Source organism: Lysinibacillus sp. NPDC096382 (assembly GCF_044762845.1).
Classification (GTDB): domain Bacteria; phylum Bacillota; class Bacilli; order Bacillales_A; family Planococcaceae; genus Lysinibacillus.
In genome coordinates this window covers 57,672-115,342 of the sequence record NZ_JBIWFC010000013.1, presented here as the reverse complement: position 1 = coordinate 115,342, position 57,671 = coordinate 57,672, and the positions used below count along the sequence as shown (strand labels likewise).

Here is a 57,671-nt window from a genome sequence, read left to right as displayed (position 1 = left end):
TTAGGTGGTGGATTGTCAATCCATAAATCACGGTACACATCATCTTCTATAACTGGCAGCTGCTCTCTTTCACAGTATGCAATTAATTTCGCACGTCTTTCTTCTTGCATTAAAGCGCCTGTTGGATTATGGAAGGTCGGAATCGAATATAAAATATTTTTTCCTTTTTCCTTTGTCGGATAAATTGAATCGATAATAATCCCCTCGTTGTCCATTGCTAATCCTTGCAACTCCATCCCTGCTGACTCAAAAACAGTCAACGAGTATAGATAGGACGGCATTTCTAACAACACCGTCGAAGCTCTTTTTAGGAGCCCAATCGAGATTAGATGTAAAGCTTGTAGCGCTCCAGAAACTACAAGAATGGACGCCGGAGACGCTTCGACCCCTCTTACCTTTAAATAGTCACTAATGGCTTGCCGTAATTTCATATTTCCTTTCGGCTCTTCATAGCCAAACGAAGTTAATTGATTCGAAACCTTTTGAACGATGGTTTTCATCTCTTCTAACGGGAACATCTCTGGTGATAATTCCCCTTTACTCAATTGAATAAGATTCGTATTTGATTCCGCTTCGTTAATCTCCTGCACCATCGAAACGCTAGGTTTATGAATGCCTAATCTGACATTTTCATTCCAGTTAGTCGAGGTTTTTGCCCCCATCAAAGTCCAAGTATTATTGGTGACGACCGTTTCCTTCCCTGCTTTTCCTTCTAATAGCCCATCTGCCATTAGTTCCTCTAATGCCGTTATGACTGTACTACGATTAACCTCAAACTGTTTTGCTAAATTACGCTGACTTGGTATGGGACTTCCGATCGCCCACTCCCCTTTAGCAATTTTTCCTTTTATAAAATCTATAATCAATTGATATTTTGGTTTTTTCATATATACGCTCTTTTCTGAACTGGTTGGTTTTTTTCATTTTAACCTGTTGGAGAAATTTTACCAAAATCCTATTAATATTGAAAACATAAAATTAAATGGTTGGATAACGAGGTGTATTCATGTTAAAAACATTAGATCTTAAAATTATTTCTGCTCATTTCATAACAATCATAATATGGGCATCGGCTTTTCCAGGAATACGGGTGGCATTAATGGCCTATTCACCTGAACATTTATCACTTTTACGATTATTAATCGGATCATTCGTTTTAATAATTATAGCAGTTATTAGAAAAATTCCTTTACCTAAGTTAAAAGACATCCCCATTATTTTATTACTTGGCTTTTTAGGTTTCACCGTGTATCAAGTAGCACTAAATTATGGAGAGCAAACGATTAGTGCTGGCGTTGCAAGTTTACTTGTTTCAACAACCCCAATATTAACGGCTTTATTAGCTGTATTCTTTTATCGTGAAAAGCTTGGTTTATGGGGATGGGTTGGTTCACTTGTTGGTTTTTGTGGTGTAGCATTTATTTCTGTAGGAGGTTCAACTGAAAGTTTTACTTTTAATACTGGCATTGTCATAATTTTAGTAGCATCCCTTTCAGAAAGTATTTACTTTGTTTTTCAACATCGTTATCTAGAAAAATACGGCGCTATTCCCTTTACGATGTACGCCATTTGGTCAGGTACTATTTTTATGCTACTATTCTCACCCGGCCTAAGTGAAGCAATAATGGATGCCCCGTTAAATGCAACATTAGTCATTTTGTATCTTGGAATCTTTCCAACAATCATTCCATATTTTACGCTTGCTTATGTTACTTCGCGAACAGGGGCAGCTGAAGCAACAAGTACGCTTTATTTAACCACTGTTTTTGCATTTCTTATCGCATGGATTTGGCTTGGTGAAGTTCCGCATTTTTCTGCCATAACTGGTGGCTTGATTACTTTAATAGGTGTATTTATTGCCAACATAAAGAAAGAAGATATTCGTAAAGAAAATAACAATGCTCACAGTATAAACTAACTGGCTCGATTGCCAAAAGCTCCAATGATCATTACAGACTGTTGACAATGGGTATTAGTGTAGTTAACGCTCTATACCTATTGTCTGTTTTTTAATATTATTAAATAATCTCACAGACAACATAAAAGCCTTCCACATTTGTGAAAGGCTTTTAGCGATTTCTAACTCTCACTTGTAATAAAAATCCATCGCGTTTTGATACAAAATTTTCTCAGCTGCCCTTGCCTCAAACAATTCTTGAATTAGTTCAATATCGGCATAAGCAAAGGGTCTTTTTGCTCGTGTGGACGGCAGGTCTGTACCGAACATTAACGCTTCAGGATTGACAGCATAAATAGATTTCAAAGCATGTCCTACTTCGAGCTCCACACGACCAAAACCTGTCGCCTTTACTCGTACACCTTTTTCTACGAGGCGTAACAAATGAGGAAAGCCTTCCTCGGATAATCCCAAATGATCAATTGAAATCGCTGGTAATTTTTCAATCGTCGGTGCAATTTCAGGCAAATCTTTTGCGTCGATATATAATTCACTATGCCAACCAGCTAAATCATACACACGTCTCGCAAAATAATCTAGCTTGGATAAATCTTCAGAACCACCACGTTTCACATTGAATCGTAGCGCACATACACCTTTTTTATGTAAGTCCATAATCTTATCATCTGTCGCCGAAAACGGTAGTTGCGTAACACCACAAAATGCAGAACCCATTTTCTCTAAAGCATTTACTAAATAATCTTGGTCAAAACCTTGAAAAGAACCTGATACAATTGCACCACCTACAATATGATAAGTCGCTGTTTCTTTTTGGTAATCTTCAACAACATAGCTAGGTGGTATATATCCTTGATTTTCAGTAATAGGGTAATTAAAATCAATAATGTGAAAGTGTGCATCAAAAATTTTCATCTTTCCGCCTCCTTTATCTTATGTTATCAAACAAATAACATAAAAGAAATTTATGAATTCATGTGTAAATCCATAAGTTTTTCTTATCAAACAGAACAACCGTATCGTTGAAGACTTGCACAAATCCTTATTTTGAGCCAAAAATAATTCCTTATAAGAAATACCTTAAAGCATTACTTCCAGATGTAAATAACGCTATAAAACCTGCAACCATGAACCCTATTGCATATTGATTCTCTTGTTGTTTTCTCTTGCTTATCCAAAATAATATCATACTGATTAATACTAAAATTATTCCCGACACTGCACCTGTTATAATGCCTATAATCATTCCCATTTCTAGTAGCTTTCTCTCTTTTTGTTTTTTTGTTGTAAGTACAAGTATTTATATCTAGAACTATTTTACATTACTTCCTGTTACACCACATCCACGTTTTCAATATTACGAATACCTAGATACGCAATTATTACTCCAACTGCTCCAAGCCCTATTTGCAGTGGAATGAAGGTCACCAAAGAAATTTCTGGGTTATAAGCACAAGCAATTGCTACCACGAGAAGAGATGAACCAATAGTAGCCGGGACAGAATAATTACGCATTCCAAAATAGAAAGGAATTAAACTTGTTCCTGTTGCGGTAATAGCAAAAGGTACTATGTTTATGGCTTCACCTATGAACTGGCTTGCAGTTATTGTAAATGGGACGATAGGAAAATAAGTATTAATGATCAAAAATAGACCCGCAACAACGATATTCGACATCATCGTAGTCATGAATGTTAAAAAAGCAATCAAGGTCAATTTACTAGCAATCAGTTTCTTGCGACTAACAGGATACGTGAACATAATCAAAATTGTTCTATTTTTATACTCTTCAATAACTAGTTTCGCAATTAATACAGAGGCAAACACAATAAACGTTGCCCTCACGCTTGCACCAATCAATACATTAACTTCTTCGTACGTTGAAATGGGTATATCCCCCTCCTTCTGCGCAATAAAAATTACTGAACACACTACTGCAGTTATCATGATGTTTGCGATCATCGCACCTTTCACATACCAACCTAAGTTAAATTTTTTCATTTCCAGTTTCAGTAAATGCAGCATAGAACGAATTCTCCTCTTCAGTTTGTTATTGCATGATAATAAAAACAACACTCATTATGTTGAATAGCAGCCTATAACTATTCTTGAATTTATCAATTATTAAACGTAATAAAATAATAGCTATAATAATAGTCACTGTCGTTTTAACAAGAATATCTAATAATAGCATTAGTCCGCTTCCATTTTTAATTCCCCACGACACAAGTTCAATAGGACAGGAGGTCGCCACAATACAAATGATTATTTCTATAAAATAGTTAGATAATCGATATTTTTTCCATCCTAGTTCTATCAGTTTAAGCATGGATTTTCTCTCCGTTCGTTTATTTAAGAAATACTCCTCTAAAGAGCTATGTTTTTAAGAGTAGCTGACATTAATTGATAATCTTTTTAGCACGCTTAATCCATAATAGAATTTCCCCCTTTCCTATACTTTAATTGTACGAATCGATCATCTCTTTTTTCTTACTCATTCCTTACAAAATTATTAATTGTAATAAACTACAATTGGTCAGCAGTTCTAAATTCGCTGATTTAAATTGTCTTGATAGAAAGACAAGTTGATTTGTTTTAAAGTGAGAGAAAATATCTAATAAAAAAAATACCAGGCTCAAATTAATGAGTTCCTGGTATCTTGGTTTTACCTTATGACATTGAAAAATTTATACATTTATTGCATAGCACGGCTTTCTGAATAAAGCATTTGGAGTCGGGCTATTTGTTAAGACAGAAGTATTAAATTTCTTTACCCAATTCAAAATGATTATGTATTCTCTATTAAGCCTTTACTTGATTTCGTACTGAATTACTTTGGTTTGTTATATTAGTAGCAATATAAACACCTACCAACACCATCACCATACCAACGATTTGTATCACTGTAATTGAGCTGCCATACGCAATAACTGCAAGTAATGTTGCGACTATAGGCGTCAAGTTTAAATACAAGCTTGCTTTACTACCTCCTAAGCTCTCTACACCCTTGTTAAAAATAACATAGCCAATCAATGTCCCACAGACGACCATATAAAACATTTCAATCCAACTTTGAACCGACATATTAACTACTTGATCCCAACCGCCTTCAAATACCGTGCTGATCGCTAGGAAAACAGCACCAGATAACATCATAATAGTATTCGATAGCATTACTGGTATACCTTTAAGCATGGATTCACCCATTAATGCATAAATAACTCCGCATAAAAGTGCCCCGACAAAAAGAATATCTCCTAAGTTAAAAGAAAGAGAAAACAAATCAGAAAGGGACCCTTTGACAATAACAATAATTACGCCAATCATCGATAAAGCTAAACCTGTTCCAGATTTGTTATTCCATTTTTCTTTACCTAATAAGACTGCCCCTAACATAGTGAATACAGGCATCGCAGCTATAATTAACGCACCATTTGTTGCTGAAGTATACTTCAATGCCGTAAAGAAAAGAGCATTATAACCGAAAATTCCGATAAAGCCAATAAATAATAAACCTTGCCATCGATTTCTAATTACTTGCCACTGCCATTCTTTCTGAATTGTTATAAATGTAACGAGTATTATGCCTGTTATGCCAAAACGTAGCGTAGCTGCAACAAGTGGTGGAACTTCCGTAATGACATGCTTTGCTGTCGCAAAGGCTCCACCCCAAAACAAAGGAACGAACAGCATTAATAAATACATGTTTCTCGATTGATTTTTATTTTTATTTCCCATGATTTAAACCCTCCTAATCTTTTGAACGACGTTCGTATGTTTAAGTTTTTAAACATACGAACATTATTTGGTAAAAAAGAACAAATCAATAGCTTTGCTCAATAGTTTGAATTAGCTCTTTGATTTGTTTTAGAAACTCATTAGAACTTAATGAATAATATTTTTCATTCCCATTCCGGTTAAAAGTAATTAAACCTGCTTGTCTTAAAATTTTCAAATGATGGGAAACGGCTGGTCTAGAAAGCTCTATTCTTTCTGTTAATTGATTTACGTTTAGGCTATCATGTGTGAGTAATAGAATGATGATTTGTTGACGATTCTCATCCCCAAGTGCTTGGAAAATGGGGGTTGATAATTTAAATTTTTCTAAAACTTGTTCTTTGTTATTGCAATTAAAATTTTCCATAATTCCCACCCCTATGTTTAAAGTTTTAAACATATTTAATTTTAATTAAAAAACACAATTTGTCAAGATACTATATATTTTCTATATAGAACCCATACCAAATGGATACAGCAATCTAGCTTTTATACATAACCTTTTTGATCTGCTTCTTCTGAAAGTTCAAGATCTGCACCACGTTCGATTAAACCAATAGCATTGTTACATACTTGTTCTTGAAGACATTTTCTCTCTAGTTGTATTGCTGCTATACCGATATATACTAAAGACATTACTTCCTGGTCATCATCAATACTAAATTCATCCATTGCGCCCTTTAATGGAGTAATGTAGGATAATCTATTAGCTCGGCTAGTAAAAGAAAAGATGTTTTTCAGGTATTAAAAAATTTACGATAAAATAAATCTCAAGCTATACTGGCTTAAAAAAAACAAAAAGGCTGTTCAATCGGAGAACGTTTTGAACAGCACTCTTCTTATTCCCTAAGCCATTTCAGTTTTACATCATCCTCTAAACAACCGAGTTGATCGAAATGGCTTGCTATAATGCCAAAATACATATTTTCATCTGCGCTTACATCGACTTTACGTAGCGCATCATTAACGATATATGCAGCATCCTCTCCTAGTGCAAAAATTGTGTTGAAGGCACGTACTCGTATATTTTGGTCTAAATCAAACATAGCAAATAACAACTCATCAGTCGGAATAGGCTCACTAAAATGAGCATATGGATCTTCATAAGTGGCACAATAAATTCGCTCTCTTGCCTCCTCAAAGGTATCACCAAGTAATACCCCTCCAGCAAAAATCCCATTATCCGTTTGCGAAAGAGTAGCCAAATCAATCTCTACAAAGTGCATATCTTTTACAATATAGTATTTGTCATCTAGGTTTAGCGCAATAACATAATCATCCCACGTAGCGACTTCTCCCGGTTCAATATAAACTGCAGGACGATACAAGTATTTTGCTATCACATCTTTGAAGAAAATCGTCCATTCAGCATAAGGGCTACCAAAACTAGATAAAACTCGTAATGCAAAGCTACCTTCGATCATTATTAATTCGTCATACACGTAATAGCCTTCTAGATTACCTTCTGTTTGTGCATCATGAAAAACTAACTGCACAATTGACTCGACTGTAAACCCGCCACTCATATCTAATAGAAGCGTAAAATTATTTCCTTGTTGCTCAGCATTTAAAATTTTACCATCATGAAATGATTGTGAAAAAACGGTTTGTGCTGACGGATTAAAGCATTCAACAATTGCTTCACGCTTTTCATAAATAGCATTACTCTTAGTTGTGAACTGCTCAATTGTCACATTGCACCATTCTTCAAATTCTTCCATTAAAGTATCATTTCGGAATAAAGTTCGTTCAATAATTCCCGACTGAAACTTTTGTGGTAAGACATCTATATACTCGGCTAAATGCTCATATAAATGATCTTCAAATTCAGCATCGAACTCTTCCTCAAATGGATATGTATGTGCTGCGTTGAATACTTCCTGTCGTTCACGTGTTAAGAAAAACATCATTCCACTCCTTTTTAGTTGTATAGCGAAAAATAATGAATAAATATTATAATAGATACTTCCTTTTATTCTTCAAGACTCTAAGGGACTTGAACTTCAGAATACCTTTAAGTAGTTGATTACTTCATACTTAATTGATGGCGTTGCAAAACTAAAAGGATAGTTCCTATTTTCTTCATTTCGCAAACCTCATCCCTTTATTTCTAAATATATCATTTTTTTAATTGCTATTTCTTATTGAACTAAACTGTCTAAATAATTTCATAATCTGGCCCGATTGTGGAATAAGAAAAGATCCTGCACATCAACACAGGATTTTTAATTAAACTTTCTTATCAATTATCAATCTTTATTTTAAATAATCGAATTTTGTTTTAAATGTTCAATCTTTTTTGTAAAACTACAATTGAAAAATTGTATTGCGGTAAGTGTATTAAAAAGCAAAAGACAGTCGATTTTATCCATAAAAGCATGGTTTTCCAAATTCATTATTCTAAATTAGGATTGGTATAACACTACACTACATTCAGTAACACTCGTGTATATTTATTGATACTAAAACTTACAAAATTATAAGTTTTATGTAACTCAAATTTAATTGTTAAAACTAAAATCGTGTTGTAGAATTACTATTGTTAATAATTAATAAGAAAACATGATTTGAGGTAAGAGTTTTTATGAAAGACAAAAAAATTCAATTTATAGCTATTTTTGGTGGTACTACAATTATCGCTCTAGCTCTAATAGCTTTTTTCCTTATCGACCAAGGTATGCCTAAGGAATTTAGTGAAGAAGCATGGTCAGATACTAAAGAAAAAGCTATACAAGCTACAGTTGAGCATTTTAAAAACGAAAACAATATCGATGTTACTATAAATGAAGGTTAGTTCTTCAGGTGAATATGCAACTAATGAAGTATACTTAGAAGGTCATGTTGTTGGTAATGAGAATAAAAAAATATCTGCTGTTGTAGATACTTCTGAAGATAATTACCAAGTAAAATCTGTTGATATGAACACCTAATAATAATTCACTTTTATAGAACCCTTTGAACAGTTAGCTTAAATGTTAGCTGTTCTTTTTATTGCACATTTTCTTTCAGATTTTCATTTAATATAGATATGAAATTTATAGTTTCACTTTGGTATATCTGTTTAAAGTAACCTTCTACTTCTGCTTGGCAATATCCATACCAATAACGAATGTATTTTCAGTTTCTTGATTAATTTTATTATTCCATTTAGAATGCATAAAGGAGTCCTCCTTGTTTGATGATGGGTCAATGGTCGTTGACACTCATGCATCATACTAGAGGGCTCCTTTTCTTTCAAGACCTCGATCATCCTTCAAACAGGAATGCTGCACCGTTAGTTAGTACAATTTTTCACAATCTCCCTTAAAAATAATTGAGATAATTTCCAATCAAACACCCAATTCCAATTACGAACAGAAATATAGACCAAACATATTATATATAATATGTTCGGTCTATTTACTACACGTTGAAGGTTGTCACCCTAAGATAATTTAAACAGCCCCTTTTTTATAAGTCATCAATGTCATATTCAGTAAATCCCTCATAGTAACAGCTAATATCAATCCCCTTCATGAAAACTTCACGGCTATTAATTTCATCTACCAAAGCATTTTGTAGCAAATGCTTAATTTCAATATCTCTAATCGGACTACGTTCCATAGCCAGTAAATAATCTTCCTTGTCAATCTTATTCCAATCAACAACCTTATGAAGTTCTTTCTTAAAGATTAAATCTAACCATATCCTAGTCGCTCTGCCGTTGCCTTCTCTATAAGGATGGGCGATATTCATTTCAACATACTTTTCAACGATTTCATCAAAAGTAGTTTGTGGCATTTTATCTATGCGATTCAAAGATTGGTTAAGATACATTACTGGCGCAAATCGGAAATTACTTTTTGCTATATTGACCTCTCGAACTTTTCCAGCAAAGAAGTAAACATCTTCAAATAGATATTGATGGATTTCAGAAAGACCCTTGAATGTGCCTACTTCTATTTCATTCATCTTTCCTAAATCGTATAGATCTTTGGCTTTCTTCTTTGAAAGTCGTTCTTCTGTACGATTCAATTCAAGGTTCTGTTTACACATCTTACGCGTATCAGAAAGCAGTCAAAGAAAAAGGAATTATCATGAGCATGTCTCGTAAAGGCACGCCCGCTGATAATTCCCCAATTGAAACGTTCTACCTCGATGATATTTATCGCACAACAAATGCGTGTGTAATAAAAATTGTCGAAGAATACATTTACTATTATAACAATATTCGAATTAAAACGAAATTAAACAACCAGTCGCCGGTTCAATACCGTCAACTGGTTGTAAAATAAGGTGTTTTCTTACTGTCTTAAAAATGGTACTCAGTGCCGTGAATACCTAGACTTTTTTATGCGTGTTCGTCTGTTAACCATGACATTACTAGTTTACCACATAATTCCCAAAAATTTATGAACAAATCATGAAATTTCTGGATATTCAGCCATTTTATTGCCAGAATTAAAATCATTGTTCACTTTTCTTATGTTTGAATTCCTCGACCATACTTGAAAGTTTCATGAGCGTTTTCCAATTACGGACAGTTGCTGGAATTTCAAGCTTTTTCAGATGATTACCGAGTTTGGAGTTTCGAATGCTGTCATGAAATAATAGATACACATTTCTTCCATCAATGACACTAAGCTCTCTTTCGTTTGCATAGGATAAAAACATGTCGCTATTGACCTTCGAAGGAGCTGCCGGCAACAATGCAACATGCAAGCATTCTCCTTTACAGGATTGCTCCGCTTGTGAAATCTCCTGATTTGAAAAAGGAATTTGACTAACAATTTGTAGTATTTCTTCTGCTGTCCTCATAACAACAACACTAGATATCCCAAAATCCTCTTTTATTTTATCGTGAATTTTCCTATCCAAAAGCTCCTCGGTTTCCTCTGATTCAAAAAGGATGTTTCCACTTTGGATATATGTCTTCACATTATGTAATCCTAGTTGCTCAAGAGAACTTCTTAATTGTGCCATGATTATTTTATTGTGCCCGCCTACATTAATTCCTCTAAGAAGTGCAATATAAATCGTCATACAAATCCACCTTTCGAATTACAATTTATATACTAATAATAGATACTTCCTTATATTGCTTCAAAGGATTCTCCTCTAGAAAATCGACAATTTCTACGAACAGACCATAAAAAAGAGCTTATATCTTTTATTACTTTGTAATTTAAGATATAAGCTTTTCTTATCAAGCCAGTAAGAGATCCTGTATAATTTAATTTTATCTGAATGCCCTTGAATGTTCTTTCTTATCTATAAGAATCATGTGTAGGATGAAACAAGTCTTCTTCCGAATTTCTAACAACAGAAAAGTGTTCGACATTGTAATGACCATGAAGTGTATTGTTATGATGCTTTATAATTTGTTCTGCACTAAAAACATCACTACACGCTGTTGAATGACCATCACCAACTAACGTGACATCCAAACCGCTAATAGTCGCAGTTCTTACGGCGCTATCTATACAGTGCTGCGTCGAGCACCCCATTACAACAACATGTTTAATTTCTTGAGATCGAAAATGATTTAACAGTTCAGTCCCATGGAAACAATTCGTTGCTTTTTTATCGAAAACCCTTGCTTCTTTAGGAACATTAATGCCATAATGAATAGCGAATCCTTTCCCTTTACCTTCAGCAACATCGAGATCCCTTACGAAGACGACTAGAACATTGGATTTTCTTGCTTTTTCGATGACTAAATTGATATTTCTAATAAGCTGTTCCTTCTTAAAAACAGCCCTTTCTTTCTCATTACCATCCATTAATTCTTGCTGCGCATCAATAATAAGTAGAGCTTGATTCAATTAATTTTCCCCTTTCAATTTGAGGAAACACTTTAATTAGACGATTTCCCCTTTTTGTTTCACGGCGCTAACATAATTTTTGTTCATACTATCTACCCCCTAAAGCCTAATTGTCATTTAAGACTGATTAATTTTGGATCATCACCAAAACGTGTGGTTGATTTCCGTTCCGACTGGGCGCTTTGTTGCTGCCGCTTCGCTTTCGCACAGAAAAAACATTTGTTGCTGCCGCTTCGCTTTTGCTACAGAAAACATTTGTTGCTGTCGCTACGCTTTCGCACAGAAAACATCCGCTGCGCTGCAGGGTCTCTCATCTGAGACGCTGATCCCCGAGGAGTCGCCCAGTCTCCACTCCAATCGACTATTTACATAGTAGACGTTTTAACAAATGTCATCGCCAACTTTTGATGCATCCACATTTCATTAATTTTTGACACTATTACATTGCTTAAGTATATAATCCATACATAGAATAGTGTCATCAATGCGTTGTTTTTTCGATTTACAATAACGAATAGTGGAACCTTCTCGAATACTAATGGCTTCGTTAATAATATTATGAAATTCTTCTGGTAAATGATGTATTGCATATTTACAAGCATCTACTTTTGAAACAATATCTTGTTCTTGCAGTGTGTAAAATTGCCGTAAAACCCCTGTTATTGACCACTCTACTTCTAAATCAACTAATTTATTTGGTATTAAAAATGCTTTATATTTTTTAATTTTTTTTAATCTATTCGACCAATAACTGTTCATATTTCCTAGTACATACTCACCAAGCACGCTCTCATCTACATTAAAGCTATATGTAGCTACATCCGGTCCTAAAATTGTCATACCTTTATTTTTTAAAATCCACCAAGTAATTGGGTTAATATGATCATTTCCCCAATTTGTTTTGCCTTCGTTTACGTTTAAACAACCTTTTACTTCACTCTGTTTCTTGCCAATATCCTCAACAAGTAAATAACAACCATCCATCCCTGTATCCTTGTATTGTCGATTTAATTCTTTGTGAAGATCGGATATTACTTTCGCATCTTCTTCGGTTAAGGATCTATTGACAACTGCAATAAAGTCGATATCACTAGAACCGTTTATGTAAGCGTCAAGAGCAATTGAACCATGTAAATAGAAACCTTCAAGGATATTCGGTAGTTTATTTTGAATTAGGGTTATATATTCATTTAAAATTTTTCGAACTTGAATCGGAACTCTAGAATCCATAAAACCTCTCCTTTTAATCAGATAATACTTATATTACCAAAACGAGAGTATTTTTCCCATTATTGATAATTATAAGTCCATTACCCAAAATAGAAATACAATTTGTTGAAACGTATACCTTAATACGTTGATTGGAATGGAGACGTGGCGACTCCTTGGGGATTAGCGATAGAGGAAAAGAAGCAAAACGGAAATTAACCTTACATTATGATGAAGATCCAATAATGTATTGATTCTGTTAGATTTTTAATAAATTAGAATCCACCTGTGTTGTTGTATTGAGGTATCTTTTAAAATTTCATTGGGTATTCTAGGAATTAGATAAGGAGTGGGAGAATTTGTACACAGGTTATATACAAGTAGTTGTTCAAACGGTTATTACTTTTTTCGTTCTTCTGACACTTACGAGGTTTCTAGGTAAAAAACAACTAAGTCACTTAACCTTCTTTAACTACGTAACTGGTATTACAATTGGTTCTATTGCAGCCAACATGGTAATTTTAAAAACAATTGTATTCACAAAATTTTTACTAAGCTTAATTGTTTGGTGTACGCTTACTACTTTAATTAGTTATATCGCACTAAAATCCGGAAAAGCAAGAACATTCCTTGATGGACAACCGACAATCGTTATTAAAAAAGGTAAAATAGATAGAAAAGCTTTAGCAAACACTAAAATAAATATTGATGACCTTACGATGATGATTAGACAATATCAAATTTTTTCAATTACAGAAATTGACTATGCAATATTAGAACCAAATGGCATGCTTAGTATTTTGAAAAAGCCTGAATTTCAAGGCACGCAAAAGATGGATTTAAACATCTCTCCTCCACCTCCGATTTTTATCCCCATTGAAGTCATCACAGATGGGAAGCTATTGCCACAAAATCTACTGGAAGTTGGAAAAAGTAGAGAATGGTTAGACAACGAATTAAAAAAGGAAAAGATACAATCAATCGAAGAAGTTTTCTATGCAGAAATTCAACCGAACGGAAAAATATTTATCCAAAAATTTGATTAAGGAAATTTCTAAATTTAGAGAATTTCTCAGCAATTAAAACTTGACAAAAAAAGTAATTTATGCAATAATTTACTTTTACAGAATTTATCTATACAATAGGATTCTCCTGGCCAGGAGAATCCTATTTTTTTTGAAGGAGAGTACTTGTATGAACAAAGATGAATCCAGTTTAACTTCATTAATCTCAGCTTTTAGTAGAGCCTATCATAGTCAATTCGATACCCCTAAAATTTTTGATGACTACCTAGCAAAAAAATTAATCACACAACAAGAGTTCAATGACATTCAAACAAATATGGTTCAAGGTATCCAGTTTTTTAACAAAGAAATCACAGTAAAACTTAATGGACAAACGGAAGAGCTATTAAAATGGATTGTGCAAACTCAGCTCTCCCCTACCCCCTTGGCACGTGCGGCATATTGTGAAAAAGTTTTGTTACATGAAATCATGTTAGGTTTACAGCAATATGTTATGCTCGGAGCAGGGTTAGATACATTTAGCCTAAGACATCCGGAACTTGAAAACAATTTAAAAATCTTTGAAATTGATCACCCTGCAACACAGGAATTTAAAAAGAAAAGATTAGCTGAAGTCAATTTAAAGCTTCCAAGCAATGTACATTTCGTTTCGTTGGATTTCACAAAAAAGTTTTCCTATCAAAATCTAATAAATAGCGGCTTCGGCAATAAAAAAACTTTATTTAGTTTACTAGGTGTTTCCTATTATTTAACGAAAGATGAAATTTCAAGTTTAATTGATCACTTATTTGCCAATGTACCAACAGGAAGTTCGATAGTGTTGGACTATGCAGATGAAAAACTATTTAAAGAACAAGGAATATCAAACCGAGTAGATAACATGGTAAAAATGGCTGCAGCAAGTGGTGAACCGATGAAATCATGTTTTACTTATAAAGAAATGGAAAAAATGTTAGAAAACTCAGGTCTGCTTATTTACGAACATCTATCGCCAGATACAATTAATGAGCTTTATTTTGACAATCGAAAAGATTATTTAACCGCCTTTGAAACAATTCACTACGTCCATGCTGTGAAAAAGTAATTTAAGTTCGGAGGAATCAAATGAAATTTTATCAATTGTCCAAAGAGAATGGCAAAAATACAACACAATTTAAGTCAAGTTTTATTATGTCTAGAATTATTGAAACTGAAGCATCCGCTAGTATTGGGTGTATGTATTTAGAAGAAAACGGTGTTATTGGCTATCATCAAGCTGTAGTTCCCCAGCTTCTCTTAATTATTGAAGGCGAAGGATTTGTAAGAAATGAACAGGCGCAATACTATCAAGGCCAGCCTGGAGATGCAGTTTTTTGGGAAAAGGGTGAATGGCATGAAACTAAAACGGATAAAGGATTAACTGGTATTGTAATAGAATCAGAACAATTAAATCCCTCAGCATTTATGCCTATAAAATGACGTATTAATATTATCCCCCCGGAGGCTTTAACTTCTTTCAGCGGGTGTTAGACACCATCTGAAAGAAGTTAAACTATTTCTCAGGCAATTAACTATGCAAAAATAACATCGTATCATATGTTAGTAATGTAAGATTGGTTTAGTCTTACACCTCCGAAGCTTTGTTACTAAGGGTCACTTATAATAGTAAGTGGCCCTCTATAAATCTTCTGTTCAGGAAATAATGTTTCTATATAGTTTATTGACAAACTCCTAGCGTATTTCTATCTCGATCAGGCAAGATAAAATTTCGTCTCTCCTTCTCGAAATTTCCCCACTTTTAAATAATTGTCTGGGAAATTTAGTGAAATCGGAATTACCTTTTAATAATGGTTTACTCATGGTTTACTCATCACCCTTGTATTCTTTATAAGTGGGACTCAGCTAACTCCACACCTCAAATTTATTTCCGTCAAAATCGTAAAAAACAAAATTCCTTCCCGAATGCCCCCTATTGTCAATTTCTCCAACTCTTAATTTCTATATCTTTTAAAATTTTATGAATTGTCTCTAATGCACTTAATCCGTCTACCTCAAAAGTAATCGAAAAATGCTCTTTCCCATAGCAATCAATGAAATTTGAGCTTTGATTAGCAAAATTAAGAATAGCCTTATCACTATCTCGGTAACTACATTCTGCTCCCAATTTACCTACATACCACTCAGCATAACAGTTCAACATTGCTGACTGGAATATAAGTAGTTCCTATTCTAAATAACGTTTTACTCATCCCATCGCCCTCTCTAGCATCGTTACTAAAATATTCTCTTTTTAGCTTTTATAACCTTCCAGATCTACCCACAAATATGGTAAATGGCGAGGATTTGCAAGTTTATCTACAGTCTGAAATGACCATTTGATTTTTACTATAATAATTATTGGTCACTATATTTAAATGTTTTTAAGGAAATGATAAGTGTCACAGCAAGGCATCCCAATAAAAGAAGTGAAGATTCTCCCCATGTACTAAAATTATTTAGAAACGAGGCTTTAATTCCATTTACAAACCATTCAAATGGATTTATCACACTAATATATTGTATTAGATTTGGCGCTTTTTCCATTGTAAAAAATGCATTACTACAAAGTAGCATTGGTATCATCAGTACATTTGCAGTCATACTTAAATGTCCCTCGTTTTTCACGAGACTTGAAATAAAAAAGCTTAAAAAAACCAAACTTAACGAAGCTATTAAAATAATCGGTGTCATGTATAAGAGGCTATTAAAAGAAAAGTTTAGTTGATTGATAACGATAGCAAATAAAAGCACGATATAGGATAAAATAATCGCTATTATAGCCCATGCACTAGAAATACTGACGATATATTTCCATAAAGGCATTGGTGTAGCATGAAGTAAATTATAAACGCCTCTTTTTCTTTGCGATAATGCTATAAAAGCAGTGGTCATAAATGAATAGAAAAATACACTAATGGCAATGATTCCTTCTACATAATTTCCCGCATAGCTCGGTAAAAATATCCTTAACGCAATAATTGCCGCAAATGGCATTATTAGTGACCAAAAAAGTAAATACATATCCTTTATACTAGATTTCAAATTTAATACGAAAATAGCCCCCATCCTCTCGCTCCTCACTTCGTTAATTCAAAAAATAATTCTTCCAAATTTTGCGTTTGATAGTGCTCCATTAAACCATTTGGTGAGCCATTCGCCATTATTTTCCCGCGATGCATAATTAACACTCTGTCAGCAACATTCATTACTTCCAACATATCGTGGGAAGAAAATAACACAGTAACCCGACTATCTTTTAAGCGTTTAATGATCTGTTGAATTTCTCTTTGACCTCTAGGATCCAATCCAGCAGAAGGTTCATCCAAAATTACTAGTTTGGGATTATGCAAAGTTGTCACGATAATTGCTAGACGTTTTTGCTGTCCTAATGACAATTTAATAGCAGGCGTTTTTTTAACATGTAATAAATCAAAAGTGGCGAGTTTTTCATCAATTTCACTTTTTGTCAGCGAAATTCCATAGAATGCCCCAAATAATTTCATATTATCCTCTACAGAATAGCCTTCGAAAAAAGGCGTTGATTGAAGCTGCGTACCTATTTCCTTTTTGTAGTCGGTTGTCCAGTATTCAATCGTTCCACTGTCTTGAGGAATAATTCCAAGAAGCATACCAATCGTTGTAGTTTTCCCAGCACCATTTGTGCCCACTAAAGCTACTATCTCACCTTCTATAATGTCAACGGTTATATGATCAACGACACAGTTAGCCTTATAATTTTTCGTTAATTGGCTAACATGAATGAGCTTCTTCATATTTTCTCCCCTTAATTAACATTGTATATTCAACGTTGAATATATGGTTATTTTTTAACTCCCTCATTCGAGAGAGTCACTTTTATTCATAATTTCAATAGCTTGATGTACAAATTTTGATTGTACTTGAACAATTTCAAGCATATTATCAAATGCTAGTTGTGTTAATGCTGGTAGTTTTCCTTGCATAGCAATTAATTTTGCCTCATAACCAGCATTGATCGCCTTTTCTTCTTGTTCCAAAATTCTTTTTTGTTTTTCTAATGCATCCACCGCTTTAGCTTTTGGCAGTTTAAATGCAAAGGACACACCAGAATATAAAGTTGTAGGATAAACTACAGAGGATTTTTCAAGAGCCTCGATAATTAATTCTTGCTCATGTGCCCTGCCCTTTTCAGTAATTTGATAAATTGCTTTTTGTCGAAGACCTGTGGATTCAATACTAGCCACCTCTATATAACCATCTTTTTCAAGCTTCTTTAAAGCATTATAGATCGAGCCGATTAGCACACCACCCCATCGTTCAGCGTCACTTAATTCAAGCATTACTTTAATATCATAGCCAGTCATTGGTTTTAGCCCTAACATAGCAAGAACTAATAGCCTTGTCATAATAATCACCTTTTTATATTCAACGTTGAATAAATTGACTATAACGATTCTGCATTTTTTTGTCAATAGGCTTTTTATTTATTATTGAAATGTTGTAATAAACAAAATATATTACAATAAAGTATCTTATGATAAAATATATGATATTGCGCCATCAAGGGGCATGAACCAATTTAGCTGTAGCAAGTTTATATTTGCTACAGCCTTTTTTATTTTTATTAATGATAGATATATTCAATATAGAACATAAAAAATGGAATGCACTCAAGCATGACTGATAAAGATATCATCAGTCATGAAAATAACATTAAGGTGAACAAGGAAAATACGACAATTTAATCAGAAATTTAGTATAAGCCTCACTTCAATTGTTAGACACAACTATCAATAGGAAGTGCTATGTTAATTCAAGAATTTGCTGTGATTAGGTAAAGCAATCTGCTCAAATTCTGTCGCTAACTTATGCAAATTTCTAGTAAGCTCTTCCCCCTTCATCGGTAATCCATGTCCTGTAATAGCAACTGAAGGTTTTAATGCTTCTAATTTTTTTACGGAATCCCAAGCCGCCTGCCAATCCGTCGTGAAATATCGTGGCGGTCCGCTAATTTCCTTTTTTTGTAGCAATACTTTGTAGAGCGCTTCTTGTTTAACTGTAACAAATGCATCTCCAACAATTAACGCTCGGTCCTCTTCACGAAATAAAGATATATGCCCTGGCGTATGACCCGGCGTATGAATCCAACGAAAACCATCCATATATGGAATACTCCCATCTGACGGAAGCGCCTCAACGTTGTTTCCTAGGTTTATAGCTTCATTCGGGAAAATTGATGATACTTTCGCTATTAAGCCACCATTGACAACAGGATCAGGTTCAGGATAATTTTTCATACCAGTTAAATAAGGTAATTCTAATGTGTGAGTATAAACCGGCATACCCCAATGTTCAATTAGATCAATTATCGCCCCAACATGATCAAAGTGCCCGTGCGTTAAAATTAATGCTTTAGGTTTACTATTTGATCCAAATCTCTCCTCGGCTATTGAAATAATTTCCTTTGCACTTTTTGGCATGCCTGCATCAACTAATACGAACTCTTTCTTATGAGGTTCACCGTAGAGTACGATATTAACAATTTGAATCGTATGTTGGTATAAATCAGGCAATACTTCTACACCATCTCCACTCCAAATTGATGTTGCTGGAATATATTTATAGTCGCTACCATAATTCATATCTTTATGCATGGAAAACCCTTCTTTCTTCATCGAAATATAAACAATCATATTTTTCCTTTATACAGTAAAAATAAAGCAAGAAAAAAATGGATTATCACCCTTAGCGACTTTCTTATCTAAAATCTAGTAGTGATATTAATCGATCCAGTTCATTTCAATGGATTTTCTTTCACATACATTTCCATCTTCACTTGATAGTGATGTCATTATTTTCACCTCTTCATGAATCAAAATTTCAAATGAACAATCTTCAACATTATGAAACGTTCAGAGCCAACTTCCGCTCCATGTCTCTTTTCTTTAATTCCTTTCTATCACTCATACAAAAGCTTCTACGCCAATCAATCAATGCATCCTTACAATCGATGTTAAGTAATTAAATAGTCGCATTGTATATCATTTACTCAAGATGTATAATTTTACTATAATTTTCGGAAGTGAGTGATTCTAAATTAAACTGTGCCGAATTAAAAATATGGAGAGGAATGTGATGTTTTGAAGATTTTTCTAATTATTGTAGGGATTGTAGTTTTAATTTTCGTGGCTATGTCTATAGCGGTCAATGTATTTAATAAAAAGAATAAAAAACAACGAACAGAACTGGAGTTGGCTAACCGTTTACCAAAAGAGAAACAGCATTTGCTTGCCTACGGCGCCACCCTCGCTCTTTATCGACTTGAGTCGCCACGGACATTGCAGGTGATGGAAAATCCTGAAATTTTGAAAGATGGCCTTTCTGCTGCCTGGGAGGTTAATAATACAGAGGAGGCTGTACAAACTCTGGAATGGCTCCTATCGGAAGGACACCGTACGAAGTTTAATGAGCTGCTTCTAGCATTGAAAGCGGGTCAGTCTTTTACAGAGGAAGAGGTGGGGAAATCGCAGGAATGCTACGAATCAGCCCAAGAAGGGATGATGAAAAGGCTTTCCTTTACGAAATCCGATTTTGACCAGGTAAACACTATTGCTGCATGGGATTTTGAGCGAGCTATAAATATTGCAAGATGGAGCTACATAGTTGGTTATTTAACCGAAGAGCAGGCATGGAACTATATAGAGAGAGCTGCTGACGCCGCCAGCCCTATCTTCCAATCCTGGAATGAATATTTTATTTCATTTGCATTTGGTCGAGCCATTGCTTACGAAGGTAAAATTAACGATATCATTTGGAAAGGAAAAGAACTGCTGGATGATAAAGACTCGATTTGGAATGAATTTAACATTAAGCGATCAACGGTACAGGAATCTGTAGCATTGGACAAGATATGAGAAAAAAGAATTGATTAAATCTAAAAACCTGCTAGATATTAGCTACTTTCTGAGCTCATATCTAGCAGGTATATTTATTTACGAACAGCTTCAAATGTAATTAATGAATGCTCTTTTGAAGGCTTCTTGTTATAAACATATTCAGCCGAGCAAGTAATATTAGAAAAACCTATGTTTGTTAATATAAGCTTGAATTCTTCTATTCCGCACCATCTTAATGGAAATCTTTGTAACTCTGAATCAATTAATTTACCATTTCGCCATTTTTCATATTTTAAAATGGTTAGCGTATATTGCTCGATCCAGTTCATTTCAACGGCTTTTCTTTCTATTGCAATTCCTTCCTCTTGCGAAATTTCATAGTAGGATGAAGTAATTTCCCCTGTTTGCCAGTCTGTAGGTAAAAGCATGTCTACAATTAGGCGTCCTCCAAGGATCAAATGATTATACATACATAATAATGCATCCATCGCATCTTTTGAATTCTCGATTAAACAGAACGAACCTGTCGGCATAACAATCGCTTCATATTTTGAGTCTAATGAAAAATTGCTTAAGTTACCTTCATATAAATTTGGCTTGAACCCTCTTTCAATGCAGTGTTTTCGGCATAAATCTAACATTTCAGGTGAGTAGTCAATTCCCTCAACATCGTATCCATTTTCAAGTAAAGGGATTAAGAAGCGTCCAGAGCCAGCTCCCGCTTCAAGTACTCTTCCCTTAGTTCCTTTTAAGCGTTCAAGATAATATTCAATATCCCCACCAATAGAATATCCAACTGGTTTTGTCAAATCATAAAGTTCTGTACATAAAGGTCCGTAATTACTATACATTTCAATTCCTCCGATTTCGTGCAGAAGAATCTATTATTTTTACTTCTTCCACACCTTATATTGGTTTGTTGGAAAAATAGAGCTGACTATCATCATAAATCACTCACTTTCTGTATAATATAGTAAAATTATACATAATAAAAGAATGCCTTTCAATATGTTTTTATTTCAATAATCACCATAGTGTGTGGTCGATTAAGTTCTGACTAGGTGCATTGTTGCTGCCGCTTCGCTTTCGCACTGATAAAACATTAAAAGGCATCGTTTTATCATCCCACCATTTAGATGCTTAGATTGATTTATTTAAAGACCTCCTTCTAAAAAGAGATTGGTTTCCAATCATTTCTACAATATAATGTACGAAAAAAACGTAAAAAAAATAAGGAGAGTATGCTATGAATATCGAAAAAGTGTTTGCAGAGTTCCCATTATTAAGCTCCGAAAATATTGTGCTAAAGAAAATTGAAGATACACATTTACCAGATTTATTTGCAATCTATGATAATGAAAAAGTCTTTGAATATTGTGGGATAATCTCGAAGCATAATATCCAAACAGTACGTAAAATGATTGGACACTTTGACAGAGATTATCAAAAGAAAACGAGAGTTAAATGGGGCATTTTTCAAAAGTCACATAACGATCAATTAGTGGGTATTATAGAAGCAATGGATTTTAATCAAAAAGTGAATATGGTTACGATTGGTACCTTTTTAGCAGAGAACTATTGGGGTAAGGGCCTTGCGACAGATGCGGTTAAAATAATTGTCAATTTTTTATTTGAGGAAGTTATAAATCGCATACAGGCTGAGGTTTTGCCATTAAATGAGGCATCTAAAAAGGTGCTCCTGAAAAATGGATTTTCACAAGAAGGACTTATAAGACAAGCTGCATTATGGTCTGGTAAAGGAGTTGTAGATTTAGAAATATACGGATTACTTAAAGAAGAGTACACGGTGAACTAAATAATTTTGTAATTTTTGGTAAAAGGTATGTGCACATCAATCTTTCGGACATCAAATATGAGATTATGAATTAATATTAACAACCGAAAGAGTGATTCTATTGACTAATGAGCATAAATCTAGCAACTTACACTACTTTAATATACGAATAGCTTATTTGATAGCTGTTGTGATCACCATCTTTTTAGGTCTAGCATCTAGAAAATGGAGTCTTCTACTTCCGTCATTGGTAGCACAGAACGCAGGGGACATGCTTTGGGCTATGATGGTCTATTTCGGATTTCGATTGTTGCTAGTGCGTAAGAGTACCCTAACAGCCATTTGGCTCAGTTTTTTGTTTAGCTTCGGCATAGAATTTAGCCAGTTGTATCAGGAAGACTGGATTAATCAGATTCGTGGGACAACGCTCGGTGCTTTGATACTTGGCAAAGGTTTTCTTGTTGAGGATTTGCTTCGATATTCAGTAGGGATTATAATAGCTGCTGTAATAGATAAGATGGCACTTAAGATGACTCTTTGAAGTTAAATAACAATTAGATGGAAAATCGCTAGAAAATTATATTAATTCTCTAGCGATTTTATTTTTAGGTTATAAAGCTATACTATTGTTTAGCATTACCCGCATATTCTTATTCAAAAAAGCCTTCTCTTCTGAGGGGTAGAGAAGGCCTTTTTTGAAAAGTAATTCGTGTAGCTCAAATGGTCTTTAGGAGCAGGTTAATAAACATAAAAAACACCTCACTTTGATTTAATTTTTTTCTTTAATAAAAGAAAACCCCCATCTTAGGTAAAGTCAAATAAACCGTTAGCTCGGCCTTTAACAATAACTAAGATGGGGTTTTCCCTCTAGTTTCTTTAATTCATCCATTGTCAATCAATCAGCAAATAATTTTAATAATTTTGTTTGAATCGTTATAATTCAGTTATCCAAATGTCAATAAGCTCTCTTAATTCATTCGTTTCAATCTTACACCAACTTCCTTTACCATCTTCTTTGATATCAGTTCTAGTTCAGGAGAAAATTCAATAAGTAGTTTCCCCCTCCCCTTTAGTTCTATTACTTCAAATTTATGTTCATACTTCATTTTATTATCCTCTGGGTATGCTGAAATAATTTTATTTTAAAATAAGGTTATTACTCATATCTCTAATACTCTTTACTACATATGATAAAGGAAAAAGGAGAAAATCATTTGTATGGATAATTATGAATGTAACGATAAGTCATCATTTAGATCATGCGATAAATTCGGGCCGATTGTGGTTAAAGAAGCCAACTGTATAAACCCTTCTTCTCCTACTGATAGCACAATAATTGCGTTCTCAACCGGAATTTCATTATCACATATAGAATCTGTAGTTGGACTTGCTAGTAGCCTAGGATTCGGTACTGCTAATATCGTTTCTATTACAGATAATACAATTAACTTAAATGGAACCACAAGTGAAGCCTTCACAGTACCTTGTGAAGGTAACATTACAGCTATCTCAGCGTCGTTTTCTCCATTAAGATCATTACCTTTAGTAGAAGGATCTGTTACAATCCGGGCTCAAATTTTTCAGGCACCTGCCGGAAGTAATATTTTCACTGGTACAAATGCATTTATTGATTTAACTCCCGCTTTAACATTACCTGTTATAACTTTAGGACAAATAATTTATGCAGCAGGTAATATTCCACCTTTATCTATATCAGTAGGTGATTGTTTATTAATGGTATTTTATATTCCATCAACAACAATACACCTTCCAGTTAATATAATAGGTAGTGCAAGTGCAGGCATTAATATAGTAACAAAATAATAATTTCTACATTACCACCACTTTAGTTATTTCAAATTGTTGTTCTAGTATGAATTATTTTAGTGTTATTACTCCGCTACTTTTACAACTGCTAATGTAAAGTAAGATAGATCCCAAAGCTTTATTGATAGTAACTGAATAAATAGAGGACTATAATGTTTTAGTTTACTCTTACCGTAATCAGCTTGTTTAGTATAGATTATTTGTAGAATAATTAGACTAGGCCACAACAAAACTATATCTACACAAAACAGTCTACTGATACCTTTATCTCCAAACAAGAAGAACGGTAGGAGCATCCAAAAGCCAAGAGAAAAGTACATATAGCTATAATTTGCTTCCTCTCTATTTTCTTTAGTCAAATAATACGTAGCTTTATATTGGCTAAATGGATTTAATGCCAATTTTTTTATATCTGCAGCATCTTCAGTGCATTCTTTCTTCAATCTTTATTACTAAGCCAATTCTATTCATTAAGCCATTTGATTAATTCTCTATCAAAAATATCCGGTTGTTCAAACATTGGGTTATGGCCACTTTTTTCAAAAATGACCTTCTGAACATTTTCATTTGAATAATCAATGACATCCCAGAGCGAAACAGGAGCGACTAAATAATCATATCTCCCTAACCCTACAAAAATAGGCTTATCTAAGTGAGCCATAGATTGGATTAGATTTTGTTCAGCAAAAGCTACACCCCAAAGGTAATCAATAACTTCCATATTTGTATAGACGCCATCCCACATATAAGCAGCATCGAACGTATAATCATAAAAGCTATGCGCCCCCATGCGAATACACATATGCACAAATCGTCTTTCAGGATCATTGTGAATATCCTTCTCTAAAAAAGCAATATCATGCTCGAATTGCTTTGTACGCTCAGCACTAGCAGTCTCATTAAAAAATGAAAAACTTTGCTGCTGCCTCTCTTGACTGTTTGTCGGTGCTGAATTTAATAAAATGACCTTCTGAACATACTGAGGATATTTTTCGGCATATGCCAAAGCCATAAATGCGTGCCCAGAATGTCCTAAAATGATGAATTCCTCAAGCTTTAGCCATTGTCTTGCTGTTTCGATATCCTCAACAATTTTCTCTAAAGTATAATCTTCTTTCTTTAAAGAACGTGGAGGCTTCGCGAAACCTCTATGATCTAAGAAGATAAATTGAAAATGTTTAGATAAATTTTCCGAGAACAAGCGCGGATAATATACACTGCTACCCACTACCAATATCGGCTTACCTTGTCCCTTCACACAATATTTTAAATCAAATCCTTCACTAAAGATGCTTTGATAATTATTCATTATAATCGTCCTCTTTTCTTTTTATATAGAAGAGCTTCACATTGTACTCTTCGTTCTATCACTCCCTTTCTTTTTAACATTCCCGTGTTTTCTCCATAGAACGATCAAGCATTCTTATTCACCCCATTATTATTTTATTAATTGAAAAACGAGCGTTGAGCCACTTCGTTGTTGTCGATTTCCTACAGATACTTACTTTATATTTATCTATTTAATATGCCTGATAATATAGAAAAGTGAAATTTTTAAAACTTGAACCAAGTATACAATATGAATTCAAAAGTTTAAAATTATTAAATATTAGAAAAAATAGAAAGATAGAGGATGCAAAAAATGGATAAGCGAGTACAACATATCATTACATTAAGAGAGAATGCTCGATTGGAAGAAGCAAATCAATTAATGGTTGCTTTAGTTAAAGAAGAGCCTGAAAATGGATACTACCAATTTCAATGTGCATGGACATATGATTCATTAGGAAAAGAACAAGAGGCTGTCCCTCACTATGAAAAAGCGATTCAATTAGGACTTAAACCCGAATTTTTAGTAGATGCTTATTTAGGATTAGGCAGTACCTATCGTGCATTAGGGCAATATGAACAGTCAAAACGTATTCTAGAACAGGCCCTAAGTGAGTTTCCAGAAGCCGAACATTTAAAGGTTTTCTATGCGATGACACTTTATAATCTTAGCGAGCATTCAAAGGCTATGGAAACTTTATTAAACACAGTAATTCAAACTACTAATCATAAAGGGATAAAACAATATAGCAAGGCCATTAAATTTTACAGCGATAAGCTAGATCAAACTTGGGAATAACACGATAAAAGATCAGGCTCCTATTTGAACCTGATCTTTTCATATTATTACATAGACCTAAAACCCCGTTAAAGTAAATTACTTTGAGTACTCGATAAATTCAGGATTCTACTTGATAAGATAGTGTAAAAGAAGGTTTTCATTGAAACGACTTATATAATCCAAGTTATTTAAGTGTGAACATTTCAATTTGAAAAACCCCGTGGCAAAATAAGAACACACATTCCCTCTCTCTTAATTTTCTTAACGGGAATATTTTGTTATGATAATAAATTGGGTGCGAGAATATATGTTGTAATTATAATATATAATGTCGGATAATCTGTTGGTTTATACAGCGATGAAAAACAAATTAGTCAGCGATTGATTGAAGTGAAGACCGAGCTACTTCTTTTGGCTTAACATCATAGATGATACTCTAGAGCGAGTAAAGAGACGAAGTCTTATCGACAGCCCCCAGGACAGCGCTCAATCGAAATGAAAATCAGCCCTAGTTCTTGTTTTAAGGTAAAATTATTGATCAAAACATGCTCTTTTTTGAATGTGATAGATAACTTCTTAAAGCTTGTTTATTTTTGAAATCCTTTTCGCACAAAATTCCCCCCGTTAGCTGTAGCAGTTGGCCTATCTCCTTAGAATGCATTTTACTTCTAAATAAAGTGATTAAACATTTAAACACTTTCTAAATTGTTTCTAACAGATTTCTTCCTATTGGGAATTTTACTCCAATATGTAAAATATCTTAATAACCATTCAACTGGTCCCATTTTAAAATACTTTAACCAAACAATACTAAAAGTAATTAAAATAGCGTGGATTATAAAACACACAATTAATGAATTAATAGGTATAAAACCAATTATGATACTATACACAATTAGTAAAAGACTTTGTGCAAGATAATTTGTTAAAGACATTTGTCCATAGAACTTTAATGGTGTTAATATCACTTTTGCCTTGTCCCATTGTAAAATAATAAGAAAACTGCTAGCAATGATAGAAGCTACCGTATAACTTTCTAATATTTCAGGTACCACCGGATGAATCTCTAACTTCTTTACATAAAATAAAGATGCATAAATACAAATATTAACGATTAAAAAAATCGAAATATACTTTAATTTTCCATAGACATTTTCAAAAAATTTAAATTGTCCCATCGTATAGCCTAGCATCACCAGTGCAAACCATTGACTTATGTAGGATAGGGTGTATAGCCATACTTTAAAATCATCATAATACGGCGGTTGACAAAAAGCTGTAACTATAGATACGGCTATTATTGTAACCGTTACTATTAAGTTGGTCCACTTATTTCTTTTAAAAAATATTACAATAAACAGGCCAAGTACAGCATAAATCGTTAATACATCATTAATTCCTGGCGGTGCATAAAATGTATGGATAAGTCCTAATACAAATAAAAAACAGATTCTACGTAAAAACAAAGAGTATCTATTATTTACTTTTTGATTGGATCGATTCATAAAAAGATAGCACCCAGATCCAAATAAAAAGAATAAAATAGGGTAAAATTTTCTGTTAAATATTGAATATAGTGCGCCGTGTAACTCGCTATCAGAAAAAAAACCTAACATTTGGTAACCATTTACAATGAGTATTCCCAGCAAAGCAAATCCTCGTAAGTAATCCATAATATCTATTCGTGTATACGAATTTAGTTTATTCATTTCAATTCTCCTAATATAATTATATTTATAGTATTAAAAATCCCCAAAAATTAATTGTGTGCTTCACATACAACCTTCGCAATTTTCATTTAACCGATAGTATTGAGGCTTCCATCTCCCCATTAAATCAATAAGTACTAATTTAATTAACTCACGCTTTTCCATTTTTCCTCCTTAGGAACTTAATAAAAGTTCAATATCCATTTGATTTTTTGGATTTTCTTAATATCTGGCTAATTTTTTTGTAATCTGCAAGTATCTCTGTTAAATCTGTAGATGATAAATCATAATTAGATTTGATTTCTTATTTAAACCATAACTACAAAATATAGTAATCAACATTCCTCCCATACCAATAAGGTTTGCTATTAGAAAACTCATTGGTTTTATTATTACCTTAAGGATATATTTTTTCTTTGTTCAAATGAATAACTGTCCCCTTACAATTGGAAATATAATCTTACTAAATTGTAACGATAGGAAAAGCTACATCTCGAATAAAACTATGGAAATTATTTGAATATCGATAATAGAATCCACTTAATCTTTATATAATTTTTCTCATGCAATCTTGGATCTCTTCTAAAACTAAAACGGAAAGGCATTAGTATTACTACTTCAAGAAATTGTATTATATCCAATAGCTGTTACTTTCATGAAAAAAGGCAGTAGTAACAAGGATCTGTACCTTGTTACTACTGCCTTTCTGTTATGTAGAATCAAAATATATAAACATGTAGAAAACTTTGTATAATTTTGCACCGGTCTACTATAACCTTAAAAACTGATGCTATTGCTTCCCAATTTATTTATTCCAAGCTAACATCTGCTACACGGTACTGCTCTTACATACACACTCGTACTACATAATAACTCTTCATGCTGTACATATGTTAGATTATCATAACGCTTCCAGATGTTGCAAAATTCCAACTTTATCATACAATATCCATTACTGAAATCGCGCTAGGCATTTAAATCATTTTCCCTGCATGTAATGATCTTTTACAAATTGTCCTCTCTTATAGGCAATTCCTAACAACTTGAAAAGAGCCTGTGTCGATTCAACACAGGCGCTTAACGTGACTAAAAAAGTTTTAATACAAAACATCCGTTTGGCGATTCTATCTAAACCAAATGTCTTCATTACCATACCCATAACTAAAACAGATAATCCTATGAAGGAACCATACTATTCGTTAATGGTAAAAAGTTGTGGTCATTTCAAGTGCTTTAAGTGGCTCTTTGATTGAATCAAGCGTATAGACAAGTTTTTCGTCCTGCCAAACAATCAAACTCCCTGATTTATAAACATCTAAGCGTGCAAAACCGTTTTGTTTTGGAATTGGTAGCATATGTGTTTCTAGAAATTGGGTTGCCTGTTTTGCAAGCTTCACACCTGCTTCTGGATTGTCTGTTCGTGTATGTGTTTCAATTGCCCATCTACCCTCATTCCAACCAGTCCATAAAGAACCAGCTCCTGCATCCTGATAACCTTTAATGTTATAGCCAAGATCAACCTCTTGACCACCATTTAGACTAAAGTTCACAAAAGCAATTTGCTCATTTGCTTCTTTAGCATTCTGATATTGCTTTACTACTAGTCTTGCAATTACAGTAGCTGTCTTTGAATTTTTAAGCTTCGGATCATTGATTGGCAAATACTTTTTACTTTCAAAAAATAGTATTTCAACTTGGTTAGCTTCCGCCTTCGTTGTTGCAGTTAAAAATGTACCATCTGATATCGGAAGCCCTTTTGGTAAAGTTATAGATAAATTAGTTTTAAGCTGGCTCTTAATATTTTTTAGTACACCAGCCTGTGTAAGAGATGCTTCTGTGTTTCTCTTATTTGTTTTGGACGGTTCCTGATTTTCGTTTGATTGATGCTCTTCTTGTGACTTGTTTGGTTCGTTAGATTCTTGCTCCTTTTGCGGCTTGCTCGGCACGTTAGATTCTTGTTCCTCTAGTGGCTTGTTTGGCACGTTAGATTCTTGTTCCTCTAGTGGCTTGTTTGGCACGTTAGATTCTTGTTCCTCTTGTGACTTGTTCGGCACATTAGGTGTTTCTTCTTTATCAGAGCATGCACTTATTATACTGAAACTTAAAAGTATAGGGATAAAAAGTACTTTTTTCATGGCATTTGCCCCCTAATTTCTTGTCATTATTCAACTGAAACTTTTTATTATTTGAGTTCATTGATTTCTTTCGTCAAATCATTAAACTTTTGACTGGCGTAGCATATCCCTATTCTTTGCCGTATCAAGTATCTCTTGTCTTTAAGATTAAACGAAGAACAGCTTTGTCTTCAAGTGAACAACTTGTTACACCTCTAATGGAATTAGAGTTCTTTAATGTGAAAGATCCCTCGTTTATGCTCAGGTTTTTCTATTCTTTCACTTCTTTTAGGGTCACTTTAATACGAGGATAATAAATACTCGTAACACCTTCAAAAGCGGAATCCGTGCCAATTAATAACCATAATTCTCCATTATTATTGGTTTCAACCATAAAAGGGCGTTGGTTATTATTAAAATGTTTTACCTCATACTTCTCACTATCTATTGTCGTTTTTTGCAAGTCCCCAATAATAAATGCATCTTTACCTTCTACTCCTTGGTTCCCTTTATCAATATTCATTAAATAAAATCCTGTTTCATCCATAACCGGGATCGGTTCCGTATTGGTTGCACCAATTTTCACAAATACACTTTTACCAGGAGATCCACCTACACCTATTTCATCTTTAGCATTTGTGGCTATATCGAAATCAAATGTCACACTATATTTTGTATTCGGTTTTAGCCGATCATTTGTATCCAATCTCTTCTTAACAAACATAAATAAATCGTCACTTCCATTATATCCACTTAAGTATAGACCTTTTCGTTTATTGTTTATCTCTTTAGGTAGTTCCTTAAGGGAGAATTGGAGCTTATAACGAACTTTATCTTTATGTGGATAGTCAGAAAATTCACCAATCCATCCACTTCTATCCTTGCTAAAAGTTGATTCAACAATGATATCATCGTAATTTGTTACTATCTGGTCTACATCTATAAGTGTGACAAACGATGTTTTATTTAACAATAAAATCTGTTCTGTGGTTAAATCTCCAGCAAAACCACTAATAACGGTATCATAAGTATATCTTCTTGGAAATTCGCCAATTTCCTTTTCAAGTTTCGCATAGTCTTCTTTGTTGAATGTTTTATTAAAACTAACAATTACTGAGAATACATCCGATGGCGAAGCTCCCTCAATCTTTCGAGTTAGTTCTTCTGTTATTTTATATGGGAGAATGTTTACATCTTGTACATTACTGTCTGCTGCTAGTGCCGGTTTAGTCATATTTAATCCTGAAACTGCTCCGCAAAATACTAACGTTGTTGCCACTATTAATGGAATTTTTTTATTAATCATATATTGACCTCCTAAAATTAGATTCAGTTAATAGACGAGAATATGATTGGATTTTTTTCAAAAATTCTAATCCGAGAGTATCAAACTCTGCCATAAATTTTTTTGAACTAGTAGGATGCACTTCTATTAAACCCTGCTTATTTGCGGTTAAAACTCACTTAATTATCTTTAATCAAATGGGTAATACAGCACAACTCTTTTTTGTAAACATTTGTAAGTTTATAAATTTTTAACCATTTTGTACAACGATAACTTTGGTTTATTGATTTCACCTGTAATCTGGTAGCCTATCCTCTGATACAATTTAATGGCAAGATGGTTCTCTTTCTTTACCGTCAGAGAGCATTTGGCAAAGCCTTGCAGGCGGGCCTGTTCCTCAGCAAACTCAAGCAGCCTGGTACCTACTCCTAGTCCCCGGCTTTCGGGCAATAATGCAATTGTTCCGATGTGAAACTCGTCATCTTCTCCCTCCTTCATGGTGATCATAGAATAAAACATTTTAATATTCAGAATGTTATAAATAACAAGGCCCAGCTTTCGGAATGAAAGCAACTGTTTAAAAGTTGGCCATGGAAGACGATTTAAAACGGGTATGGGATAGCAAGTAATCATCCCTAAAGTTTGCCCGTCCATTTGAGCTTCATAAGCGTATTGATGACTAAAACGATTGTTCTCCTGCCGCCATAGGGTACTAAATGTTCCTTCAACTTTGTTCTTCTCCTCTGATCCTGCAAGTGGAAACGCCATATATTCCAATGCCATTACATTTAGCTTGGCGCCGACCATGGATCGATGATCAGCCTTTACAATAGTGAATTGATTCATTCCCTAGTCTCCTTTTCTCTTTCTATATTATTGATGTTAATTATCATGTATTTATCAGTTCAATCCCCTCTGAACTCGTCCTTAGCTTTGAAACCATGATAAAACGTATTTAAAAAAAGCTCTGTAGCCGATTTTTTAGGCACATTACCTTCATGTACCTGTTCCCATGTATGGAAAAGCAGGGCATAAAGCGTATTCAAAATCCATTCGCTGCTAACCGTTTGCTGAAAGTAACCTCTTTGTTGTAACAGCTCAATAACGCGTCGTATGGGTTCCCTTACCTTCACTTCGGCTTCACCTAATTCTTTGTTGTTGAATACAGATGCATCATGACCTAGAAAATAGATTTTGTCACCTAAGGGGATTAACGCTTCAATGAGTTCCGGGATATAGTTTTCGCTGCTTTCCTCATCCAGTGGAATTTGGTTTACGGTATCACTTACCAGTTGTATAGCCCGATGGCCCAAGAACAGCATCAATTTCTCTCTGCTTTCGACGTAGCGATGAAGTGTAGCAATGCCAATTCCCGCATATTCCGCAATTTCATTCATCGAAGCAGTAGGATTTTCAACAAGCAATATAGTAGCCGAATCAAGAATTGCATTAAATCTCGCTTCCTTCAACGCTGATAATTCTTTCTTCATCATCAATCTCTCCCTTTTTCTGTATAAAGTCGTCATTTTTTGATAGATAAACATATCATTTGAAATTAGCATAAATCATTTAAAACAAAGTGTCCAGCAGTTGAATGTAGCTTTTCAAAAAGAATTATACTACTGAAACGGATAGTACTTTGAATGTTCTATTTTTAGCATTTCATTGTTTAAATGACGATGAAGAAATTAAATCAATAGAGAAAATGAATGACATTACTTGGTTTTTTAAGCAATTTCTCACGATGAGCTCCGATTGTACTTCATTTATTTGCAGAATATTTTTTTAATATAGTTGGTTTCTGCATAAGGTTATCGGTTTACTTTAAAATTCACTTCCGGGTATTTTGTCTTCAGCCTTTTAAGGATTGAGCCGTCATCTTTCTGTTTTACATACTGGTCAAAAAATGCCAGGCTGAATTCGTTGATAATGCGATGAACTTCCTTTGGTTTTTCCCCTGGGCTCTGCAACAGAGGGGAGAACAAATGTAAATCAGTGAAGCTTGTATGATCCGTATGAGGAATGACCATTGACATACCACCGCCAGCTAACCCACGTTCATATCGTTCCCTCACTATATAGGGATCTGCTTCATCAGGCTCCTCTGCACTCATGAGCAGAAATGGTTTTCCAATCCCACTTTCAGGTAAAGTTTCCCCATACAATGTGCCATCCATATCGATGGCTGCTTTGACACGAGAATCTTTTGCAAGTATTTGTGCTGCGGTAGCTCCACCGTAAGAGTGCCCAAACATCCCAATTCGCGAGGTATCGAGCCTTCCTGTAAAGAAGCCAGTCTCATCGTTTTGGTTAAGTTTCTCGATTTGATTAAGCACAAAGGTAACATCTTCCTCCCATAATTTTATGTGTCTATCTCCTTCGTCATCTGTTAAATTGACGGGCTGTACGTAAGCAGTTCGACCATCTGGAAAGACGGTAGCTGCAGCATCAAAGGTATGATCGATACTTAGAACAATATATCCTTGACTAGCCAACTCCTCAACTTGAAACATGTTTTGATTACGAAAACCATTAAAACCATGAGAGAAAAGTAATATCGGATAATGATTCTCTGAGTCTGAGAGTTGTAAATCCATAAACGAATGAGATTTCACCAAATCCATGTGGCTGAATGCAAATGCAGGAATAGACAATGTTTTTTCCAATCCCTTGGAGAGCTCATTTATGTTACGAATATAAGGTTCTCGATCCCCCTTGCTTTTTTCATCTGCAGGATACCAAATTTGCACCATCAGTTCGCGTCGATCGGTTGGATTTTTCGAATAGGGTTCATTTCTCTCATGATCAACCCAATGATATAGCTTCGTACCGACCCTATGTGGGCCAGTTGGTTCTTCTAATGAAAATACTGGCATAAATAAGGGTAGCGCAACTGCTACAGACAAATAGATGCATAACAACAAAGTCTTAACTATGAATATACCCCAGCTGCTAAAGCGCTTTTTATGCCCAGCTAATAAATAGCATAAAATCAAGATAACTGGGGATACATAAGCCGGAATCATTTGCCATCTAAAACCTTCTACCAATAGTTGAACTGTAACCATTACAACGGCAACCAAAGTAGCTAATTTAGACCACTTTTTCGTTTCCCTGCCTACTAACAGTATCCAACTCAATAGACTAAAATTTACAACTATCAATACAACTTCCCAGAAATTCATTGGCCTATCTCCTTTGAATGCATTTTACTACTAATAAAAGAGGTAGTTTTCAGTCTGAGCAAAAGCATATGCTTAGTAATCGTTTCATCTGCTCTACTCCTTTCTTCCTATCAAAAACTTAAAATGCCCAGCTACCTTTACGGAAAATTGGCTCTACAGTTCCATCTGGTAAAATACCGTCGATGTCCATCTCACTGCTGCCAATCATAAAGTCCTCATGTGTTACTGAAATATTGGCACCTAACGCTTCAAGCTGATCGTTTTCTAAATCTCTTCCACCTTCTAAGCAAGTTGGATAAGCTTTACCAATCGCTAAATGGTTCGATGCATTTTCATCAAACAATGTATTAAAATATAAAATCCCCGATGCTGAAATTGGCGATTCATGTGGTACAAGTGCTACCTCACCTAAATAGCACGAGCCTTCATCCACATTCAGAAGCTCCTGTAATAAATCGTGCCCTATCTGTGCTTCGGCTTTAACAATTTTTCCTTCTTCAAATGTCAGTTTAAAGCCGTCGATAATATTCCCTTGATATACTAATGGTTTTGTATTGCTTACATAGCCATTTACACCTTGTTTCATCGGTAATGTATATACCTCTTCTGTCGGCATATTAGCCATAAAGATCGTATCATCTGACGTTTTACCACCTCCAGTAATCCATTTATGCTGTGGCGCTAATGCAATTGTTAAATCAGTACCTGGCGTTGTATAGTGAAGCTTCGCATATTTTTTATTGTTTAGTAGGTCCGCGCGAGATTCTAAATTTGTTACATGTTCACGCCATTTTTCAACAGCATTACCTTCACCGATATGAACAGTTTTAAAAATAGCCTCCCATAATGCAGGTACTTGTTCCTCAGCTGCTAAGTTTGGGAACACCTTCGATGCCCACTTTGGTGAGGGAACTGCTACCATCGACCAAGCGATTAAATCCTTCATTACTGCGTTGCGATTGTTTATCAGAGCAGCTCCTGATACCTTTTGATAGGTAGCTAGACGATCTGTTGGAATACCTGTTAATTTATCAGGGTCTGCAGCATCAATCCACAATAGTGCTCCTTTACGTTCGATTACCTCATCACGCATTTTGACTATCCACTCTGGGAAACGATTAAATTCTTCATCTGAGGCATGCTCAAAGTAAGCACGATCCATTTCCACATCCGAAAAATTAACATGAACACGTCCTGCCCCAGCCTTATAAGCCTCTTTCACAACTAAACGGGCGAAATCCAATGCATCCACAGATGTATTGACTAATAAGTATTGCCCTGGTTGAATATTGACACCGACTTTTACCAAAAGTTCTGCATATGCTTGTAATTTTTCTTCAAACGTCATATTATTTACCTCGCTTCTGTCCAATTGTTTTTTATCATCCGCTCGCTTGTCTTCATACCATACTTTCTGTACAGGTTTCTCAGAAATTTCTCTTGACCACTTTTCATACGCTTTTTCTTCACGATATGACAAAAAAAAATGGGGTTTTTTATCACTCATATATTTACCTCCTAAACTTTGATTCCGTTAATAAGTTTTTCTTCATCGTTCACTCCTTTCTTTGTATAAAGTCGAAATTTTTGATAGATAAATATATCATTTGATATAAGAATAAATCATTTTAAATGAATTATCAAGCTATTAAAACTCATTTTTTTCAAAAGTTTGGTAAAAACTGTGTAAATCTAGGTTCTACAGTCAATAATAAAAATCCATTTTCACAAGAGATTAATCAAAATGGATTCTTTCTTTTTGAATGAACATCAATTAAATGAGTCCTGTTCAACTAACCACCGTTAGTTGAACAAAATTCCTTACCCCACTTTGGTGAAGGAACTACTACCATCGAACAAGCGATTAAAGCCTGATAAGCCTCACTCACAACTAAATGTGCGAAATCCAATGCATCCACAGATGTCTTGATTAATAACTCCTTGGTTATATATTTACACCAATTTTTACCGAAAGTTGTGCATAACCTTGTAATTTTTCTTATAACGTCATAAGTATTTACCTCGCTTCTGTCATTGTTTTTATTAATACCTTAAAGATATATATTTGCTTTGTTTAAATGAATAACTGTTCCCTTACAATTTGAAATATTATCTTACTAAGTTGTAACGATAATAGAATCCACTCAACCTAATTATTTCTCAGCAACTCTTAGATTTCTTCTAAAAACTAAAGCAGCTAATAGATTGTCAATAAAAATCTTTTAAATTAAAAAACACTTCATGCTATACTAAAAAGCGCAACTCAAATAACCCTCCGAATTCAATTCGGAAGGTTTTTGTTGTATTAAAAAATACTGTAACTACATGGTTTCTTGGAAATGGTGTTTTCGTTTTTAAAATCGCATAAATCCATTGTAAAAGCTTATTTGCACAAGCAGTAATAGCTATTTTATATGGCTTTTCTTCCTCACGTTTTAGATCGCAGGAGGCTCGTAATCGCTTATTTCGTGCGATAGTTTCAGGTGTTGTTTTCTTTTTCCGACTATCTCGAATAGAACAACGAACAGCTGTATAAAGCATATGGCAAAGCCTGGGTAGCCGCATTTGGTAATGTGATTTTTTGTGCCTTTAAAGCGACCTGATTCAAACATACTGGGATCTAGTCCTGCAAAGGCTACTAACTTTTTCGGATGATTAAACCGATCAATTTCTCCGATTTCTGAAATAATTGTGGCAGCGATTTTTTCACCAATACCGGGAATTGATTGGAGTAATTCATATTCTTCAAGTCCACAGTATAGCGGTTATCAGTGGTATATTACTGGCCATTCACTAGGTGGTTACTTAGCTGCTAAAACTTATTTAGATATTTGATCAGTTAATTGGTTAAACAGTACTACATGGAAAATGGTGTATATGATATCCATAGTGACAAAATGGTCTATTTTGGATTTAAAGGGGCTGTACCATCAAGCATTCCAACTTACAAAACAATAAACTATTCTCCAAATGGTAGTATATCAGGAGATTTAGTAGGCTATTACATTTATTCGTTGACTCATAAAAAAGCAGTTACTGACAATCATGGAATTCCTGCTTTAACACCCTATGTAAGTAATTAAAAGTTCATTGTATTCAATTTTAAAAGCAAGTGTACATTCAGTATACTTGCTTTTTATTTTTTTCAATAAAATAACACAAAGCAGAAAATGTTCAAACTTTTCTATAAAAAATTTATACTAATTCATACGAGGAGAATCCATTTTGATCAATCTTTTTTCAAAATAGATTCTTTTTATACATCGTAAAATGCCGGTTTGTGAGGTGTTTTTGATCAAACTTTATTTTAAAGCTACAGTTTCAGATATTGCTTCCTTATTTAGCAAAAAAAGCTCTTCAAATATCTCAATTGACCGATCATCCCCAATCTCATGGCGATTAAATCACTGTAGCCTGTATCAATCTGTAGATATGGTGTTTAACCAGCCGCCAAGGAATCTCCAATTGATAGGTAATTTTCATTTTGAGTAAAAGCAGATGAAACAATGAAAACATCGTGAGTATTGATCTCCTAATTAAACTTAGGTATCGTTTCATCTGCCCCACTCATTTCTTCCTATAAAAAGCTTAAAATGCCCAGTTACCTTTACGGAAAATTGGCTCCACAGTTCCATCTGGTAAGATACCGTCAATGTTCATCTCACCGTTGCCAATCATAAAGTCCTCATGTGTTACTGAATTATTTGCACCTAACGCTTCAAGCTGATCGTTTTCTAAATCTCTTCCACCTTCTAAGCAAGTTGGATATGCTTTACCAATTGCTAAATGGTTCGATGCATTTTCATCAAACAATGTTTTAAAATATAAAATCCCCGATGCTGAAATTGGTGATTCATGTGGTACAAGTGCTACTTCACCTAAATAGCATGAGCCCTCATCCACATTAATAAGCTCCTGTAATAAATCATGTCCTACCTGTGCTTCAGCTTTAACAATTTTTCCTTCTTCAAATGTCAGTTTAAAGCCATCGATAATATTCCCTTGATAAACCAATGGTTTTGTATTGCTTACATAGCCATTTACACCTTGTTTCATCGGTAACGTATAAACCTCTTCTGTCGGCATATTAGCAATAAAGATCGAATCATCTGGCGTTTTACCACCAACAGTAATCCATTTATGTTGTGGCACTAATGCAATTGTTAAATCAGTACCTGGCGCTGTATAGTGAAGCTTCGCATATTTTTTATTGGTCAAAAGGAGCGCACGAGACTCTAAATTTGTTACATGTTCACGCCAGTTATCAACAGCATTGCCTTCACCGATATGAACTGTTTTAAATATAGCATCCCATAATGCCGGTACTTGTTCCTCAGCTGCTAAGCTTGGGAACACCTTCGATGCCCACTTTGGTGAAGGAACGGCTACAATCGACCAAGCGAATAAACTTTTCATAACGGCGTTGCGATAGTTTTTTAGAGCAGCTCCTGAAACCTTTTGATAGGTAGCTAGACGATTTGTTGGAATACCTGTTAATTTATCAGGGTCTGCAGCATCAATCCACAATAGTGCTCCTTTACGTTCGATTACCTCATCACGCATTTTGACTATCCATTCTGGGAAACGATTAAATTCTTCATCTGAGGCATGCTCAAAGTAAGCCAGATCCATTTCATCATCTGAAAAGTTAACATGAACACGTCCTGCCCCAGCCTTATAAGCCTCTTTCACAACTAAACGGGCGAAGTCCAATGCATCCACTGATGTATTGACTAATAAGTATTGCCCAGGTTGAATATTTACACCAACTTTTACCGCAAGTTCTGCATATGCTTGTAATTTTTCTTCAAAAGTCATATTATTTTTACCTCGCTTCTGTTCAATAGTTTTTGAATTGTCCTCCACTGCTTACCTATATGCCATACTTTTTGTACAGGTTTTCCAGAGATTTTATACGTATATTCATTACGATATGATAATAACGTTGTGGCTAAATCTTTTTGTAAACTGGAAAAACTAAATATCGGATTAAACTATGAAAATTATATTATTTGAATAGCGATAAATATGGTTTTACCCAATTCAACTGCATAACTTCATCATTTCGTTGCATGATACCACTCGATGCTTTAATTAAATTACTATAGCCCTCATAATCCTTAGCATAAAGTAATATAAGTAAAACTATTATTAATACTAAAAGCTACATTAACTCTTAATGCATAATCGGCTTTAATTCGTGTTTCTTAAAGATAGGCACATACTAAGTTAAACGGTATAAATTCGTATCGTACTGGCCACAGCACAATTAGAAACCTGGTTTTCCTTTAGGAATGCTACTAAATGCTCCATTCTTATTGTACTTTTTAAAATGTCCGCTTCAAAAATCCCTCAATAAAGCACTTTGTTCTAATTCCTTCTCTTCACTTTCGTCGCTCCATACTTTTAGTATTTTTAAAGAAAGAATGTTTGGAGATACTTCAGTTTCTTTCAAGGGATAAATATAAGTTTAAGGATATTTTAAATTATATAGGCGGAGCTAAAGGGAATCTCCATCATCACCTTATGATATTGCAATCAGCAAACCTTATACACGTACATCTGTCTAGTAATAATCAATTTTATCTTAGTACACGTACAGAATTTACGATTGAATTAAAGGAGGAAATGGTAGATTTTATTCAAAATGCTAATGCCTAGTATTGTTTGTGAAACCAAGTCCTAAATATTTAAGAATAATAGAATAAACAAAAGCCGATAATCCCTTAACGTACAGGAAATCGGCTTTTTCTATGCGAAAAATTGCTTAGCGTACAAAATTTGCGTTTTGTTGTTGGTACCCCTACTATCACGACTTTTTATAAATTATCCATTTAGTGCATAAGAGAATTAATTAAATGAAACAGGTAATACATCTATACACCGTACAGTAGCCGTATTACGTCGCTTAGGTTCCGATACCAGTTGTAAACGTCTAGGCGATTCGAGTAAACATACTATTAATTGTTGAATTGCTAGTTTACCAAACAAAGTCCCTACACAAGAATGCGGACCCCAACCGAAACCAAGATTTGGTTTTGCAGATCGATTTAGAATAATTCTATCTGGGTCGGGATATACTTCAGGATCTCTATTAGCAGCAGCAAGTAAAGTTAAAACAATTTCACCAGGTTTAATGATAGTTTCCCCAATTTTAGTTTCCTCAACTGCAAAACGACTTGTTCCTGTTGCTGGTCCATCATATCTAATTAATTCATCAACTCCAGAGTCAAGTAACTCTTGATTTTTAAATTGATCAAGAATATCTGGGTGTTCTAACAGTACAAGTAGAGCATTACCAAAAGATGCATATAACGTACCAAAGCTTGCCGTAAACATTGTGCCTGTAGTGTTACGCACATAATGTTCTGGTATATTAGCTTTCTGACTATTTTTTCTTATATAAGATAGAATTCCAGGCTGTTCTTCTGCTGCCAACCATTCTTCAACAAGTTCGTTGAGTTTTTTTCTTGCTGAATTACCGAGTTCTGCATTCTCTGGTACTAATCCGGAGTCCATCTGATAAGCAATAGCATTAGATATTTCTACAATAGATTCTAAGTCTGGTTCTTCTATGCCTAGCAAAATACACGTTAAACTTAATGAAAGCGGAGCTGAAACTTCTTTCATAAAATCAAATTCTTTATTAGAATCTTGTTTTTTGTAAATGTCCTCAATTAAATCATGAACTCTACGTCTAATACTTTCAATATCCTGAGAATTAAAAGCTTTTATCATTAGATTACGTAATGGCATATTAGCAGGCGGATCTAAAGTTTGAAGGTTATTTTTTATATCAGGAATATCAACACCAATACGTCGCAAATCCCTAGCAAACAATTCGTGATTACGAAGAACTTCTCTACAATCTTCATATCTGGTTAGAACCCAAGATTTCATACCTTCATGCCAAAAAACGGGGGAATTTTCACGAAGTTGATGGTAAATCGGGTATGGGTTATTTAATGTTTCCGAATCCAAAGGATTATACTGTAATTCTGTTTTTGTCATAGCAATTCCTCCTACATCTTTTTATGGTAATATCAGTAAATTATTTATAATGTAAGTGTAACTTATGCATACAAAAAATGGAAGTATATTTTCCGAATTGATATTATTTTAAGAATTATTCCATATTATATCTAAAAATTTGTAAAGATCATTTTCGAAATTATATACTTCTTCAAATTGGGTATTTTTAAATCTAGCATATAAAGGAATAACAATTGAATTTTTTATTTAAAAATGAATCGTAATCTCTAAAGCTCTAAAAGCATTTATCACGTTATCACCTGTTTTAACATTATAAAAAGACAGGGAATACGCCCTGTCTTTTTGTAATCATAATTGTTAGCATGTACACCCGTAATAATTAATAAGGTGAACTACATTTTTCTTTACTAAGTATTAATAATTCCATTGCATATAAATTACCTCCTTTCAATGTATCTTTTAAACTGCTTTTTGTTTTAATAAGTTGAATTACATTCTTCCTTACTAAATATTAATAATTCCATTGCATATAAATTACCTCCTTTCAATGTATTTTTTAAGCTGCTTTTTGTTTTAATAAGATGAAATACATTCTTCCTTACTAAATATTAATAATTCCATTGCATATGAATTACCTCCTTTCAATGTATTTTTTAAGCTACCTTTTGGTTTAATAAGTTGAATTACATTTTCTTTACTGTATTAATAATTCCATTGCATGTAAATCACCTCCTTTCAGTGTATTTTTAGGCTGATTTTTGGTTTATTATTTAATAATCCTATATTCAAGATGTGATTTATCACTGTTACTTCACCTTTGGCTATAAATATCACGCAAATTGGAATATTTACACAAAAATCCTTTTTGTCTATTGTTTGTTTAAAAGATTGGAAACTAATAAATTTCGAAAAGCTACTATCAAAAAGTTAAAAAGAAGAAATTCATAATCTAACACCCTATTAATTCTTTATTTTCTATAATATTACATATTACACAATTCTTTTGAAATCCCTTCTATTTTTTGGAATATTTTTTTTATTTAGTCTTTAATTGTTATAGAGGTTTTAAGACAATTAGATTGTAGTATTGAATTGCAGGACTGAATAAATAAAAAAACTAATTAATGGTTTGCGAATTTAAAATGCAGGAAGGTTGATTTCATTAGTATTTACTGTCCAATTTAATAATTTCCGATTTTCCGTTCCACTCCAATTTGGCTTCAACCTTCTCATTTTCAGTTGTATAAACTTCACAACCTGTACATCAGTAAAACAAAAGAAATAACATACTCAAATGGGTTCATTGAAAAATTATTCTTAAATAAACATTTGTAGCAGAGTCAAATACTCTGTTACTTTAAATTAGATTCTTAAATTATTATTGATTGTATCAATCTGTAAAGTCGTTGCCGATGTATATAAAAAAGAGCCTATAATGGCTCTTTCATCGTTTTTTATAAATACTAAGCCTTTAAAACACCTATTCGCTTGTTACGGACGGTTTTAAAGGCATTTGTTTAACAAATGGTACAATTGGAATCTGTACACATAAATCAATTGAATTTGGTAGTTTATATGAACATATCAATAATTGTCTATCTCCTAACTGAATTGCCTGAATTCTACGTCCCTTTTTCAGTTCTTTCACCATCATGTAGTAGTATTTAACCTCTAAGCTGTATGTGAAGCAGTAATGTAAGATATTATCATGTTCTTCATGATATTGGTCGTGGCTCATACTATTTCACTCCTTTAGATAATCGAAATTAGCATTTGAATCAATCGTAATTCTTAATTACAATATAGACGTTCATTTAGATTTTTATACTACTATTAATCAATTATTTTCGTTCTCGGTGAAAGTGAAATTCATCGACTACTATCTTCATTCTGTTAGTTGCTACACGAAATATCAACACTTCTATTGATTCCACCACTTCTAGGGATATCAAATTGAAGAGTTCTCGTTAACTTAAAACAATTCTCCCCCAAACATCATGATTGTTTGTCCGACCCACCATAGAGTAATTCACAAGGCTAAAGGATCTTTCAATAGAAAACAAAAGAAGTGACTACTCAAATGGATTATCGAAAAATTTCTATTAAATAAACATATGTAGCAGAGTGAAATACACTGTTACTTTACTAAAAAAAAGAGCAAACTTTCGTTTGCTCTTCAAAATGCTTCTTCAGATTAAGGCTTCCCTTTTTCCACGGCGAATAATCATTCAGTTTATCATGTGTATACCACATTTTAATTCTCATTTAAACCGTAGTATATTCTCTGCTAGCGGGGAAAAAACCTAATCGAGATCCGTAATCTATCAAATTAGATACAAACTTTGCATTAGGTAATTCGCATACCACATCAACTTCTTGTAAAAAACGTTGAGTATATTGACACGTTGGGATTGATAAAGAATTTTCAGCTGTTTCTTCTAGTAAAGGCACCATTAATTCCAAAGCATATTTTTGTTTATCAGACAATGAATCGTCTTTAAATAAGTTCATAAACTGTTCAGTATTTACAATTTTAATAGGATGACCGCTCTGTTTCAAATATTCAACAAACGGTTTCCATTCCAGTTGAACAGGATTACAAATGTGGAAAGTTTCCCCTCCCGTTTCCTTTGTACATACCAATTGTACAATAGCTTTACTACTAAAATCGATAGGTACTAGATCAATATACGTATGAATGTTCGGTGCAATTTGTAGTAATAAGATAGCTTTTATCAAACGATAAAAAGCATTACCTTCTATATTCTCTTGAAACCTCCCATCAAGTGTTTGCCCTACTAGGTTTCCTACACGATACACTGTTGCTGGGACGCCTTCTTTTATTGCTTCTCTCACTAATTTTTCTGCCAAAAATTTACTTTCCACATATACATTTTCTAACTGCTGTCCTCTGTCAAAGTCTTGTTCAGAGAACAAAAATTCTTTAGCATCATGAGGGGCATGTCCAGAAATGCTAATTGTTGAAATATAATGAAAACGTGCACGTGCTTCTTTACTCATGTCTAATAAGTATTTAGTAGATTCCACATTGACTTGGATAAAATGTTCTCTGTCTCCATAATGACGCACATCTCCTCCACAATGTATGATCGTATCTATTTCTTGAATCAATTGTTTTTTTATATTTGGTGTAAGGCCTAGATGTCCTTTGCTCAAATCTCCTTCAATAATATGAACGCGATGCTTCATTTTTTCTAATATAACCTCGCCAAAGTAAAACTGCATTTTTTCTCGTACTTTGTTTTCCATTGAAGTTTGTTTTTGATTCCGAACTAGGCAATAAATCACTGTATCAGGTAGTAATAATAACTGCTCTAAGATATGGGAACCAAGAAAACCTGTTCCGCCTGTTAATAGTATACAACAAGGTTTCTGTTGTGAAGCATGTATTAATGTATCCCATTTCGTATTGTTTTCTTGCTTATCTATATGAATATTATTTTCTTTTTTATACTCTCCCACCGTTGCTCCTATACTGTTTTCTTGTTGAAGCGCTGTATCTATTTTTCGCGCCAGTTTTTCTATTGTACGATAGTGAAAGAAATCCTGTATACGCAAGTTAGGGAAGTATGGTTTTAGTTTCACCAAAGTAGGCATAATTTTTAATGAGTGCCCCCCAAGAGCAAAAAAATCATCTTTTATGTTTAAGTCTTTTATGTTTAATACTTCTGCCCAAACATTAGCTAGTACCTTTTGTGTTTCTGTAACAGGTGGTTGATGATTTCTATTTTTCCGGTACTGTATTTGATACTGTCCTAGTAGTTTTTGAACATCTATTTTGCCATTTTGTGTGACAGGAATCTCGTGTACACAAACATATCCTTTTGGTACCATATATTCCGGTAAAGTAGCGGAAACATGCTTATAGGTTTCTTCAATACTTATTTCTGTTTGGTTATGAACAGTGAAATATGCGTGTAATTCTTTTCCTTCTACATCAGGTAGAACCACCGCTTGTTGAATGCGAGGCTCTTGCACAAGTACATCTTCAATTTCTCCTAGTTCAATACGATATCCTCTTATTTTCACTTGTCTATCACGTCTACCCATATATTCTACACTTCCATTTGATTCTAGGCGTACTAGATCTCCTGTCCGATATAAAATAGAATGATTTTCTTTAGAAAACGGGTTAGATAAAAATGATTGTTTGGTTCTATCTGGCTGATTTACATACCCGATTGCTGTTCCTACACTCTCAATGTACAGTTCTCCTATTACACCTATTGGACACAGTTGCATGTTTTCGTTTAAGATATAGACTTTTGTATTAGCAATAGGCTTCCCAATAGGAATCTGGGTAACTGTACTATCCACTTTTGTAGAAACAGAGTGATACAACGAACTAACTGTTGTTTCCGTAGGTCCATATTCATTGACAATCTGTACAGTATCACTCATTTCAGATTGCCATATTCGAATAGCCTCTGCAGATGCAGCTTCTCCTCCCATAATTAGCACACGTAAACTTTTTAATGGAATGAGCTGTTTTGAAGAAACTCCATTTGCTAATTGTTTAAAAAAGGCTGTTGCCACATCTGAAATCGTAATGTTATAAGTAGAAACTGCATCGAAATATGCCTGTGAAGAGTAACGTTGTTCCTCATTTAACAAATGAAGTCTTGCTCCAGTTAATAAAGCTGAAAAAATTTCCGAAACAGACGAATCAAAACTGTGAGAGTAAAATTGAGATAACACATCTTGCTCCGTTATATTGAATGTTTTTGAACGCCATTCCACTAAATTGAGTACGCCAGCATGTCGGAGTAATGTACCTTTCGGATTTCCCGTCGATCCAGATGTGTAAATCATATAGGCTGTGTCTTCCGCTGTATTTTTGTTTAAGATGTCTTGAATCGCAGACGATGCTAACATATCTTCTATTACAGCTACTTGTTCATAATGAGATAGTGATTCTTTTTTTAGAGAATTTTTCGTTAGAATCAGCTTTGCCTTACTGTCATTTAAAATATACGATACACGTTCTGGCGGATATTTAATATCAATAGGCACATAGGTACCGCCAGCTTTGAGAACCCCCAACATACATACAATACTTTCTAAACTTCGGTCTAAGAAAATGGCAACTACATCATTGAGCTGAATTCCTTTTTCAATCAAATAATGAGCAATTTGATTAGAATAATGATTCACCTCTTCATAAGTATATAACCTATCCTCCGTAGAAATTGCGATCGCATCGGGTCTTTTATACACTTGCTGATAAAAACGTTCCTGTATTGATGAATGTTGTGGTATCGCCATATACGTATCATTCAATTTTTGATACATAGTTTTATCTGTATCACTCAATATATTTAATTGACAAAGGGATGTAGTAAAATCTGTTTGTATCATCTGGATAGTTTGCAATAGTTGTTCTGCAAAACGCGAAATCGTTGTTCTTTCAAACAAATCAGTATTATATTCTAAATCCATAATTAGACCATCATCTTCCTCCACAAATGTAAGAGATAAGTCAAATTTACTAATTGCTTGTTCTACAGGTTGTATATCCAATCGATGCAAGTTATGTTGTTGAGCTGAGTTCTGTTGATAACTAAACATAGTTTGGAAAATTGGATTATCATGTGCTCTTCGTTCAGGGTTTACTGCTTCAATTACCTTATCAAATGGATAGTTTTGATGTTGGAATGCCAAAAGACATTTCTCTTTTACGACTTCACACAATTCTTTCATTGTAGCTGCATCTGTTGTATCTACTCGAATTGCAACTGTGTTGACAAAGAAACCTTGTACATCTTCAAATGCTGTATGTTGTCTCCCTGTCACAGGTGTTCCTACAATGAGGTCATTCTGCCCACATATCTGCTGTAAAAATTGCGTGTAAGCAGTGAATAGCAGTATGAATAGTGAAACTTCCTCTTGTTGTGCAAGTTTTTTTAATCCTGCCAAATTTATCTGGTCTATTTTCTTAGAAAGCACCGCACCATGATTTGAAGGAGTACTAGGACGCATTCGATCGTATGGTAGTGATAATTGAGGTAGAACGTTTTGGAACTCTTGTCTCCAATATTTTTTTTCTATTTCCCACGTTCCTAACGAAAGATGTTCATATTGCCATGCGACATAATCAACATATCTAACAGTAGGTTTGGTAGCATGCACAATTTTATTTAGTAATATTTCATCATATACCTCCAATAGCTCCTTTAGAAAACGTTGTAAACTCCATTCATCCATAATAATATGATGGAAATTCAAATATAACCAAGAGCAATCTTCACTCTCTGTGAATAGTATCGTTCGGAATAATGGACCCTGTTCTAAATTAAACTTTTTAGAATCAATCTCCCGTATACACTTCAACCTATATGCTGCTTGTTTACTCTTTTTAATTTTGGTAATATCCACGTGTGTAGCTATCGCGTCTATTTCTTCTCGTATGTGTTGCACAGGCTCCCCTTGCTTTTCCATGAAAACCGTTCGAAAAATTTCATGTCGTTTTACAACTTCATATAAAGCTTTGTTCAACATTTTGATTTGTATACCGGGCTGTATTTGTACCTGGATAGGGATATCATATGTTCGATCTTCTGGATACCTTTTGTATAAAAACCAAAGTCTTTTTTGTGCATGGGATAACGGGTAATACGTTTGTTCAGGAATTTGTGGAATTACGTCTTCAATATCTATAGGATTTAATCGGTCTATATAATCAGCACATGTATGAATCGTTCGATATACATATAAGTCTTTTAAACTTATCTGTACACGGAGTCTGGCATGAATACGATTAATGACTTGGACTGTGAGTAAAGAATGTCCACCAATTGTGAAAAAATCATCTTCGATACTTATCTGTTCAGAATTCATCCGTAAAACTTCTGCCCAGATATTTTGTAATTGTATTTCAGTATCTGTATTGGGTGGGATATATCTATGAGTACGGTTTTCTAATACGGACTCTGCTTGCTTTTGTAATGAGTTATAATCTATCTTGCCGCTCGGTGTTAAAGGAAACTCCTCAACATCTTGCATGTAATTCGGTAGCATAAAATAAGGTAACTTTTCTGAAAGGTATGCTTGAATATCATCAGCAGCCACAATAGCCTCTTTTTGCAATATGTAGAAAGCAATCAATTGCTGATCGCCTTTTTTATTCTGATAAACTATCACAGATGAATGTTGAATAGATGGGTGTCGGAGCATTTGTTCTTCGATTTCTTCTAACTCGATACGATATCCACGAATCTTCACCTGCTTATCTATACGTCCTAAAAATTCAACTTGTCCATCTTGTGTGATAAGACCTTGATCACCACTTTTATATAGTCTTGCCTTAGACGAAGTTGGTAAATTTACAGTTATAAATGATTCTTTTGTTTTATCAGGTTGATTGACATATTTCTGCGCAAGGCTATTCCCACCAATATAAATCTCTCCAGGTACGTACGGTGGACAAATTTGATGCTGTTCGTTCAAAATATAGATTTCTGTATGAGATAACTGTTTCCCAATTGGTATATTTACTTGTGTTTCATTTACCTTGTTGATAATCGGATATGTGGCGACACAGACTGTCGATTCTGTTGGACCATATGCATTTACAATCGGAATTTTTAAATCTACTTTTTCTTGCCATTTTCTTACTGTTTCTGGTAGCAATGTCTCTCCACCAACAAATATATAGTTTAGTGATTTTAATTTTTCTAATTCATGCAGAGACGCTTGCGTTAAGGTATGGAAAAATACAGTAGGTAAAAGACAAAAATTTACTTGTTGCTTCTCAATAGCCTCGATAAAGTGGTTGAAAGATTTTCTTTCTATTTCCGATAAAATATAAAGCCTCCCACCAGTTAACAAACTACTATAGATTTCCCAGACGGATGCATCAAAGATAAGTGATGCAAATTGCAGATGTACGTGATTTTTCTGAAAATGATACGTATCTTTTAAGGATTGTATAAAGTGAATTACTCCCTTATGAGGAATTAATACACCTTTAGGATTTCCAGTAGAACCAGATGTATAAATGATATAGGCGGCATCTTCCGTTACATGTGTTCGTTTCGCTTGCTCAATAATGGACTGTTTAGACATGTCTTCATATAAAATAACTTTTTGATCTAGTTGAATATGTTGTAAACTGAACTTATGACTTGTAATAATATGAGTTGACTCACTATCCTGTAATATAAAACGAACCCGGTCTACAGGAAAATCTGGCTCCACAGGTACATAGGTACCTCCTGCCTTTAATACTCCAATCATTGAAACAACGGCTTCTATACTACGATTCATGATGATACTTACACGGTTTTGTTTTTGAAATCCTTGGCGCAATAAAGTTTGTGCCACTTGGTTCGACAAGACCCGTAACTCTTGATAAGTGATATTTTGTTGACCCATCGTTATAGCAATACGATCTGGGTGTATATCCGCTTGTTCATCAATGAGTTGATCTAATGTCATAGGCGGCACATTTTTCACAGCCAATGTGTTTTGATAAACATCAATATCCTGTGGTAAAAGCAACTCTAGATTGGATATAGGTATGTCACTGTTTTCTATCAATGCCTGTAGTAAATGTTGAAATCTATCTATAAAGTTCTGTATGTCGTTTTCATCATATATACCTGCGTTATAATCAATTTCAATATTTAAAGCATCACTTTGGTTTTGAACTAATCGCCATACCATATTAAACACACTTATTCGATTTTGATGTGTAATGACTTTCGTTTCTAAGTCTTCCATTCTGAAATTCGGAAGTTTCACCATGTTAAATACTGTTGAATATAAAGACGGGTTATTTTCTTCTCGATTCTTAACTTGCTGAATCAAATGGTTCAATGGATAATCTCTATGTGCAATAGCCTCTTTTACTGAGTCATTCACTTTTTGAACTAACTCTGTAAAAGTCTCGGTCGGTGAAAATGCTATACGTAGTGGGACTGTATTCACAAAGTAGCCAAATACCTCTCGCGCTTCTTCGTCACTGCTTCTCGTGTTAATTGGCATTCCAACTACCAAGTCTGTCTGATTTGTCATTTGATGTAATAAAACAACATAGATGCTTAGCCATACACGGTATGAGCTAACTTGCTTTTCCTTTGAAAATTGTTTTATAAGGTTAGATAAAGAAGGCTTTATTGCATATTGTAAAGCTCCTCCTTGATATGTTGGTACAGGTGACTTTACGCAACTTGTTGGAAATTCACTCCACGGTAAGGTACCTTCTAATTTTGTACTCCAATATTTTTCTGAAGTAACATAATCCTCTGTTCCAATATAATTTTGATGTTTATGTAAAAGTTTTTCATACATATGTAGTCTATAATTGTTCTTTTCTATTTCAAAAGTTAGATCTAATGAATAGGCCTGTTCTAAATCTTGCAAGAATAATCCTAAACTCCATCCATCATAAATAATATGATGAAACATCATGTGAAGGAGATATTCATTTGGTTCCAACTGATACAGTTGAAACCGAAACAAAGCATCTGAGGTTAGATCAAATCTTGTGTGAAGATTTAATTTCAAAGATTTGTCCAACATCTGATCTCTTATGGCGCTAGGATAGGAAGACCAATCATAAAAATCCATGTTTACATGAAATTGTTCTTTCCTTATTTGCTTCAGACCGTCATTCGTAGATACAATATTCATTTGTAACGCTACGTGTTTCGCTACAACATATTGCAAGGCCTTTTGTAATTTTTTATGATCTAAGTCTCCTTTTATTTGTATAGAAACGGGTTCATTATAAATGCCCGCTTCTATGTCCATTTGACGTGCCAACCATAATACTTTCTGATTTTCTGTTACATCGTATTGAGCCTCAGTTATCAACTGGGCATTTTCTCCTTTAACAAATCGGTTCATACTGATCCTCCTAATTATTATCAATAGAATACACAATGATAATATTTTAAAATGTATAGTTTTGCTTATATAAATGTGTATAGAAACTCTTGAATGTGAGAAGAGAGGAATATGTTTACTAAAGATTACTAACGCATTTCGCTACGCTTCAGTTGTGGAATTAGTCGTGGCATGACCCTTATAATAATCCAAAGAACTCACTCCAGTAGGACATGCACTTATAAGTATTATGGAAAGGATATTCATTTCACTTACTAGAGGGAGTTGAAAGATTTTGGACTGTTACTAAAAATTGAAGGGAAATAAAATATAAGAGGTATGGAGTTATATTGCTTTTTTTGTTCCGTTACTACACAAACCCCTAGTTCGAGTTTGTAAACGACGCAATAACGGTTACAGTGTAGATTTTAAAAAATCCATTATGTACTTGCTGTGTTAATGAATAACCATCCTCTTTATCAACTATGGCAACCACCCAACGTCAACTAAAACTGAGCTAATCTCGAATGTAAACTTTTCCTACATCAAATTTTATTACCTGTACAAAGTTTTATATTTATATATCGCAAAGCATGGCTATAGTATATGACAGGTAGAACAAATTGTCAAATTTTACCAAAAGAAGCGAGGTAATTGCTCATCTTTTATAAAGCTAGGATGGGTTAAGGATATAAATTCCAATTGCTTGACACAATAGCTCGATAGCAATTATTAGTAATAATAACATAAAAAACCAGTATATTTTTGGAATGAATATGACAAATTATCCTTATAAAACTTCTCCTTCAATATTAGGTTGTAATTTTGCTTTTCAAATATTCTTTGAACTGTACATTCGATTATCAACTAATTTAAAAAGTATTTTAGCAGGTCCTTCTCTCTACCTAATTTTTTATATTGTGTTCTTTTCTATAACCCCTCTTAGCTTATCCTCAGTAGTTGAAGATACAAATCGACTTATACCAAAAGTTCTGATATGCTTGTAATTTTTCTTCAAAAGTCATATTATTTACCTCGCTTTTGTCCAATTTTTTCATTTTAAAAATATAAATTTTCTTTGTTTAAATGAATAACTGTTCCCTTACAATTTGAAATATTATCTTACTAAGTTGTAACGATAATAGAATCCACTAACCTAATTATTTCTCAGCAACTCTTAGATTTCTTCTAAAAACTAAACGGATAGGTTGGAAGATTTGAATTATCAATAATATTCATAAAAAAGGCAGTAGTAACAAGGATTTGTTCCTTGTTACTACTGCCTTTCTGTTATGTAAAGTCACAATGTATAATCATGTAGAAAACTTTGTATGGTTTTTGCACGGATCGACTACAACCTTAAAAACTGATTCAGATATAAAACATTTTAAAATTTTATAAAGGTAATTGTAAACTTTGTATAAGCATTTTTCACACTTTCAACTTTAATAAAAGCTTGATGAGCTTCAATAATCGCTTTTGTTAAAGCCAAGCCAATCCCTGTAGAATCATGTTTTTTAGAATTGCTTGCTTTGTAGAATCGATTAAAAATATGTGGTAAGTCTTCAGCAGCAATCCCTTCTCCAAAATCTTGAATTACGAGCTCTGTATAAATCGGTGCATCCATGACTTGAAGTGTGATTTTCTCACCAGGTTTAGAATGCTCAATCGCATTTTTTAGCAAGTTCATCAAAGCTTCTTGCATCCATAATTTATCGTGGATAACCACTACTTCCTCCGAACCGTCCCAGTCAATTGACAAATCCCTTTCATTGATTATATTTTCCAAACGATTCAAAACTTCATTAATAGTATTCACCAAGTTTAAAGGTTCTTTATTAAATGAAATTGCTTTGGCATCAATTTTCGCTACTTTTAACAAGTTTTGAATTAAAACATTCATTCTGGAGATTTGAATTTCATTATTTTGCAATAATTGAACTTGTTTCTGACGGGGCAAGTCTTCAATCAATAACATTTCATTATAGATTGATATAGTTGAAAGTGGCGTTTTTAATTGATGGGATATGTCTTGCAACATTCGTCCTAAGAATTCCTTCTCTACAAGTAAATCCTTCATATTTTTTCTAATGATGTCTTTCATGGAGCGGAATGAAACCGCTAATTTGGCGATTTCCCCTTCTTTATTTTCATTTATTGTAACTGAGTAATCTCCATCAATTATTTTCTTAGCAATTGAAGTAAGTTGCTTAATTTTATTGAAAATAATCTTGTATTGTATATAGTTTGCCAGAAACAGTATTAATCCGAAACAAATCATTCCCAAAAATATTGTTTGATTAAAGCTAGAAATATGGTTATTTAAAAGTGGAAAAAGTTTCGTCTCCAAATCTTCGTATAATCCATACTGCCTAAAGATTTCTCTCCCTTTCTCCTGATACTTACTTGAATCAGAAGAATTACTTGTTAAGACTTTCATAATTTCTGCTTCATTCTCCGGATTTTGTTCAATCAATTTAGCGGTAATTTCTCCCCAAGCTGTAATAGAATCCGTTTTTAAATGATCGTAAAATATTTGATGTGAAATTAACTGATAAACGATAAATAGAGAAAATAAAACCACCAGTATTATCATATAACCTTTCAATTCGGTATTTTTCATCATCTATACTCGGTTCACATCCTTATCCCAATGATATCCTAATCCTCTTTTAGTAATGATAAACTGTGGATTTTTGGAGTCATCTTCAATTTTTTCTCTTAAACGCATTATGTATACAGATAACGTATTTTCACCAAAAAAAACATCATCTTCTTCTGTTATTTTCAATAGGATTTCATCTCTTTCTAATATTTTGTGAGCGTTTTTCATAAAAGTTAACAAAAGCTTATATTCTAAGGTTGTTAATGGAACAATACCTTGATTTTTATAGACCTTTACTTGATTCATATCCACCTTTATATTTTCAGATATTAAAATCATTGAAACTTCTTCCAATCTAGCTTGTTTGCGTAATTGTACTTTTACTCTCGACATAAGTTCTCTAACCCGAAAAGGTTTTGTTATATAATCATCTCCGCCAATATCTAGTCCCATTACCACATTCGCCTCTTCATCCAAAGCTGTTAAGAATATAATAGCTGTTGCATTATTTTGTTTTTTGAAGTGCAAACATAAGTCATAACCATTTCCATCTGGAAGGTTGATATCTAAGATAGCCAAGTCAAAAATATTATCATTAAATTGGCTTTTCGCTTCTTTTACACTAGTAGCTCTAATCACCTCATAATCTTCATTTCTTAATGAAAATTCAATGGCTAGACCTAGAGCCTCATCGTCTTCTACAAGTAATATTTTATTCAAGTATATCTTCTCCTTCCTCACACTCTATATTAGCAGTTACCATCAAATCAGAATAGCCTGACTATAATAAATAGCCAGGCCTTTGTTATTATTCTTCTCTTATCGTATTTATAATATTATCCCGGCTAATTCTTCTCAGCGGTAGCAGCACAGATAAATAACTGATTACCAAAGCTGCAACAAATGTAATAAAACAAGCAATATAAGGAATCGACCATTCTGCTTTCAAGAAACCGGAAGTAGCATTATACGTAATAATATATGAAAGTATACAACCGAAAAATATACCTTGCAAGCTTCCAGAAAAACCGTAAATCAGTGCTTCATAAGTAATCATTTTTTTCAAATCCTTTTGGGACATACCTATGGATTTTAGTGCAGCCAGTTCTTTTCGCCTAACCAAGATGCTTATAGTAATCGTATTGAAGATATTTAAACTACCGATTAAAGAAATGACCACAATAAAAGCATAGACAAGAACTTTGATGATGAGAACATCTTCATTTTTGGCTTTATTCTCTTCAAAGTTATTGACCACTATAATGGAGTGTTTTTTTCCAATAGTCTTCTGGATGTCTTCAACAGTCGCTAGGGATTGAGTTGTATCCTTCAATTCAATTTTAAAACTTAAGTCTTGTTCGGAAACCTCGGATACATTTTTAATCAACTTTAAATGTTCTAAAACTTCCAGATTCTTAGAAGAAACATTATTTTCTTCTTGTAGATAGATTGTAAGATCCGATTCGGACGGAACGTTTACAAGTTTGGATGATAATGCGATGTTCATTAAAGATGAAAAAGTAATAAACAATACACTACTTATAATGATCGATAAAATAGTAACGACATAACGATTTTTATTTCTTTTTACATTTTTAATAGCCATACTTAATGGGAATGAAAAAGGTTTTCTTAGCACCTTATTATTTTGTTTTTTGATTCTCTCTTTTTTTATTGACAATCTACTGCTAATTGCCAACAATGGTGATATTCTGCTTGCAAAAAAAGCAGGGAAATAACTGGATACTAATACAGTTATCAGCGTAAGAATCGAACTAATCAATAATATCTGCCAATCGATATTGAATACATCTGGACCATCTTCTAATAAAATCAAGAAAATGGTTTGGAGAATAGCAAGCGCCAATAAGCTGCATATAATGCCAATTGGTATAGCTATGACAGCTAACACAAAAGCTTCTTTCATAACAATTTGTCGAATTTGTTTTCGTGTAGCACCGATACTTCTCAACAATCCGAACTGCTTCATTCGTTCTACGACACTGATTTGAAAAGTGTTGTAAATAACAATAATTGTCATAATTACAACAATGCTAATTACAACTACTAGAATAGCCAAAATCGATTGATCCGATTCCGGTTTCAAAGCTCGAATCAAATCAGTATTAATAGCAATGTTATTGTCTTCTTTAATTGAGTTTAATTCGTCTAAAACCTCGTTAAAGTCTGCCTTCTGGTTAATTTCTATTAATATTCTTCCCTCTCCAATAGCAAACTCACTTTTATACGTTAATAATCGCCCCATTTTATCTTTCTGTGTAGAATCATTATTTTTCAGTAAACCTACCAGTTGATATGTTTTTCCATCCAGTTCAAATGAATCACCTAATTGAAGATCTTTTTTTATAGAAGGAATTAACCAGGAATCGATAGCTGCCTCATGAGCATTGGTTGGTAATTTTCCATCCAGTAGACTGTAGGTTAGAAAGTTTAAAGCGTGATGATCCGCGAAATTCATTTGCACAGAAACCTCTCCAAGTGGAAAGCTGTCCCCTTCAGACATTAAACCAAACGATTCAATTTGGGGATTAAATCTGATTTTATTTAATATCTCTTCATCGTAATCTGAAATACCAACATGAAAAGAAACACCGTTTAATTTCTTAATGTTCTCAATTAGAGAGAGTTGAGATCCTTTCATATACAGACCAATAGTAGAAATTAACGCTACGGAAAGTACGATTCCAATTACGGTCAAAATCGTTCTTTTCATATTCCCCTTTAAATACCTGCTACCTAATTGTTTATAACTGTTGATCAAATTCATTCATCCCCAGTCTTTGGTTCTTTTGTAGCTAGCCGTTTATCTGAAATGATTTCGCCGTCTTGTATTGTGATGATCCGATCAGAAGCCGATGAAATATTTAGATCATGAGTAATCATTACAATGGTCTGATTGTATTTTTTCGCCGTGAGTCTTAATAAATCCATAACTTCTTTCGTATTTCGAGTATCTAGATTACCAGTAGGCTCATCAGCAAGTATCAAATGCGGACGATTAATAAGCGCCCTGCCGATTGAAACCCGTTGCTGTTGCCCTCCAGATAGTTCGGAAGGTAAGTGATCCTTACGGTCTTGAAGCCCCAGGATATTAATAATTTCATTTAAATACTCCCTATCTATAGATTCACTATCCAATAGCGTAGGTAAAGCAATATTTTCTTGGACATTTAATACTGGTATCAAATTGAAGAATTGAAAAATGAACCCAACTTTTCTTCTTCTGAATACTGAAAGTTCATTATCTGAATATTTATAAATATCATTATCCCCAATGAATACCTTCCCAGAACTAGGGCGATCCAATCCACCTAAAATATGTAGCAGTGTACTTTTTCCAGAACCAGAAGCACCGACGATTGAGACAAACTCGCCTTGCTGAATAGAAAGATCAATTCCTTTTAATGCATCTACCCTGTTATTGCCTTCCCCATAACTTTTCACTATATTCTCCATACGTACAACTTCCATATAAACCAACCTCTCTTCATTAAAACTCAATCTTGTATGTCTACAAAATTCACTTTGTCTTTGCTATCTGGATAAGCTTTCTTA

46 protein-coding genes and 4 pseudogenes (2 of these 50 cut by a window edge) are annotated in these 57,671 nt (G+C 33.9%); 13 read left to right on the top strand and 37 right to left on the bottom strand.

Annotation, left to right across the window (positions count from 1 at the left end):
• On the bottom strand, positions 1-887 hold the 5' portion of the coding sequence (locus ACIQZA_RS17415) for an aminotransferase-like domain-containing protein (protein WP_402884351.1). 529 nt of this gene lie to the left of the window's left edge; the window shows 887 of its 1,416 coding nt (coding positions 1-887); the start codon lies at positions 885-887; its stop codon lies off the left edge, out of view.
• A 119-nt stretch (positions 888-1,006) separates the two neighbouring features.
• Between ACIQZA_RS17415 and ACIQZA_RS17410 the strand changes: the two genes are divergently transcribed.
• A complete protein-coding gene (locus ACIQZA_RS17410) occupies positions 1,007-1,918 on the top strand; it encodes a DMT family transporter (protein WP_402884349.1) in 912 nt (303 codons plus the stop codon).
• 168 nt (positions 1,919-2,086) lie between these two features.
• Here the strand turns inward: ACIQZA_RS17410 and ACIQZA_RS17405 are convergent, their stop codons facing one another.
• The 7 genes and pseudogenes from ACIQZA_RS17405 to ACIQZA_RS17375 all read right to left on the bottom strand — a co-directional run bounded on the left by ACIQZA_RS17405 (position 2,087) and on the right by ACIQZA_RS17375 (position 7,602).
• Positions 2,087-2,830 (bottom strand): amidohydrolase family protein, encoded by a 744-nt coding sequence (locus ACIQZA_RS17405; RefSeq protein WP_402884348.1) that lies wholly within the window; start codon positions 2,828-2,830, stop codon positions 2,087-2,089.
• Between the two features lie 417 nt (positions 2,831-3,247).
• On the bottom strand, positions 3,248-3,940 hold the full coding sequence (locus ACIQZA_RS17400; protein WP_402884346.1) for an ABC transporter permease: 693 nt from the start codon (positions 3,938-3,940) through the stop codon (positions 3,248-3,250).
• Between the two features lie 25 nt (positions 3,941-3,965).
• The gene (locus ACIQZA_RS17395) at positions 3,966-4,244 is read right to left on the bottom strand and encodes a hypothetical protein (protein ID WP_402884345.1); all 279 of its coding nucleotides are present in this window, start codon (positions 4,242-4,244) and stop codon (positions 3,966-3,968) included.
• 473 nt (positions 4,245-4,717) lie between these two features.
• Positions 4,718-5,653: a DMT family transporter gene (locus tag ACIQZA_RS17390; RefSeq protein ID WP_402884343.1), complete on the bottom strand. Its 936-nt coding sequence runs from the start codon at positions 5,651-5,653 to the stop codon at positions 4,718-4,720.
• A gap of 85 nt (positions 5,654-5,738) precedes the next feature.
• Complete coding sequence (locus ACIQZA_RS17385) at positions 5,739-6,059, bottom strand: ArsR/SmtB family transcription factor (RefSeq protein ID WP_142509552.1); 321 nt, start codon at positions 6,057-6,059, stop codon at positions 5,739-5,741.
• 122 nt (positions 6,060-6,181) lie between these two features.
• A pseudogene (locus tag ACIQZA_RS17380) lies at positions 6,182-6,376 on the bottom strand (MarR family transcriptional regulator); the annotation flags it as partial.
• A 155-nt stretch (positions 6,377-6,531) separates the two neighbouring features.
• Positions 6,532-7,602 (bottom strand): DUF4085 family protein, encoded by a 1,071-nt coding sequence (locus ACIQZA_RS17375; protein ID WP_402884341.1) that lies wholly within the window; start codon positions 7,600-7,602, stop codon positions 6,532-6,534.
• Between the two features lie 674 nt (positions 7,603-8,276).
• On the opposite strand from ACIQZA_RS17375, the gene ACIQZA_RS17370 reads away from it, so the two are divergent.
• A complete protein-coding gene (locus tag ACIQZA_RS17370; RefSeq protein ID WP_402884339.1) occupies positions 8,277-8,486 on the top strand; it encodes a hypothetical protein in 210 nt (69 codons plus the stop codon).
• A 656-nt stretch (positions 8,487-9,142) separates the two neighbouring features.
• On the opposite strand, the gene fic is transcribed toward ACIQZA_RS17370, so the two are convergent.
• The gene (gene fic / locus ACIQZA_RS17365) at positions 9,143-9,727 is read right to left on the bottom strand and encodes a protein adenylyltransferase Fic (RefSeq protein WP_400940483.1); all 585 of its coding nucleotides are present in this window, start codon (positions 9,725-9,727) and stop codon (positions 9,143-9,145) included.
• On the opposite strand from fic, the pseudogene ACIQZA_RS17360 reads away from it, so the two are divergent.
• Positions 9,703-9,966 (top strand): annotated as a pseudogene (locus ACIQZA_RS17360) (IS3 family transposase); the annotation flags it as partial. The gene fic and the pseudogene ACIQZA_RS17360 overlap by 25 nt on opposite strands.
• A gap of 172 nt (positions 9,967-10,138) precedes the next feature.
• Here ACIQZA_RS17360 and ACIQZA_RS17355 read toward each other — a convergent pair.
• From ACIQZA_RS17355 to ACIQZA_RS17345, 3 genes are all read right to left on the bottom strand, one after another.
• Positions 10,139-10,714 carry a DUF1697 domain-containing protein gene (locus ACIQZA_RS17355; RefSeq protein ID WP_402884337.1) on the bottom strand — a complete coding sequence of 192 codons (576 nt, stop codon included), beginning with the start codon at positions 10,712-10,714 and terminating at the stop codon, positions 10,139-10,141.
• Between the two features lie 224 nt (positions 10,715-10,938).
• Positions 10,939-11,496: an isochorismatase family protein gene (locus ACIQZA_RS17350; RefSeq protein WP_402884335.1), complete on the bottom strand. Its 558-nt coding sequence runs from the start codon at positions 11,494-11,496 to the stop codon at positions 10,939-10,941.
• A 423-nt stretch (positions 11,497-11,919) separates the two neighbouring features.
• Positions 11,920-12,726, bottom strand: a complete 807-nt coding sequence (locus ACIQZA_RS17345; RefSeq protein WP_402884333.1) for an aminoglycoside adenylyltransferase domain-containing protein — start codon at positions 12,724-12,726, stop codon at positions 11,920-11,922.
• 338 nt (positions 12,727-13,064) lie between these two features.
• Between ACIQZA_RS17345 and ACIQZA_RS17340 the strand changes: the two genes are divergently transcribed.
• The 3 genes from ACIQZA_RS17340 (at position 13,065) to ACIQZA_RS17330 (ending at position 15,188) form a co-directional block, all read left to right on the top strand.
• Complete coding sequence (locus ACIQZA_RS17340) at positions 13,065-13,751, top strand: DUF421 domain-containing protein (protein ID WP_402884331.1); 687 nt, start codon at positions 13,065-13,067, stop codon at positions 13,749-13,751.
• A gap of 148 nt (positions 13,752-13,899) precedes the next feature.
• A complete protein-coding gene (locus tag ACIQZA_RS17335; protein WP_402884330.1) occupies positions 13,900-14,814 on the top strand; it encodes a class I SAM-dependent methyltransferase in 915 nt (304 codons plus the stop codon).
• Between the two features lie 20 nt (positions 14,815-14,834).
• Positions 14,835-15,188 (top strand): cupin domain-containing protein, encoded by a 354-nt coding sequence (locus ACIQZA_RS17330; RefSeq protein WP_402884328.1) that lies wholly within the window; start codon positions 14,835-14,837, stop codon positions 15,186-15,188.
• A gap of 423 nt (positions 15,189-15,611) precedes the next feature.
• Here the strand turns inward: ACIQZA_RS17330 and ACIQZA_RS17325 are convergent.
• From ACIQZA_RS17325 to ACIQZA_RS17305, 5 genes and pseudogenes are all read right to left on the bottom strand, one after another.
• Positions 15,612-15,958: pseudogene (locus ACIQZA_RS17325) on the bottom strand (VOC family protein).
• A gap of 145 nt (positions 15,959-16,103) precedes the next feature.
• Positions 16,104-16,814, bottom strand: coding sequence for an ABC transporter permease (locus tag ACIQZA_RS17320; RefSeq protein WP_400935024.1), 711 nt, complete (start codon positions 16,812-16,814; stop codon positions 16,104-16,106).
• Between the two features lie 11 nt (positions 16,815-16,825).
• Positions 16,826-17,521: an ABC transporter ATP-binding protein gene (locus ACIQZA_RS17315; RefSeq protein ID WP_402884327.1), complete on the bottom strand. Its 696-nt coding sequence runs from the start codon at positions 17,519-17,521 to the stop codon at positions 16,826-16,828.
• Positions 17,522-17,584: 63 nt separating this feature from the next.
• On the bottom strand, positions 17,585-18,133 hold the full coding sequence (locus ACIQZA_RS17310; RefSeq protein WP_402884325.1) for a PadR family transcriptional regulator: 549 nt from the start codon (positions 18,131-18,133) through the stop codon (positions 17,585-17,587).
• Positions 18,134-18,535: 402 nt separating this feature from the next.
• The gene (locus tag ACIQZA_RS17305) at positions 18,536-19,381 is read right to left on the bottom strand and encodes an MBL fold metallo-hydrolase (protein ID WP_400935017.1); all 846 of its coding nucleotides are present in this window, start codon (positions 19,379-19,381) and stop codon (positions 18,536-18,538) included.
• 486 nt (positions 19,382-19,867) lie between these two features.
• Between ACIQZA_RS17305 and ACIQZA_RS17300 the strand changes: the two genes are divergently transcribed.
• The gene (locus ACIQZA_RS17300) at positions 19,868-20,641 is read left to right on the top strand and encodes a DUF1266 domain-containing protein (protein WP_400935014.1); all 774 of its coding nucleotides are present in this window, start codon (positions 19,868-19,870) and stop codon (positions 20,639-20,641) included.
• Positions 20,642-20,715: 74 nt separating this feature from the next.
• Here the strand turns inward: ACIQZA_RS17300 and ACIQZA_RS17295 are convergent, their stop codons facing one another.
• Positions 20,716-21,474 (bottom strand): class I SAM-dependent methyltransferase, encoded by a 759-nt coding sequence (locus tag ACIQZA_RS17295; RefSeq protein ID WP_402884323.1) that lies wholly within the window; start codon positions 21,472-21,474, stop codon positions 20,716-20,718.
• Between the two features lie 395 nt (positions 21,475-21,869).
• On the opposite strand from ACIQZA_RS17295, the gene ACIQZA_RS17290 reads away from it, so the two are divergent.
• The 3 genes from ACIQZA_RS17290 (at position 21,870) to ACIQZA_RS17280 (ending at position 24,242) form a co-directional block, all read left to right on the top strand.
• The gene (locus ACIQZA_RS17290) at positions 21,870-22,439 is read left to right on the top strand and encodes a GNAT family N-acetyltransferase (RefSeq protein ID WP_402884322.1); all 570 of its coding nucleotides are present in this window, start codon (positions 21,870-21,872) and stop codon (positions 22,437-22,439) included.
• 100 nt (positions 22,440-22,539) lie between these two features.
• Positions 22,540-22,959, top strand: a complete 420-nt coding sequence (locus ACIQZA_RS17285; protein WP_402884320.1) for a ribosomal maturation YjgA family protein — start codon at positions 22,540-22,542, stop codon at positions 22,957-22,959.
• Between the two features lie 677 nt (positions 22,960-23,636).
• Positions 23,637-24,242: a hypothetical protein gene (locus tag ACIQZA_RS17280; RefSeq protein ID WP_402884319.1), complete on the top strand. Its 606-nt coding sequence runs from the start codon at positions 23,637-23,639 to the stop codon at positions 24,240-24,242.
• A 68-nt stretch (positions 24,243-24,310) separates the two neighbouring features.
• Here ACIQZA_RS17280 and ACIQZA_RS17275 read toward each other — a convergent pair whose 3' ends face one another.
• Both ACIQZA_RS17275 and ACIQZA_RS17270 read right to left on the bottom strand, forming a co-directional pair.
• On the bottom strand, positions 24,311-24,688 hold the full coding sequence (locus ACIQZA_RS17275) for a hypothetical protein (protein ID WP_402884317.1): 378 nt from the start codon (positions 24,686-24,688) through the stop codon (positions 24,311-24,313).
• 20 nt (positions 24,689-24,708) lie between these two features.
• Positions 24,709-25,554 carry an alpha/beta fold hydrolase gene (locus ACIQZA_RS17270; protein WP_402884315.1) on the bottom strand — a complete coding sequence of 282 codons (846 nt, stop codon included), beginning with the start codon at positions 25,552-25,554 and terminating at the stop codon, positions 24,709-24,711.
• Between the two features lie 333 nt (positions 25,555-25,887).
• On the opposite strand from ACIQZA_RS17270, the gene ACIQZA_RS17265 reads away from it, so the two are divergent.
• Positions 25,888-26,373, top strand: a complete 486-nt coding sequence (locus ACIQZA_RS17265) for a tetratricopeptide repeat protein (RefSeq protein WP_402884314.1) — start codon at positions 25,888-25,890, stop codon at positions 26,371-26,373.
• Between the two features lie 671 nt (positions 26,374-27,044).
• On the opposite strand, the gene ACIQZA_RS17260 is transcribed toward ACIQZA_RS17265, so the two are convergent.
• The 8 genes and pseudogenes from ACIQZA_RS17260 to ACIQZA_RS17225 form a co-directional block, all read right to left on the bottom strand.
• Positions 27,045-28,064: a DUF418 domain-containing protein gene (locus ACIQZA_RS17260; protein WP_402884312.1), complete on the bottom strand. Its 1,020-nt coding sequence runs from the start codon at positions 28,062-28,064 to the stop codon at positions 27,045-27,047.
• 1,199 nt (positions 28,065-29,263) lie between these two features.
• Complete coding sequence (locus ACIQZA_RS17255; RefSeq protein WP_402884311.1) at positions 29,264-30,199, bottom strand: hypothetical protein; 936 nt, start codon at positions 30,197-30,199, stop codon at positions 29,264-29,266.
• A gap of 250 nt (positions 30,200-30,449) precedes the next feature.
• On the bottom strand, positions 30,450-31,484 hold the full coding sequence (locus ACIQZA_RS17250) for a hypothetical protein (RefSeq protein WP_402884309.1): 1,035 nt from the start codon (positions 31,482-31,484) through the stop codon (positions 30,450-30,452).
• 219 nt (positions 31,485-31,703) lie between these two features.
• A complete protein-coding gene (locus ACIQZA_RS17245) occupies positions 31,704-32,309 on the bottom strand; it encodes a GNAT family N-acetyltransferase (protein WP_402884307.1) in 606 nt (201 codons plus the stop codon).
• Positions 32,310-32,368: 59 nt separating this feature from the next.
• Positions 32,369-32,953 carry a TetR/AcrR family transcriptional regulator gene (locus ACIQZA_RS17240; RefSeq protein ID WP_400935077.1) on the bottom strand — a complete coding sequence of 195 codons (585 nt, stop codon included), beginning with the start codon at positions 32,951-32,953 and terminating at the stop codon, positions 32,369-32,371.
• 321 nt (positions 32,954-33,274) lie between these two features.
• Positions 33,275-34,648, bottom strand: a complete 1,374-nt coding sequence (locus tag ACIQZA_RS17235) for an alpha/beta hydrolase family protein (protein ID WP_400934983.1) — start codon at positions 34,646-34,648, stop codon at positions 33,275-33,277.
• Positions 34,649-34,766: 118 nt separating this feature from the next.
• Complete coding sequence (locus ACIQZA_RS17230) at positions 34,767-35,996, bottom strand: aminopeptidase (protein WP_403009930.1); 1,230 nt, start codon at positions 35,994-35,996, stop codon at positions 34,767-34,769.
• Positions 35,997-36,985: 989 nt separating this feature from the next.
• A pseudogene (locus ACIQZA_RS17225) lies at positions 36,986-37,398 on the bottom strand (transposase); the annotation flags it as partial.
• Positions 37,399-37,509: 111 nt separating this feature from the next.
• Here ACIQZA_RS17225 and ACIQZA_RS17220 point away from each other — a divergent pair.
• Entirely contained in the window at positions 37,510-37,731 is a 222-nt protein-coding gene (locus ACIQZA_RS17220; RefSeq protein ID WP_400934982.1) for a hypothetical protein, read from the top strand.
• A gap of 505 nt (positions 37,732-38,236) precedes the next feature.
• Here ACIQZA_RS17220 and ACIQZA_RS17215 read toward each other — a convergent pair.
• Positions 38,237-39,466 carry an aminopeptidase gene (locus ACIQZA_RS17215; RefSeq protein WP_402884028.1) on the bottom strand — a complete coding sequence of 410 codons (1,230 nt, stop codon included), beginning with the start codon at positions 39,464-39,466 and terminating at the stop codon, positions 38,237-38,239.
• Between the two features lie 612 nt (positions 39,467-40,078).
• Between ACIQZA_RS17215 and ACIQZA_RS17210 the strand changes: the two genes are divergently transcribed.
• On the top strand, positions 40,079-40,309 hold the full coding sequence (locus tag ACIQZA_RS17210; protein ID WP_400934976.1) for an ArsR family transcriptional regulator: 231 nt from the start codon (positions 40,079-40,081) through the stop codon (positions 40,307-40,309).
• 189 nt (positions 40,310-40,498) lie between these two features.
• On the opposite strand, the gene ACIQZA_RS17205 is transcribed toward ACIQZA_RS17210, so the two are convergent.
• The 8 genes from ACIQZA_RS17205 to ACIQZA_RS17170 form a co-directional block, all read right to left on the bottom strand.
• The gene (locus ACIQZA_RS17205) at positions 40,499-41,659 is read right to left on the bottom strand and encodes a cytochrome P450 (protein WP_402884027.1); all 1,161 of its coding nucleotides are present in this window, start codon (positions 41,657-41,659) and stop codon (positions 40,499-40,501) included.
• 1,462 nt (positions 41,660-43,121) lie between these two features.
• Positions 43,122-43,379, bottom strand: coding sequence for a hypothetical protein (locus ACIQZA_RS17200; protein ID WP_400934970.1), 258 nt, complete (start codon positions 43,377-43,379; stop codon positions 43,122-43,124).
• A gap of 527 nt (positions 43,380-43,906) precedes the next feature.
• Positions 43,907-51,511 (bottom strand): non-ribosomal peptide synthetase, encoded by a 7,605-nt coding sequence (locus ACIQZA_RS17195; protein ID WP_402884025.1) that lies wholly within the window; start codon positions 51,509-51,511, stop codon positions 43,907-43,909.
• Positions 51,512-52,877: 1,366 nt separating this feature from the next.
• Positions 52,878-54,113 carry a HAMP domain-containing sensor histidine kinase gene (locus ACIQZA_RS17190; RefSeq protein ID WP_402884034.1) on the bottom strand — a complete coding sequence of 412 codons (1,236 nt, stop codon included), beginning with the start codon at positions 54,111-54,113 and terminating at the stop codon, positions 52,878-52,880.
• A 3-nt stretch (positions 54,114-54,116) separates the two neighbouring features.
• A complete protein-coding gene (locus ACIQZA_RS17185) occupies positions 54,117-54,815 on the bottom strand; it encodes a response regulator transcription factor (protein ID WP_402884023.1) in 699 nt (232 codons plus the stop codon).
• Between the two features lie 88 nt (positions 54,816-54,903).
• Complete coding sequence (locus tag ACIQZA_RS17180) at positions 54,904-56,877, bottom strand: ABC transporter permease (protein ID WP_402884022.1); 1,974 nt, start codon at positions 56,875-56,877, stop codon at positions 54,904-54,906.
• A 2-nt stretch (positions 56,878-56,879) separates the two neighbouring features.
• Positions 56,880-57,587, bottom strand: coding sequence for an ABC transporter ATP-binding protein (locus tag ACIQZA_RS17175; protein ID WP_400934960.1), 708 nt, complete (start codon positions 57,585-57,587; stop codon positions 56,880-56,882).
• 26 nt (positions 57,588-57,613) lie between these two features.
• Positions 57,614-57,671, bottom strand: partial view of a hypothetical protein gene (locus tag ACIQZA_RS17170; RefSeq protein ID WP_402884020.1) — the final stretch only. The gene runs 134 nt beyond the window's last position; the window shows 58 of its 192 coding nt (coding positions 135-192); its start codon lies beyond the right edge, outside the window — the gene reads right to left on this strand; its stop codon occupies positions 57,614-57,616.

Coding starts and splice junctions, on each gene's coding strand:
- ACIQZA_RS17410 (WP_402884349.1), top strand. CDS start 1,007: ATGTTAAAAACATTAGATCTTAAAATTATTTCTGCTCATTTCATAACA.
- ACIQZA_RS17405 (WP_402884348.1), bottom strand. CDS start 2,830: ATGAAAATTTTTGATGCACACTTTCACATTATTGATTTTAATTACCCT.
- ACIQZA_RS17400 (WP_402884346.1), bottom strand. CDS start 3,940: ATGCTGCATTTACTGAAACTGGAAATGAAAAAATTTAACTTAGGTTGG.
- ACIQZA_RS17395 (WP_402884345.1), bottom strand. CDS start 4,244: ATGCTTAAACTGATAGAACTAGGATGGAAAAAATATCGATTATCTAAC.
- ACIQZA_RS17390 (WP_402884343.1), bottom strand. CDS start 5,653: ATGGGAAATAAAAATAAAAATCAATCGAGAAACATGTATTTATTAATG.
- ACIQZA_RS17385 (WP_142509552.1), bottom strand. CDS start 6,059: ATGGAAAATTTTAATTGCAATAACAAAGAACAAGTTTTAGAAAAATTT.
- ACIQZA_RS17375 (WP_402884341.1), bottom strand. CDS start 7,602: ATGATGTTTTTCTTAACACGTGAACGACAGGAAGTATTCAACGCAGCA.
- ACIQZA_RS17370 (WP_402884339.1), top strand. CDS start 8,277: ATGAAAGACAAAAAAATTCAATTTATAGCTATTTTTGGTGGTACTACA.
- fic (WP_400940483.1), bottom strand. CDS start 9,727: ATGTGTAAACAGAACCTTGAATTGAATCGTACAGAAGAACGACTTTCA.
- ACIQZA_RS17355 (WP_402884337.1), bottom strand. CDS start 10,714: ATGACGATTTATATTGCACTTCTTAGAGGAATTAATGTAGGCGGGCAC.
- ACIQZA_RS17345 (WP_402884333.1), bottom strand. CDS start 12,726: ATGGATTCTAGAGTTCCGATTCAAGTTCGAAAAATTTTAAATGAATAT.
- ACIQZA_RS17335 (WP_402884330.1), top strand. CDS start 13,900: ATGAACAAAGATGAATCCAGTTTAACTTCATTAATCTCAGCTTTTAGT.
- ACIQZA_RS17330 (WP_402884328.1), top strand. CDS start 14,835: ATGAAATTTTATCAATTGTCCAAAGAGAATGGCAAAAATACAACACAA.
- ACIQZA_RS17320 (WP_400935024.1), bottom strand. CDS start 16,814: ATGGGGGCTATTTTCGTATTAAATTTGAAATCTAGTATAAAGGATATG.
- ACIQZA_RS17315 (WP_402884327.1), bottom strand. CDS start 17,521: ATGAAGAAGCTCATTCATGTTAGCCAATTAACGAAAAATTATAAGGCT.
- ACIQZA_RS17310 (WP_402884325.1), bottom strand. CDS start 18,133: ATGACAAGGCTATTAGTTCTTGCTATGTTAGGGCTAAAACCAATGACT.
- ACIQZA_RS17305 (WP_400935017.1), bottom strand. CDS start 19,381: ATGCATAAAGATATGAATTATGGTAGCGACTATAAATATATTCCAGCA.
- ACIQZA_RS17295 (WP_402884323.1), bottom strand. CDS start 21,474: ATGTATAGTAATTACGGACCTTTATGTACAGAACTTTATGATTTGACA.
- ACIQZA_RS17290 (WP_402884322.1), top strand. CDS start 21,870: ATGAATATCGAAAAAGTGTTTGCAGAGTTCCCATTATTAAGCTCCGAA.
- ACIQZA_RS17280 (WP_402884319.1), top strand. CDS start 23,637: ATGGATAATTATGAATGTAACGATAAGTCATCATTTAGATCATGCGAT.
- ACIQZA_RS17270 (WP_402884315.1), bottom strand. CDS start 25,554: ATGAATAATTATCAAAGCATCTTTAGTGAAGGATTTGATTTAAAATAT.
- ACIQZA_RS17265 (WP_402884314.1), top strand. CDS start 25,888: ATGGATAAGCGAGTACAACATATCATTACATTAAGAGAGAATGCTCGA.
- ACIQZA_RS17260 (WP_402884312.1), bottom strand. CDS start 28,064: ATGAATAAACTAAATTCGTATACACGAATAGATATTATGGATTACTTA.
- ACIQZA_RS17255 (WP_402884311.1), bottom strand. CDS start 30,199: ATGAAAAAAGTACTTTTTATCCCTATACTTTTAAGTTTCAGTATAATA.
- ACIQZA_RS17250 (WP_402884309.1), bottom strand. CDS start 31,484: ATGATTAATAAAAAAATTCCATTAATAGTGGCAACAACGTTAGTATTT.
- ACIQZA_RS17245 (WP_402884307.1), bottom strand. CDS start 32,309: ATGAATCAATTCACTATTGTAAAGGCTGATCATCGATCCATGGTCGGC.
- ACIQZA_RS17240 (WP_400935077.1), bottom strand. CDS start 32,953: ATGAAGAAAGAATTATCAGCGTTGAAGGAAGCGAGATTTAATGCAATT.
- ACIQZA_RS17235 (WP_400934983.1), bottom strand. CDS start 34,648: ATGAATTTCTGGGAAGTTGTATTGATAGTTGTAAATTTTAGTCTATTG.
- ACIQZA_RS17230 (WP_403009930.1), bottom strand. CDS start 35,996: ATGACGTTTGAAGAAAAATTACAAGCATATGCAGAACTTTTGGTAAAA.
- ACIQZA_RS17220 (WP_400934982.1), top strand. CDS start 37,510: ATGGAAAATGGTGTATATGATATCCATAGTGACAAAATGGTCTATTTT.
- ACIQZA_RS17215 (WP_402884028.1), bottom strand. CDS start 39,466: ATGACTTTTGAAGAAAAATTACAAGCATATGCAGAACTTGCGGTAAAA.
- ACIQZA_RS17205 (WP_402884027.1), bottom strand. CDS start 41,659: ATGACAAAAACAGAATTACAGTATAATCCTTTGGATTCGGAAACATTA.
- ACIQZA_RS17200 (WP_400934970.1), bottom strand. CDS start 43,379: ATGAGCCACGACCAATATCATGAAGAACATGATAATATCTTACATTAC.
- ACIQZA_RS17195 (WP_402884025.1), bottom strand. CDS start 51,511: ATGAACCGATTTGTTAAAGGAGAAAATGCCCAGTTGATAACTGAGGCT.
- ACIQZA_RS17190 (WP_402884034.1), bottom strand. CDS start 54,113: ATGAAAAATACCGAATTGAAAGGTTATATGATAATACTGGTGGTTTTA.
- ACIQZA_RS17175 (WP_400934960.1), bottom strand. CDS start 57,587: ATGGAAGTTGTACGTATGGAGAATATAGTGAAAAGTTATGGGGAAGGC.